This window comes from Vibrio sp. Hep-1b-8, from assembly GCF_006124995.1.
In the GTDB taxonomy this organism is placed as follows: Bacteria; Pseudomonadota; Gammaproteobacteria; order Enterobacterales; family Vibrionaceae; genus Vibrio.
Map to the genome: position 1 here is coordinate 57,414 of NZ_QEWN01000112.1, position 55,120 is coordinate 112,533.

Annotated in this window: 42 protein-coding genes, 1 tRNA gene and 3 pseudogenes (1 of these 46 running past the window's edge); 29 read left to right on the forward strand and 17 right to left on the reverse strand. The window is 44.8% G+C overall.

The features are described 5' to 3' along the window. On the reverse strand, positions 1-1,784 hold the 5' portion of the coding sequence (locus DA100_RS13955; protein WP_138972740.1) for an alpha-amylase. Its footprint begins 244 nt before the window's first position; 1,784 of the gene's 2,028 nt are visible here — the first part of the coding sequence; its start codon is at positions 1,782-1,784; the stop codon falls past the left edge of the window. Between the two features lie 441 nt (positions 1,785-2,225). Between DA100_RS13955 and DA100_RS13960 the strand changes: the two genes are divergently transcribed. Next, positions 2,226-14,774 (forward strand): retention module-containing protein, encoded by a 12,549-nt coding sequence (locus DA100_RS13960; protein WP_138972704.1) that lies wholly within the window; start codon positions 2,226-2,228, stop codon positions 14,772-14,774. A gap of 51 nt (positions 14,775-14,825) precedes the next feature. Here DA100_RS13960 and DA100_RS13965 read toward each other — a convergent pair whose 3' ends face one another. After that, on the reverse strand, positions 14,826-15,440 hold the full coding sequence (locus DA100_RS13965; protein ID WP_138972705.1) for a TetR/AcrR family transcriptional regulator: 615 nt from the start codon (positions 15,438-15,440) through the stop codon (positions 14,826-14,828). A 327-nt stretch (positions 15,441-15,767) separates the two neighbouring features. On the opposite strand from DA100_RS13965, the gene DA100_RS13970 reads away from it, so the two are divergent. Then, the gene (locus DA100_RS13970) at positions 15,768-15,914 is read left to right on the forward strand and encodes a hypothetical protein (RefSeq protein WP_240800929.1); all 147 of its coding nucleotides are present in this window, start codon (positions 15,768-15,770) and stop codon (positions 15,912-15,914) included. 30 nt (positions 15,915-15,944) lie between these two features. On the opposite strand, the gene DA100_RS13975 is transcribed toward DA100_RS13970, so the two are convergent. After that, entirely contained in the window at positions 15,945-17,042 is a 1,098-nt protein-coding gene (locus DA100_RS13975) for a mechanosensitive ion channel family protein (protein ID WP_138972706.1), read from the reverse strand. A gap of 194 nt (positions 17,043-17,236) precedes the next feature. Between DA100_RS13975 and DA100_RS13980 the strand changes: the two genes are divergently transcribed. Together DA100_RS13980 and DA100_RS13985 are read left to right on the forward strand one after the other, a co-directional pair. Then, entirely contained in the window at positions 17,237-17,899 is a 663-nt protein-coding gene (locus DA100_RS13980; protein ID WP_138972707.1) for a TrkA family potassium uptake protein, read from the forward strand. Beyond that, entirely contained in the window at positions 17,896-19,263 is a 1,368-nt protein-coding gene (locus DA100_RS13985; RefSeq protein WP_138972708.1) for a TrkH family potassium uptake protein, read from the forward strand. Before DA100_RS13980 ends, DA100_RS13985 begins: the two co-directional genes overlap by 4 nt. Positions 19,264-19,267: 4 nt before the next feature. On the opposite strand, the gene DA100_RS13990 is transcribed toward DA100_RS13985, so the two are convergent. Further along, on the reverse strand, positions 19,268-19,708 hold the full coding sequence (locus DA100_RS13990) for a DUF2850 domain-containing protein (RefSeq protein ID WP_138972709.1): 441 nt from the start codon (positions 19,706-19,708) through the stop codon (positions 19,268-19,270). Between the two features lie 379 nt (positions 19,709-20,087). Between DA100_RS13990 and DA100_RS13995 the strand changes: the two genes are divergently transcribed. Both DA100_RS13995 and DA100_RS14000 read left to right on the forward strand, forming a co-directional pair. After that, a complete protein-coding gene (locus DA100_RS13995) occupies positions 20,088-20,372 on the forward strand; it encodes a pyrimidine/purine nucleoside phosphorylase (RefSeq protein WP_138972710.1) in 285 nt (94 codons plus the stop codon). A 293-nt stretch (positions 20,373-20,665) separates the two neighbouring features. Continuing rightward, the gene (locus DA100_RS14000; RefSeq protein ID WP_138972711.1) at positions 20,666-20,953 is read left to right on the forward strand and encodes a hypothetical protein; all 288 of its coding nucleotides are present in this window, start codon (positions 20,666-20,668) and stop codon (positions 20,951-20,953) included. On the opposite strand, the gene DA100_RS14005 is transcribed toward DA100_RS14000, so the two are convergent. Beyond that, entirely contained in the window at positions 20,934-22,109 is a 1,176-nt protein-coding gene (locus DA100_RS14005; protein WP_138972712.1) for a GGDEF domain-containing protein, read from the reverse strand. The two genes, DA100_RS14000 and DA100_RS14005, sit on opposite strands and share 20 nt — an antisense overlap. A 372-nt stretch (positions 22,110-22,481) precedes the next feature. Beyond that, positions 22,482-23,552, reverse strand: a complete 1,071-nt coding sequence (locus DA100_RS14010; RefSeq protein ID WP_138972741.1) for a DUF3541 domain-containing protein — start codon at positions 23,550-23,552, stop codon at positions 22,482-22,484. A 380-nt stretch (positions 23,553-23,932) separates the two neighbouring features. On the opposite strand from DA100_RS14010, the gene DA100_RS14015 reads away from it, so the two are divergent. After that, positions 23,933-25,291 carry a diguanylate cyclase gene (locus tag DA100_RS14015; protein ID WP_138972713.1) on the forward strand — a complete coding sequence of 453 codons (1,359 nt, stop codon included), beginning with the start codon at positions 23,933-23,935 and terminating at the stop codon, positions 25,289-25,291. An 88-nt stretch (positions 25,292-25,379) separates the two neighbouring features. After that, positions 25,380-25,814, forward strand: a complete 435-nt coding sequence (locus DA100_RS14020; protein ID WP_138972714.1) for an Mpo1-like protein — start codon at positions 25,380-25,382, stop codon at positions 25,812-25,814. 562 nt (positions 25,815-26,376) lie between these two features. Here DA100_RS14020 and DA100_RS14025 read toward each other — a convergent pair. Further along, positions 26,377-27,900 carry a DUF3612 domain-containing protein gene (locus tag DA100_RS14025; RefSeq protein ID WP_138972715.1) on the reverse strand — a complete coding sequence of 508 codons (1,524 nt, stop codon included), beginning with the start codon at positions 27,898-27,900 and terminating at the stop codon, positions 26,377-26,379. 161 nt (positions 27,901-28,061) lie between these two features. Here DA100_RS14025 and DA100_RS14030 point away from each other — a divergent pair, with 161 nt between their 5' ends. Continuing rightward, positions 28,062-28,637: a hypothetical protein gene (locus tag DA100_RS14030; RefSeq protein ID WP_138972716.1), complete on the forward strand. Its 576-nt coding sequence runs from the start codon at positions 28,062-28,064 to the stop codon at positions 28,635-28,637. A 63-nt stretch (positions 28,638-28,700) separates the two neighbouring features. Here the strand turns inward: DA100_RS14030 and DA100_RS14035 are convergent, their stop codons facing one another. Next, positions 28,701-29,405 (reverse strand): MaoC family dehydratase, encoded by a 705-nt coding sequence (locus DA100_RS14035; RefSeq protein WP_138972717.1) that lies wholly within the window; start codon positions 29,403-29,405, stop codon positions 28,701-28,703. Between the two features lie 316 nt (positions 29,406-29,721). Between DA100_RS14035 and DA100_RS14040 the strand changes: the two genes are divergently transcribed. After that, a tRNA-Ser gene (locus DA100_RS14040) sits at positions 29,722-29,812 on the forward strand. Positions 29,813-30,011: 199 nt separating this feature from the next. Here DA100_RS14040 and DA100_RS14045 read toward each other — a convergent pair. The 4 genes and pseudogenes from DA100_RS14045 to DA100_RS14060 form a co-directional block, all read right to left on the reverse strand. Next, positions 30,012-30,284: pseudogene (locus DA100_RS14045) on the reverse strand (VOC family protein); the annotation flags it as partial. An 85-nt stretch (positions 30,285-30,369) separates the two neighbouring features. Then, the gene (araH, locus tag DA100_RS14050) at positions 30,370-31,359 is read right to left on the reverse strand and encodes an L-arabinose ABC transporter permease AraH (RefSeq protein WP_138972718.1); all 990 of its coding nucleotides are present in this window, start codon (positions 31,357-31,359) and stop codon (positions 30,370-30,372) included. A gap of 31 nt (positions 31,360-31,390) precedes the next feature. Beyond that, positions 31,391-32,908, reverse strand: coding sequence for an L-arabinose ABC transporter ATP-binding protein AraG (gene araG, locus DA100_RS14055; protein WP_138972719.1), 1,518 nt, complete (start codon positions 32,906-32,908; stop codon positions 31,391-31,393). A gap of 59 nt (positions 32,909-32,967) precedes the next feature. After that, positions 32,968-33,966, reverse strand: a complete 999-nt coding sequence (locus DA100_RS14060; RefSeq protein ID WP_138972720.1) for an arabinose ABC transporter substrate-binding protein — start codon at positions 33,964-33,966, stop codon at positions 32,968-32,970. 370 nt (positions 33,967-34,336) lie between these two features. Here DA100_RS14060 and DA100_RS14065 point away from each other — a divergent pair, with 370 nt between their 5' ends. The 8 genes from DA100_RS14065 (at position 34,337) to DA100_RS14100 (ending at position 42,814) form a co-directional block, all read left to right on the forward strand. Beyond that, on the forward strand, positions 34,337-36,037 hold the full coding sequence (locus tag DA100_RS14065; protein ID WP_138972721.1) for a ribulokinase: 1,701 nt from the start codon (positions 34,337-34,339) through the stop codon (positions 36,035-36,037). Continuing rightward, positions 36,030-36,770 (forward strand): L-ribulose-5-phosphate 4-epimerase, encoded by a 741-nt coding sequence (locus DA100_RS14070; RefSeq protein ID WP_138972722.1) that lies wholly within the window; start codon positions 36,030-36,032, stop codon positions 36,768-36,770. Before DA100_RS14065 ends, DA100_RS14070 begins: the two co-directional genes overlap by 8 nt. 9 nt (positions 36,771-36,779) lie before the next feature. Then, positions 36,780-38,270 (forward strand): L-arabinose isomerase, encoded by a 1,491-nt coding sequence (araA, locus tag DA100_RS14075; RefSeq protein ID WP_138972723.1) that lies wholly within the window; start codon positions 36,780-36,782, stop codon positions 38,268-38,270. A 48-nt stretch (positions 38,271-38,318) separates the two neighbouring features. Next, positions 38,319-38,831 carry a hypothetical protein gene (locus tag DA100_RS14080; protein WP_138972724.1) on the forward strand — a complete coding sequence of 171 codons (513 nt, stop codon included), beginning with the start codon at positions 38,319-38,321 and terminating at the stop codon, positions 38,829-38,831. Positions 38,832-38,895: 64 nt separating this feature from the next. Next, positions 38,896-39,735 (forward strand): arabinose operon transcriptional regulator AraC, encoded by an 840-nt coding sequence (araC, locus tag DA100_RS14085; protein WP_138972725.1) that lies wholly within the window; start codon positions 38,896-38,898, stop codon positions 39,733-39,735. Between the two features lie 792 nt (positions 39,736-40,527). After that, the gene (locus DA100_RS14090) at positions 40,528-42,099 is read left to right on the forward strand and encodes a peptidoglycan-binding domain-containing protein (RefSeq protein WP_138972726.1); all 1,572 of its coding nucleotides are present in this window, start codon (positions 40,528-40,530) and stop codon (positions 42,097-42,099) included. Continuing rightward, on the forward strand, positions 42,096-42,485 hold the full coding sequence (locus DA100_RS14095) for a hypothetical protein (protein ID WP_138972727.1): 390 nt from the start codon (positions 42,096-42,098) through the stop codon (positions 42,483-42,485). The genes DA100_RS14090 and DA100_RS14095 overlap by 4 nt, the downstream gene beginning before the upstream one ends. 86 nt (positions 42,486-42,571) lie before the next feature. Next, the gene (locus tag DA100_RS14100; protein ID WP_138972728.1) at positions 42,572-42,814 is read left to right on the forward strand and encodes a hypothetical protein; all 243 of its coding nucleotides are present in this window, start codon (positions 42,572-42,574) and stop codon (positions 42,812-42,814) included. A gap of 7 nt (positions 42,815-42,821) precedes the next feature. Here DA100_RS14100 and dsdA read toward each other — a convergent pair whose 3' ends face one another. Together dsdA and DA100_RS14110 are read right to left on the reverse strand one after the other, a co-directional pair. Then, positions 42,822-44,150 (reverse strand): D-serine ammonia-lyase, encoded by a 1,329-nt coding sequence (dsdA, locus tag DA100_RS14105; RefSeq protein WP_138972729.1) that lies wholly within the window; start codon positions 44,148-44,150, stop codon positions 42,822-42,824. A 110-nt stretch (positions 44,151-44,260) separates the two neighbouring features. Further along, entirely contained in the window at positions 44,261-44,956 is a 696-nt protein-coding gene (locus DA100_RS14110; protein WP_138972730.1) for a VC0807 family protein, read from the reverse strand. A 391-nt stretch (positions 44,957-45,347) separates the two neighbouring features. On the opposite strand from DA100_RS14110, the gene DA100_RS14115 reads away from it, so the two are divergent. After that, the gene (locus tag DA100_RS14115) at positions 45,348-46,631 is read left to right on the forward strand and encodes a DEAD/DEAH box helicase (protein WP_138972731.1); all 1,284 of its coding nucleotides are present in this window, start codon (positions 45,348-45,350) and stop codon (positions 46,629-46,631) included. Between the two features lie 51 nt (positions 46,632-46,682). Here DA100_RS14115 and DA100_RS14120 read toward each other — a convergent pair whose 3' ends face one another. Further along, on the reverse strand, positions 46,683-47,144 hold the full coding sequence (locus DA100_RS14120; protein WP_138972732.1) for a copper resistance protein NlpE: 462 nt from the start codon (positions 47,142-47,144) through the stop codon (positions 46,683-46,685). A 231-nt stretch (positions 47,145-47,375) separates the two neighbouring features. On the opposite strand from DA100_RS14120, the gene DA100_RS21535 reads away from it, so the two are divergent. The 3 genes from DA100_RS21535 (at position 47,376) to DA100_RS14135 (ending at position 49,271) form a co-directional block, all read left to right on the forward strand. Further along, positions 47,376-47,498: a hypothetical protein gene (locus tag DA100_RS21535; protein WP_276608345.1), complete on the forward strand. Its 123-nt coding sequence runs from the start codon at positions 47,376-47,378 to the stop codon at positions 47,496-47,498. Positions 47,499-47,602: 104 nt separating this feature from the next. Beyond that, positions 47,603-48,673, forward strand: coding sequence for a beta-eliminating lyase-related protein (locus DA100_RS14130; RefSeq protein ID WP_138972733.1), 1,071 nt, complete (start codon positions 47,603-47,605; stop codon positions 48,671-48,673). A gap of 58 nt (positions 48,674-48,731) precedes the next feature. Further along, a complete protein-coding gene (locus DA100_RS14135) occupies positions 48,732-49,271 on the forward strand; it encodes an isochorismatase family protein (RefSeq protein WP_138972734.1) in 540 nt (179 codons plus the stop codon). Positions 49,272-49,288: 17 nt separating this feature from the next. Here DA100_RS14135 and DA100_RS14140 read toward each other — a convergent pair whose 3' ends face one another. Next, positions 49,289-50,230, reverse strand: coding sequence for a LysR substrate-binding domain-containing protein (locus DA100_RS14140; protein ID WP_138972735.1), 942 nt, complete (start codon positions 50,228-50,230; stop codon positions 49,289-49,291). Positions 50,231-50,321: 91 nt separating this feature from the next. Between DA100_RS14140 and DA100_RS14145 the strand changes: the two genes are divergently transcribed. Beyond that, positions 50,322-51,248 carry a DMT family transporter gene (locus tag DA100_RS14145; RefSeq protein ID WP_240800925.1) on the forward strand — a complete coding sequence of 309 codons (927 nt, stop codon included), beginning with the start codon at positions 50,322-50,324 and terminating at the stop codon, positions 51,246-51,248. Positions 51,249-51,310: 62 nt separating this feature from the next. Here DA100_RS14145 and DA100_RS21360 read toward each other — a convergent pair. Beyond that, positions 51,311-51,430, reverse strand: a pseudogene (locus DA100_RS21360) (LysR family transcriptional regulator); the annotation flags it as partial. Between the two features lie 78 nt (positions 51,431-51,508). On the opposite strand from DA100_RS21360, the pseudogene DA100_RS14155 reads away from it, so the two are divergent. The 6 genes and pseudogenes from DA100_RS14155 to DA100_RS14175 form a co-directional block, all read left to right on the forward strand. Then, a pseudogene (locus tag DA100_RS14155) lies at positions 51,509-52,065 on the forward strand (MBL fold metallo-hydrolase); the annotation flags it as partial. Next, positions 52,059-52,235, forward strand: coding sequence for a hypothetical protein (locus DA100_RS21005; RefSeq protein WP_171052222.1), 177 nt, complete (start codon positions 52,059-52,061; stop codon positions 52,233-52,235). The pseudogene DA100_RS14155 and the gene DA100_RS21005, both read left to right, overlap by 7 nt. A gap of 216 nt (positions 52,236-52,451) precedes the next feature. Then, positions 52,452-52,712 carry a DUF5062 family protein gene (locus DA100_RS14160; RefSeq protein ID WP_138972736.1) on the forward strand — a complete coding sequence of 87 codons (261 nt, stop codon included), beginning with the start codon at positions 52,452-52,454 and terminating at the stop codon, positions 52,710-52,712. A gap of 312 nt (positions 52,713-53,024) precedes the next feature. Next, entirely contained in the window at positions 53,025-53,657 is a 633-nt protein-coding gene (locus tag DA100_RS14165) for a hypothetical protein (RefSeq protein WP_138972737.1), read from the forward strand. Further along, positions 53,641-54,033 (forward strand): hypothetical protein, encoded by a 393-nt coding sequence (locus tag DA100_RS14170; protein ID WP_138972738.1) that lies wholly within the window; start codon positions 53,641-53,643, stop codon positions 54,031-54,033. The genes DA100_RS14165 and DA100_RS14170 overlap by 17 nt, the downstream gene beginning before the upstream one ends. 619 nt (positions 54,034-54,652) lie before the next feature. Then, the coding region (locus DA100_RS14175; protein ID WP_171052223.1) for a winged helix-turn-helix domain-containing protein at positions 54,653-55,120 on the forward strand (468 nt) is incomplete at its 3' end.

Genomic DNA, 55,120 nt, shown 5'->3' on the forward strand with positions numbered 1-55,120 from the left:
TCATCACCATAATAGATCTGTACCGCTCCTGGGCTTAGCAGGAGAGCATTGGCCGCATTGCGCTGCATGTCGAACGATTTGAAGCGGTTAAAGAACAGCTCGGTATCGTGAGAAGACATATAACTTACAGGGGTGAAGTCTGGCGTTGACTGAATCGAGTCTGCGTAGTTTTGGTAAACCTCCTGCATTTGAGAGAAACATGCTGCACCTTTATCAAGTTTTTTCTGCATATCGAAGTTAATCAAAGCATCAAAGCCTTGGTCAGCATAAGGTGAGCGATAGGCCGAATGACCCCATACTTCGCCCATCATCCAAAATGGCAGACCTTGCTGGCCATTCTGTTCTCTCCATATTGATAAACCGTCACTCGCAGCTTGTTTGAGCTTGAGCCATACGTCACCCTCTACGTGTTTGACCGTGTCGACTCGAAAGCCATCGATTCCAAAGCGCTTCACCCAGTCAGATTGCCACTCTACCAAGTAGTCAGAGACGGTGTAGTTGTCTCTATTCACCACACGTGTATCAGGATTGTTGAGCAACCACTGAGGCGGGCGAACAAACTTGGAAGACTCGGTGCGAAAATCGGGTAAACCCGCTAGATTCATTGTGGTGTCGCTACTTCCGGGTTGAGAGTAACCAGGCAGCCCTGCTCGTACCCAATCAGGGCCCCACCAATTAATCCACTGATCGCTTTGATAATCGATATGATTGTTGTAGCTGTGCCAATTTTGCTCGGGTTGCGGTTTCCACTCTGCCCAACTATCTGGTAGTGCATCGCTGCGGGAAACCTGCAAGTTGTCGAACTGCATGTCTGCCAGAGTGGCGTAACCTGAGTGGTTGACGACCGCATCCAGAAGAACCTTGATGCCGCGTTTATGTGCTTCAGAAACCAGAGTGCGCAGATCCTCTTCACTGCCGAAGTTTTGATCTATTTTGGTGAAGTCGCGAGTCCAGTAGCCATGGTAAGCATAGAAGGGAAAACTACCGCTCTCTCCGCCACCGACAAAACCATGCACTTGTTCAACAATTGGCGACAGCCAAATAGCGTCTGTACCTAAGCTCTTGATGTAGTCTAGCTTGCTAATTACCCCCTTGAGGTCACCACCATGGAAAGTGCCCACTTCTTGTTGTTGGTCTTTTTGACGTTGGTAGCTGTGATCATTGTCGGTGTCGCCATTGTGAAAGCGGTCGACCATAACAAAGTAGATATTGGCATTGTGGTAGCTAAATTGAGGTGTGTTCTCGGGAGACACGACAGGCTCTAAGAGGACTAAACCGCCACTGCTCTTAGCTGGTTTTAGAGTGACGGTGTTGCTGGATACTGTCACCATTTTCCCGCTTAATGCATCTCTTAGCTGGGTACCTTCTGCAAACGTATCACCAAGGTTAATGGTGACCTCTTTTCCGGAATACTGACGGCACTGAACATCAGGGATCGGTCGATTAAATGTTTTGTCACTTTTTGTCGCCTGTCGAGCGACAGTCAAGGTATTGAGTTCAGGATCTAAGCTAAAGGCATAGTCGCCACTAAAACGAATATTTAGGGGAAGAATGGTGTCCTTTCCGCAGCTTAGAGACAGTGGGCGACGAAATTTCACTTTTTGATTCTCTGGCGCTTTGCATGTTCCTTCTATGCCGGAAATCGTTAGCTGGTAGCTCTCCTTGTTTAAAGATAAAACGACCGGTTCAGAAGCCGAAAGAGGGACATCTCGAGTGGTTGTCGTGGTCGACAACGTAAGCGTAGGGCTGGCGAATACAGGAACACTGCACAGTACAGCAAGCATAATAGTGTTGGGCACAAATGGGCGTTTCACGTTACATCCTTGAGGTCATCGTATTGGTGGCTAAATACTCTAACCTAGCAAGTTGTGCCCAACATCATTCCCATCATCTACGCCCTAAATTCCGAGAGTGGTCACATTATCTTTTACTAGAGGAGGACATTAGTGAGTCATTCTTATTGGGACGTATGTTGGTAAATGGGAGTATGTATTCTCATTTTTGAAACTTTTATCAATTATTTGCATGAAAAATTACTATCAATCGCCCCGACAGCCTAAATAATGTGCAATACGTTATAATTAGCAATATTACTGTTTATAAATGACTCAAATAATCGCTGGAATAAGCTGCGATTTTTGCTATTTTAATCCGATAAATAAAATGATACCAAGTGTTTCCATCCCCTTGATATTTCATGAGGGAGATGTAGTGAGGAACCGTTTATGGACGTGGATGTTTTGCGCCAAGCTGCTGTGATTAAAGAAATTTCTGGTGATGTAGTTATAGTTTCTCCGGATGGGAAAGCACGTAAAGCCGAAGTCGGTGACACGGTTGCAAAAAATGAGATAGTGATTACGGCGAATCAGTCGACTATTGTGATGGAGTCGCCAACGGCCGCATATCATCTCGATTCAAATGCCATCGCTATAGAGCCCGATGTGGGTGAATGGGGGGCGGTTCCTATTGCCGGCGAAGTCAATTTTGAGCTGGCTAACCTTAGTGACGGTGCGTTCGATGAAGCGGAACTAGCCGCCATTCAAGAAGCTATTTTAGCCGGCGCGGACCCTACAGAATTACTTGAAGCGACTGCCGCTGGCGGCGGAGCAGGTTCTGCAAACGCAGGTTTTGTGACCATTGATTATAATGGTGCAGAAGTGCTAGCAAGCACCTTCTTCGAAACCTCTGCTTTTGCGTCCAATAACCTTGATGAAACCGATGAAGAGGATAGACCATTAGTTTTTTCTGCTGGCGGGGAAAGCGTAAGCGAATCTTTGGTTGAAGGATCTTTATCTCAAGGTACTTACCCACAAACGATCACAAGCTCAGCTACGATTTTGGCTGGCGACTTACCGCTTGATCCCACTTCGTTTATTCCCAACGCTATTTCGCTAGCATCTCTTTTAAGTGAGTTGAATAGCGATATCACTTCTAACGGGCAGCCCGTTACGTTCAGCTACAACGCCAGTGAAAATGCGATTGTTGGCGTTTTAGGTGGCGAAGAATTACTCCGTATTGATATCGATACCAGCAATCTTGGTAAAGACGTTGTTCTTGAACTTACCACCACGATTTCTCAGCCAATTGACCATGTTCCTTCTGTTGCTGGCGGTCAGGTTGCTTTCGACAATGATCAGATTGTCGTGTCTTTCGAAATTGAAGGTAAAGATAGTGGCGGCAACTCGATTCGAACGCCAATTGATGCTCAGGTCACCATCGGGGATGGTGCCAATGCTGAATTTACTGCGATTGATAGCGCCAATGTTTTTGAAGCGGGTCTGAATGATGGATCGGGTGTTGGGGCAACGAATACGGAATTTGAAGGGACGCTTAATGGTGCCTTAGGGAGCGACAAGGTAACTGAACTGCAGATTGATGTTGATGCATTTAATGCGGCGCAGCAGGATTCAGCGATCACCTCGCAAGGTCAAACTATTATTCTGGAAGCCGTTGATGGCCAGCCGGGTGTTTATTCAGGTTATATCTTACTTGAAGGTGTGCGAGTTGATGTACTCAAGATCACTATCGGTGATGTGACCAACAGTGACACTTCATTTAGCGCGGATTACAAAGTAGAGCTTCTGGATGAACTTGATCAGGGGCAGCAGGGCATGGATTCGATCGCTATTCCGCTACCCGTATTCGCGATTGATGCAGATAACGACCAGTCACAACGCTCTCAACTAGTGATTAACGTTGGCGACGATGTTCAGGTCGTTGTCGACGGTAGTTTGACTGTCACAGAACCAGATTTTGGCGCCACTGAAACCAGCAATGAAATTGATGTGATTACTGAGGCCGGGGCGGATAATGGCCAAGTAACGTCGTTTACCTTTGATGGCACTAAGTACCCACTTGAAGAGGGCAAAACCGAATATGCCGTTACTGACGGTACTGTCAAGATCACCGCAGATGGTCAGTTATCCTTTATTGCTGACAGTAATCTTGACCACAAAACCAGCGATACGATTACTCACACCATAGTTGTTACCGTCACCGATAAAGACGGTGACACGCTGACCAGCACCGTGGGTCTTGCGATTGCAGACGGTAAAAATCCGCTGATTAACAGCATCACGTCAGTCGATGTGTTTGAGGCGGGGCTGAATGAAGGTTCACAGGTTGGGGGGACGAACACTACCGCCACGGGCACGATTGACTTTACCACAGGCAGTGACAAAGTCGTCGCGATGGGCATTGATGTTAAGGCGTTTAATGATTCATCGACACTTAAATCAGGCGGTAAGGATGTGGTGCTTGAAGAAGTTTCTACTGGCGTTTATCGCGGCTACATCACCACAGACGATGGTAAACAAGTCGACGTACTGTCTATTATCCTCGATCAAAATAAACTTGGTGAGTACCGCGTCACCTTGCTTGAGGAAGTCGATCATTCAACCCAAGGGCAAGACACTTTAGCGGTCAGCATTCCAGTCTATGCCGTTGACAGTGATGACGACCATTCCGCCAATAGCAACCTAGTGATCAATATTGGTGATGACCTACAAGTGGTCACTAATGGCAGTTTAAGCGTCACCGAACCGGATTATATCGGCACGGCAGCCAGTAACCAGATTGATGTGATTACTGAGGCTGGGGCGGATAATGGCCAAGTAACCTCGTTTACGTTTGATGGTAAAGAATACACGTTCGAAGAGGGCAAAACCGAATACAAAGTCACCGATGGTACAGTAAAAATCAGCGCTGACGGTCAGTTATCCTTTATTGCTAACAGTGACCTTGACCACAAAGCCAGCGATACGATTACCCATATCATAGTGGTTACCGTTACCGATCAAGATGGCGACAAGCTAACCAGCACCGTCAATCTGGATATTACTGATGGTAATGACCCAGTGATCAAAAGCATCACGTCAGTCGATGTGTTTGAGGCGGGGCTGAATGAAGGCTCACAGGTTGGGGGGACGAACACCACCGCCACGGGTCTGATTGACTTTACCACAGGCAGTGACAAAGTCGTCGCGATGGGTATTGATGTTAAGGCGTTTAATGATTCATCGACACTTAAATCAGCTGGTCAGGATGTGGTGCTTGAAAAAGTCTCAGACGGAGTTTATCGCGGCTACATCACGGAGAATAACGTAAAAGTTGATGTCTTCACCATTACACTCGATAAGAGCAATGTCGGTGAGTACAGCGTTACCTTGCATAAAGAAGTTGACCACCCTACGCAGGGGCAGGACAGTCTAGCGGTCAGTATTCCAGTCTATGCCGTTGACAGTGATAACGACCATTCCGCCAATAGCAACCTAGTGATCAATATTGGTGATGACCTACAAGTGGTCACTAACGGCAGTTTAAATGTCACCGAACCGGATCATATCGGCACGGCAGCCAGTAACCAGATTGATGTCATCCCCAAAGCGGGGGCGGAGAACGGTCAAGTAACGTCGTTCACGTTCGATGGCACAAAGTATGCGCTAGAGAGTGGCAAAACCGAATACAAAGTCACCGATGGTACAGTAAAAATCAGCGCTGACGGTCAGTTATCCTTTATTGCTGACAGTAATCTTGACCACAAAACCAGCGATACGATTACTCATACCATCGTTGTGACGGTGACCGATAAAGACGGCGACACGCTGACCAGCACCGTGGGTCTTGCGATTGCAGACGGTAAAAATCCGCTGATTAACAGCATCACGTCAGTCGATGTGTTTGAGGCGGGGCTGAATGAAGGCTCACAGGTTGGGGGGACGAACACCACTGCCACGGGCACGATTGACTTTACCACAGTCAGTGACAAAGTCGTCGCGATGGGCATTGATGTTAAGGCGTTTAATGATTCATCGACACTTAAATCAGCTGGTCAGGATGTGGTGCTTGAAAAAGTCTCAGACGGAGTTTATCGCGGCTACATTACAGAGAACAACGTTAAAGTTGACGTCCTGACTATTAAGCTCGACCAAACTAAGCTTGGCGATTACAGTGTGACACTGCATCAAGAAGTCGATCATGGTGCACAAGGTCAGGATAGCCTGGCTGTGAGTATTCCAGTTTATGCGGTCGACAGCGATAACGATCATTCAGCTAACAGCCAGTTAGTGATAAACATTGGCGATGACTTACAAGTCGTTACTGATGGTAGTCTGAGCGTTACTGAGCCGGATCATATCGGCACGGCAGCCAGTAACGAGATTGATGTGATTACTGAGGCCGGGGCGGATAATGGTCAAGTAACGTCGTTTGCCTTTGATGGTAAAGAATACACGCTCGAAGAGGGCAAAACCGAATATGCCGTTACTGACGGTACGGTTAAGATCACCGCAGATGGTCAGTTATCCTTTATTGCTGACAGTAATCTTGACCACAAAACCAGCGATACGATTACTCACACCATAGTTGTTACCGTTACCGATCAAGATGGCGACAAGCTAACCAGCACCGTCAATCTGGATATTACTGATGGTAATGACCCAGTGATCAAAAGCATCACAGCAGTCGATGTGTTTGAAGCCGGATTGGGTGACGGCTCAGGTTCAGGTGCGACTGACATTACCGCAGAGGGTGTTATTGATGTTACCACTGGCAGTGATGAAGTTGTCGCACTGGCCGTCGATGTTAAAGCATTCAATGATGCCTCGACTCTTACATCGGATGGTAAAGACGTAGTGCTTGAAGAGGTTTCTGCGGGTGTTTATCGCGGGTATATCACTGAGAACGGTGTCAAAGTCGATGTACTGACTATCACGCTCGACCAAGACAAGCTTGGTGAGTACAGCGTTACACTGCACAAAGAAATCGACCACCCTACGCAGGGGCAAGATAGTGTTGCCGTGAGTATCCCGGTTTACGCAGTAGACAGTGATAACGACCATTCCGCGAATAGCCAGTTAGTGATCAACATTGGCGATGATCTTGCCACGATTGATGGCTTTGCAGATGGTAGCAAATTTAAAGTCAACGAAGATGATACCGTGACAGGCTCTTCACCGGGTCAGCCGTACGTTACCGGGGAGTTTGATACAACTCAAGGCGCAGATACGGTCGTTAAGTACGAGTTAGTCAATCTCGGTAGCTCTGAAAGCGGCCTTAAGTCAGGTGGCGTTGAAGTGACAATTCAAGATGTCAGCACACCGACGGGGCCAACTGTATATCATGGCGTTGCCAATGGTAATGTGGTCTTCACGCTTGAATTAGCAAGTGACGGCAGCTACACCTATAGCCAAATTAAAGCGCTCGACCATGCTCAGGGTGAAGATAGCTTAACCATCCCATTTGATGTGGTAGCGATTGATCGTGATGGGGATAAATCCCAACCTATTCGCCTACCTATTGAAGTAACCGATGACAAACCAACTTTAACTGGTACCACTGGTGCTACACAAGTCGATGAAGATGACTTATCTGGAGTGGGCTCAGACCAGAATCACAGCACTCACGTCTCTGGTTCATTCACCGTTACTGAAGGCGCGGATAGTGTTGTTAAATATGAATTAGCCGATGCTGATAAAATTCTCGAAGATTTAACCAGTGGCGGTGAAGACCTTTCATGGCGACCGGTTGCACAAAACGGAGCTGAGTTTAGTTATACAGCGCAAACGGCAAGCGGTGATGCGGTGTTTACCATCATTTTTGATACGGCTGACAATAGCTACCGTTTCGAACTGCTTAAATCCCTCGACCACCTTGCTGGTGACAGAGAGAACAGTCTTCAGATCGATTTCACTATCAAAGCCACTGATTTTGACGGCGATGAGAGTAATGTGATCACTTTGCCTATTCGAGTGGTAGATGATATTCCGACCTTAACGGGACAGGCGCTTACCGCTGAAGAGGGAGAAGGCTGGAGTAGTACGGTCAATATGTTTGCCAATCAGACTGATAAAGGCGCCGACAATGCCACTCTGACCCAGATAGAAGGGACTCAAGACAGTCATGGTGCACAAATCGTATTTGACGATGGAAATGGCAACTACACCAGCGTGGTAGATTTGAAGCCAGGTGCTCAAAGCCTATTTGTATTTGAACAGACTACAGGTTCAGGTGGTCAGGTTAGCCAACGCCATATCGGTTGGTTAGAGGTTAATTCCGATGGTGAAGTCAAGTTCGCAGCGGTTAAAGACCTTGAGCACAGCGGAGATGAAATCAACTTTACAGTCAATATCACGGCAACTGACGGTGATAAGGATACGTCAGTGGTGCCCCTGGATATCACCATCACAGACCATGAAGCTGAGCCGATAGCGCTTAAGGTGGTCACTTTCGAGGATGCGGGTCGCGACTCGCAAATCAACTATGCCGCGGGCAATGAGCCTGAGAGGGAAAATCTACAGGATAATCAAACTGGTCTGGCTGACTCACCAGCTAAAGTAGCACTATCGGTTGATCTATTTGATAGAGATAACGCAGAGGATATTGGTCAGTTGACCATTGAGAAGGGTCAGCACCGAGGCACGTTCTACTACGAAGAAAATGGCGTGTTCTACAAGTTACAACCCAACGCTTCTGGAGATATTATCTTTGATGGCTCGGTTCTAAAACAGAGCTTTACGCAAAATGGCGCGCATACGACGGCCACGATTGACAACCTCTACTTTGTTCCAGATCGTAACTTTTCGACGGGTGGCAAAGGCGTTCAAATCAACTATCAGCTGCAAATTGATAATAATGGCAGCAACGACCATACCCTCGATTCAAGCTTCAATATTGAGATTGAAAGTGTAGCGGATATCGCAACTTGGAATGATGCTAATAGCCAGTATCATTACTCGTTAACCGAAGATGGTGACAACGCTACTCTCGAACTTCAAGCGGTAACCCAAGATAAAACTAGATCAGAGACAATAAGCTATGAACTTCGAGCAACAGCAGGCGAGGGTAAGTTCGAGCTTGTCGACAAAAATGGCCACCCACTGAGTCCGGATAGTAACGGCGTTTATCATGTCTCATCGGCAGATATTAATACCATTCAGGTCAATCCAGTTGATAACTTCTCGGGTACGATTAAGCTGGAAGCCGTCGCAGTGACCACTGAAACTAGAAACCCATTATCAGGTAAAAAGGAGGCACACTCTGCACCACAAGAATTGATCTTCGATGTCGCACCGCAAGCCGACAAAGGTAGCTTCAGCGTTAATCGTATCAATATCTTCGAAGATAATGCAGCCACTCAGGACACGCTTGATCCGACAACTGATCGTGATCCGTTTACCCTTAATGAAGTGATTACCATGTCACGATCGCAAGACAGTGATGGCTCTGAAACGCTTTATGTGCGTATTTCAGGTATCACTGAAGGTGCTGAGTTGGTTTGGGCAGGGAGCGGTGCTAGCCAAATTACAGAAGTGACGGTTAACGGAATTACTTACAAAGAAATCCCATATGACCAGCTTAACAACGTAGAAGTTGTTCCAAAGCTACACAGCAATAATGACTTCAAATTTGATGTCACGGGTGTTGTGAAAGACAGTGCATCTCTGAGTACCGGTACTCAGGTCAGTGAGCAAGTGTTAGGTACTAAAACGGTTAACGTTGAAGTGAAGGGGGGCGTCGACATTCCAAAAGGCGATACGATCGGTTCCGGCTGGACGAATTTCAGTGAGAATGGCGTTGATGGAGTTGAAATCACCATCAAAGAAGATAAAGCGGCCGAACTTAAATTTACGATCCAGTCTGGTGAGCATGCTGACAATGAGCATGACACTTCCGAATCTGTGACGGTTCTACTATCAAACATCCCTCATGGTGTGGTGCTAGAAGACAGCGATGGCACTGTGATTGATTTGAACTTTGTTGGTTATGAAACCGGACCAGATGGTAAACCAGATACGGACAAGCCTATCTACGAAGCGAACATCACAGGTGATGTTAACAAGACTGGCATTGTGATTAAGCCCGTTGCTTCATCAACAGAGAACATCGATTTGAAAGCCACGATCATCGTGACTGAAAACGATGGTCATAGCCGTAGCTTTGAGCAAATTGTGCGCGTCAATGTTGAGCCTGTCATTGATACCAACCTGAATTACAAAAATGAAACCTCAGTTGGCCTTGAGGACTCCGCTATCAGCATCAACTGGTACCCAGAAGGTAAAGATTATCCAGATAGTGATGAGCACTTTACTTCGATTACTATTGGCGGCATTCAGCCTGGTTACACCGTTGAAGTCGCAGGTCAGCCCGTGGCGGTTAACTCCGATGGTACTCTTGTCATAGAGCCTCGACCAGGACAGTCGTTTGCAGACTTTACCACTGAGGCTCTCAAAGACGGCTTTATTAAAATCACGCCACCGAAGGATTCAAGCACAGACTTCGATCTGACGACTAAAGTTGAGATAGAAGAGCGCGATCATGAATACACCAGCGATAATGTTGTTGGTGAAGGTGGACGTGTAACGGCAACGCTTACCGGTTCGGTTCATGTTGAAGTGAGTCCTGTCGTCGAGCCTGAAAACGCTGATAACAGACTGGTTGTGACCAATGAAGCTGGCGATGCTATCCAGACGACAATTCAGGCTGATAATAAAGGTCTGATTCGATTTACCACTAACAGTGATAATACGAGTACAAATGGCGAGTACGTAGTTAAGTACCATAACACCGACGCTTCATCGAATGAGTTGGTACAAGATGTCGTTATTCAGTTGACCGATGAAAAGGGTAATGCATTGTCTGATGCTGTTCTTAGCCAACTGGTGGTGACGGGGGCAGCTTATGAAGGTGATGGTCGTTGGGTGATTGTAAATGAAGACAACTTCAGTATTAGCGCACCTCACGGGCTGGATTTTCACCCTGACCAGCCAAATCAACCGAATGTCTACAACAAGCTCACCTTAACGGTCTACACTCAGGTTATTGATGAAGGCGAAGACGCCCATGAAAATTCACTGATAGATCGTCGTGAAACATCGTTAGAACTTTCATTCCCAGAATTGGTGAATTCAGGCAATGAGGTGGCGGCTTCCATTACGATTGATGACCATGCAATTATCACCGGAACTGAGGATATTCAGGTCGATTTAGGTCATCAATTGAATAACATCATTACCTTCGACCCACCTAAAGGCAATGAGTCTGCCGATGAGGTAACGATAGTCATTGATAGCCATGTGATGATCGGTGGTACCTCGTATCCGCTTCACATCGTCGGTGCAGAAGTAGACTTTGTTGACGGTAAGTATGTATTCCAGACCCATATATCAGATAAAGGTGTGGTTGAACCATTTGATGGTTTAATGCTAAATCTGCCAAAAGACTACTCTGGTGACTTCAAGTTGCCAATCACGGTCATCATTAAAGATACCGCATCAGGCGATGAAAAAACGGCCTCTGCACAGATTGTTGTTAAAGTCGACCCGATAGCCGATGTGGCTGGCGACAAGCCGTCAGTTAGCGTCGAAGTGACTGGTTCACTAGATAGTGCCGGTCAACTTATTGATCAAAATGGTGATGGTATTGCGGACAAAGTTGGCTATGAAGATAGCTACATTCAACTCGATTTTGATCAACAAATCGGCGATACCAACAACGGTGGTGTAGAGGGCGGCAGTGAAGCGTTTAGCTCTATCACTTTAACTCTCGCTCCCCCTGCGGAAGGCGCTTTCTATGAGAAAGTGGTCGCGCTTGATGGCAGTGTATCATTCAAAGAGCTGGGTACTCAGGTTACTTTCTCTAAGAGTGAGATAGCAGCGCATGCGTTAGACAATGTGTTGTTTAAACCAACGCACAACTACCCTACGAGCAATAATGATAACAAGGTAACGATCAATATTACTGGTACCGTGATTGATACAGCGACCTTTAATGAAACTGGGACATCAACGACGACCAATCATACCGACAACTTTTCAACCAGTGTCGAGTTTGAAGTGGTGCCAGTGGTGGATGAAGTGGTTGTAACTGGCCCTGGAGCGCATCCTGATCAATCAATTGAACTGACGGGTACGGAAGATCATCCTATTTCATTGAGCAGTTCAGGAAGCGTTTCTGTTTCACTCACCGACGATGATGGCTCTGAAACATTTGTATCGATTAAGTTTACTAATGTACCGGATGGATTCCTGTTTACAGCGGATCCAACCAGTGGCTACATGGTGAAAAACAATGGCAATGGAGAGTGGAGTGTCAAATTGCCTGCCGGTAGTGGTGATAGCCTTGATTTATCGCATATTTCGGTAGTTCCACCCAAGCATTTCAGTGGTACTGCTGAATTCGGTATCACGGTATTTACTCAAGAATCACTATTGGGTGTCCCAACTGAAGCAAGTAATTTACCGAAGTTTGTAGTGACCGTGCTACCTGAAGGTGACCTTGTTGATACCGATGTGACTGATTCGGTGACGGGAAATGAAGGAACTAATATCGATATCGCTATTAATGCTTCAGTTGTGGATAGGGCCTTGTCTGCCAATGGTGGTGTGATCCATGAAAATGCACCTGAAACCCTTCGCATCGAAGTGACCAACGTGCCACAAGATGCATCAATTTTGTATCCAGATGGTACGCCAGCGAGTTACAACCCTGCCACAGGTGTTTGGACGCTTGAGGTGAATGCCCAGCAGTTGGATAAGATCATTTTTAATTCTGGTCAGCACAACAGTGATGCGGGCAATGCATTAGGAATCAATGGACCGATTCATATCTCAGTTCAGTCGGTCGACAATGGTGCTTTAGGGCCTAAATCTGAATTTGACGTTGATTTGGTGATTGATCCAGTCAACGACCAGCCAACGTTCGTCAATGTGATTGATCTTGAGACAACAGAAGATGTAGTGGGTGGCCTTGCGATTAACCAGTTTGGTATTGCTGATATAGATGCGACCTATGATGACCCTGATGTCACGTACGAGTTGACGCTACAAGTGAATTCAGGAACGCTAGAGTTCCTGAGTGATGCCAAGGTTAACTTTACCATCGCGGCTGATGGCAGTCTTGTTGCTAGCGGAAAACTAGCTGACATCAATGCAGCGTTGGCTACTGGTAAAGTCACCTTTAAACCTGATGCAGACTTTAACGGGCCGGTTACTGTGACAGCGACTGTGGATGACGGTGGCAATAACGGTACGATTGATCCAGGTGATAGTTCAACGTCTTCAACCAATCAGACAACCTTTGTGATTAACGTTACTGAGGTAAATGATGCGCCTGTGCCAAAAGACTTTGACTTAGGTGATTTGCAAGAAGAAGGCAGCCTGACCATCAGCGTACAAGACTTGATTGATGGCACTTTTGATAAAGAAGGCAACACAATCAGCGTTGAAAGTCTGACCCTCGTCGAAGGTCAGGGTACCTTAGTTCAACAAGGCGATAACTGGGTGTTTGTTGCTGCGAAAGACTACAACGGCCCGGTGAAGATTAGCTACGTGGTTAAAGATGATGGCACGACCCATGGTCAAGCGGATCATCAGACGGGTACTGCTGAGATCACCTTCGACGTAACTCCGTTTAATGACAAGCCTATGTTGGATATTAATGACATTACCGCGCAGATTAATGAAGATGTAAACCAACAGCTAAGTGGCATCTCAGTCAGTGATGTCGATTATGTTGGTGCTTCTGCTAATGACCTGATGACGGTCACGCTAAGTGTAGATGACGGTACACTTTCTCTCGTTGCTCCTTCTGGTTCGAGTGTTACTGCGACAGGCAACGGTAGCGGTACTCTGACGTTGTTAGGCACGCTCGCTGATCTTAACGCGTTACTTGATAAACCAAGCAGTAATAATGTTGGTGTATTCATTGATGCGAGTTCTGTGTCAGGAAATAGCGTCGATTTGCAAGTCACAGCGAAAGACAGCTGGAACTCTTCAGGTCTTGCGCTAGAGGCTGATCCAAAGAACTACACCATTACCGTTAATCCAGTCGCGGATGCGCCAACCCTAACACTTGATAGCAGATATAACTTCAACAAGCACATTACTGCAACCCAAAGCGCCAGCACGAGCGGAATTACGATTGTAGGCATTATGGCTGCGCTAACTGATACAAGCGAAGCGCTTACATTAGAAGTGAGGGATGTTCCTGCCAGTGCGATGATTGAGAGCACTACAGGTTCGGTAACTCTGGTCGGAGACGTATGGCATGTCTCATCGCAGGCAATTGATGGCTTGGTCATTAAAAATGTGAGTGACGGAGATCATACACTGCAGATCACCGCGGTATCACAGGAGCTTGCGCAAGATGGCAGCGTCATTGATCAGGCTGTATCAAGCAACCACATCGAAATTAACTTGAATGTGGTCAACAATATCACTGACTTAGAGATCAACCGTGCATCGGAAACCGCAGCGGTTCGTCTGGATGGCAGTGGCTCAAATAGCACGCTGACGGGCGGTAGTGGCAATGATTTCCTTGAGGGTGGTTCAGGACACGATGTGTTAATTGGCGGAGCCGGTGATGACCAACTTGACGGTGGCGATGGCAACGACACTCTTTATGGTGGTTTAGGCTCGGATATTCTCATTGGTGGTGCGGGTATGGATACCTTTGTCTGGGATCATATCGATGGGGGTTCACTCGACACCATTAAAGACTTCAAGGTGAGCGAAGGTGATAAGATTGATCTGCGCGAAGTGCTCCCTGAATTGAAGCAAAATACGCTTGATATGGATAGCCTACTTGAACATCTTGATGTGAAGGTGGATGGTGACAACGTTGAGCTCCATATCCATCCATCAGGTACAGGTGCAGAGGGGCAGTCGATTCTGGTTGAGAACCTTGCCCATCAGTTGGATAGTGACTTCGGTACATTATCACATGCTGATATGGTCTCATCACTACTGGAACATGTGATGGTTCACGATAACAACTAATCTACAACGCCCCTCAATGAGGGGCGTTTTTCTTGTTACTAAGCGCTAAGATCATTTGGAACCGATCTGATAAGTGGCGACAAAACTTGCAACAGCCATTCTGACTGCCTGTTCAACTTGCTGACAGGTTGGAGGTGGTAAATGGGCGATCAACTGAGGCCAGAAAACGACCGCCTTGATACTTCCAATATACTGTTCAATAGCCGCTGAAACATCCTGTATGTCAAGAACACCCGCATCAATCCCCTGCTGAGCCCAACGTTGTAAGCCATAAGAATCTTCGATTGACTCAAACTTGGCAACCAACACCTTCGATGTATCCTGACAGCGTATACATTCTGCCATCACTAACCGAGCGGTGATTTGAAAGTCTTGATTGCTGATATAGCACATCTGCTTGAGCGTATAATCGAGCAACTGTTGGTTAAGCGGGAGTGTAGGCTCAAACTCGACGGTAGTCTGGTCATCAAACCGACACATCAGCTTATCAACGATGACGTCAAACAGAGCTTCTTTGTTGGGGTAGTACTTGTAGAGGGTGCGTTTAGAAACACCTGCGTGTTTAGAGATCCCCTCCATGCTCGCCTGATCGAACCCTTTGCTAGAAAAAACTTCGATCGCAGACTTGATGATATCTTCTTGTTTTATATCACTTCTTTTAATCATTTAGTCACCCTAACAGCTAAAAAGTAAACGACGATGTTTACTTGTGTTTGGTAGTGTCTAAAGTATACACCATCGTTTACTTTTTGGGGGATTGAGCTAGGAAAAATAGAGCAATTCGTTTGGTGGCAAAAGCCTCAGTTACATGCCGCAAACGTTCAGCTAAATAATCAAAAATCATATTATTAACTTCATAATAAATAATGTTTTTTTTATTGTTAGCCTGCTGTTTACAGGCTTTTCTATATTCTCGCTATTAAAACTTTTGTTTCCATTGATTATTTGTATACTATTGAACAATATGAAACAGGTTGGCTTAGGGAGTAGCACATGGAACACGAGCAGAGTCAATTTGAATGGTTCGGCGCAGGGTGGTTGTTTGGTCTTTGTTTTGCGATCTGTTTGACGATGATCTGGCTTTACGCCGTCGCTTCAAGAACAGAAGATCGCGTAGAAAGAGAGGTTGCGATCCAGTAGCCCGAATTATCGGGCTACTGAAGACGCTAACTACTTGCTAAGTTGTGGCTCTGATTCGCCAGCGTGTTGCGGTTCCAACTGAATCGTTTGGGTTGGAAAGGCGATATCCGCTCCGTTTTGTTGGATGATATCGTAAATTTGCAGCAATACATCTTGCTTTACTTCGTGGTAGCGAATCCAGTTGACTGTTTTGGTGAAGGTGTAGACCAGTAAAGTCAGAGATGACGGCGCAAAACCATTGAAGTTGACGATCAACGTCTGCTTAGTATCGATATCGGGATGCTTCTGTAACATCGATTTGATGTCAGCGACGATCTTTTCAACCTTCGCCCCATCTTTATAACGGATGCCGATGTTCTCATTAATGCGTCGATTGAGCATACGTGATGGGTTCTCAACCACGATATTGCTGAATACAGAATTAGGGACATAAATCGGACGTTTATCAAAGGTACGAATGATGGTCATTCGCCAGCCAATTCTCTCTACCGTTCCTTCGATTTGACGGTCGGGAGAGCGGATCCAGTCGCCAACTTTAAACGGACGATCGAAGTAAATCATCATTCCACCGAAGAAGTTGGAGAGCAAATCTTTTGCTGCCAAACCGACGATCAGGCCACCCACACCACCGAAGGTTAACAGACCCGACAGACTGAGGCCAAACGCCTGCATCACGGTTAATGCGCCTATGACGATAAAGAATAGGCGTGACACCTTGGCAACGGCTTGAACTGTGGTTTCGTCGCGCGTTTTTTTGCTGAGTACATACTCTTCGATATTGTTGATCAGACGCATAGTGATCCAAACAAAGATCGCGATGACCAAAATGAGCTTCAAGGTACTTAGCCAATTGAGTTTCGATCCCATGTAATCTTCGAGGAAAAATCCTAAGGAAATGGTCGCAGGCCAGCACCAAATCAACGTGCTTATGGGTGTTTTGAGAGCGTGAAGAGTGAGGTCATCCCAATGAAACCGAGTCTTGTTGACCAAAATTTCTAGTCGACTGTAGACAATGCGCCAAGCAATCCATGCGATGAAGCTGCCGATGGTAATAAGTAATACATTGGTGTCCCAGCTTTGCAGCAGAGTCGCCAGTGGTTGTGGCAAATATGTGATTAACTCGTTCATTTTTGACTCAATTTCTTTCTGTTGTGGCATAAGTATAAGGGTTTGCCTATACCCAAACTAGTGACATTATGCTCAGAGGTCTATGAATATAAACATGAAAGTTAAAACGATGTCAGAATATTTGATTCAATTTGATAAGCGAACTCGTCAGGAGCACACTGTCAAATCTAGTCATTATGCGAATAAGGTAAACCATGAAATCAGGTGATAAACAATATGCAGTGATTGGCTTAGGTCGATTTGGCCTATCTGTTTGTCAAGAACTGCAACAATCCGGCGCCGAGGTTTTGGCTATTGATATCGATGAAGATCGAGTTAGAGCCGTTGCGGGTTTTGTCAGTCAAGCTTTAGTGGCGAACTGTGCGATAGAAGAGACGGTTGCCGAGCTAAGATTGAGCGACTACGACATGGTGATGATCGCAATTGGTTCTGACGTAAATGCCAGTATTTTAACGACTCTCGTAGTTAAAGAGGCTGGGGTAAAAACTGTCTGGGTAAAAGCCAATGATAAAAACCATGCGAAGATACTAAGCAAAATAGGTGCAGACCACGTCATTATGCCGGAACGTGATATGGGGATTCGTGTTGCTCGAAAAATGCTTGATAAACGAGTGCTTGAATTTCAAGAGTTGGGCTCCGATCTTGCCATGACCGAAATTGTGGTTGGCTCACGCTTGTTAGGGAAGACGCTAGGGGATCTTGCTTTATGTAAGGAGCAAGGTGTTGAAGTTTTAGGCTTTAAACGTGGACCGAATATCACCAAGGCACCGGATCTCGATCGAACTTTGGAGATTGGTGACCTGATCATTATTGTTGGCCCTAGTGAAACCTTGTCGAGAAAGCTGAGTTCATTATGAGTCCGTTCAGTCGAAGGGATCTGTTTTACGCATTAGACCCCGAGAAAAAACAGAGTAAAGGCTCAGAGCCGAGAGTTATTCTGATCAGTTTTTTAAGTGTGTTAATACCCTCTGCGGTGCTGCTCACTCTCCCCGTTTTCTCGGTGAGTGGGCTTTCAATCACGGATGCACTATTTACTGCGACCTCCGCCATTAGTGTGACTGGGTTGGGCGTCGTCGATACGGCTGAGCACTTTACCCATTCAGGTAAAGTCTTGTTAATGCTGTTGATGCAGATAGGTGGCTTAGGCCAGATGACCCTGTCTGCGGTTCTCCTCTATATGTTTGGAGTGAGGCTGACCTTAAAACAACAAGCGTTAGCTAAAGATGCATTGGGGCAAGACCGACAAGTTAACCTGAGACTGCTGGTGAAGCGGATCATCATTTTTGCCTGTATTGCCGAATCGATTGGGTTTGCGTTGCTAGCATTTCGTTGGGTGCCTGAACTGGGTTGGGGAGAAGGACTGTTCTATGCGATGTTCCACGCAATCTCGGCGTTCAACAATGCTGGCTTTGCTTTGTTCTCAGATAGCCTAATGAGTTTTGTTGATGACCCTTGGATAATTTTTACGCTTTCAGCACTATTCATTCTTGGCGGCTTAGGGTTTACGGTGATTGGTGACGTATCTAGCAATTGGAGAGGTGGCTTTCGCACCTTGCAACTGCATACCAAGATAATGCTAGTCGCAACGCCTGCATTACTCTTGGTTGGTACCGTGCTGTTTTGGCTGCTGGAAAAATCGAATCCAGCAACCATGGCGGATTTGACGCCATCAGGCCAATGGCTCGCAGCGTTTTTTCAGTCAGCGAGTTCTCGAACAGCAGGTTTTAACAGTGTCGATTTGGCACACTTTACTCAGCCCGCTTTGCTCATCATGATTATTCTGATGTTGATTGGTGCGGGATCTACTTCTACTGGCGGTGGGATAAAAGTGTCAACGTTTGCAGTGGCGTTCGTGGCGACTTGGGCTTTCCTTCGTCAGAAGAAGCACGTGGTCATGTTTAAGCGTACTGTTGGCTGGCCTGTGGTGACTAAGTCTTTGGCGATTATAGTCGTGAGTGGTGCGATTTTAACCATAGCGATGTTTTTGTTGATGATTACCGAACAGGCGAGTTTTGACAAAGTCATGTTTGAAACCATCTCGGCGTTTGCAACGGTGGGGCTTACCGCGGGTCTAACCGCTGAATTATCAGAGCCGGGGAAATACATCATGATCGTTGTGATGATAATCGGTCGAATTGGGCCGTTAACGTTGGCCTATATGCTGGCACGCCCTGAACCGACGTTGGTCAAGCATCCCGAGGGTATGGTGTTAACTGGTTAAAAGATTACTTTTCGCTAAAGTGGTCTGAAAGGGCGGAACGGCGATTCTTCGCTGAACCGCCTCCATCCATATCGATGGTGTTCTCATATCCCTCTTTCACGAAACGCTGAGTAGGGCTATTTGGCTGGAGACGCCTCAGCTGTGGTGAGTTAAACGTGCCGGCAACTTGATAGACAGAGGTTCCTCCCCCCGTACTGACGGTTATCCGCTTGCCATCAAAGTCAAATTGGGTCGCGATAAGTCGGTCATTTCTAAAGACCCCTTGAGCATTTAACGTCAGAACTTCTGTCTGGTAAGGTGGCGCTCCTACTTCAATCCAGCGCCCGTAGACATGCTTCGGGTGAACATAGTCTTGGTAACTAAAGTAAAGTAGACTCGAGAATCCTAGAGCGAGTAATACAAAAATAGTTGCAGCGACGGTTTTTATGGCAGAACTCTTGATCATAACAGCGGATAGTCGCCTTAAGTATTGATTGAAAACAGCACGTGAGCTTGTAAAGGATAGAGCGTAGCATAATTTTGCATTGTTAATCTTTGAACCTCTGCCCAAAAAGTAATGTACGAATTTTCTGAATGTTACTTACAGTCTAGCCCAACGGTGGAAAACCACGGAATTAAGTGAGTTAAGTTTGTTTGTACGCCATTACTAGAGATTTGTTTTACCTATGGTTTATTTGTCGATAATTAAACGTACTCTTTGAGCATATGTTAGTGAGGGAGTCCACCGTTATTACTCTCTTCAATCGGTATAGTGGTTGCTGAAATAGGACAATTCATATAAAACAAGGTTTTGCTTCTATGACGGAATATCGACGGAGAATGAAATGATCAAAGCAAACAGCTATTTTGAAGGACAAGTACAGTCACTAGGTTTTTCTCAACAAGACGGAGAGTCGAGCGTTGGGGTAATGGCTCCTGGAGAGTACACCTTTGGTACTGCTGCGGCAGAGCGCATGACAGTTGTTAAGGGTGCGCTTACCGTTAAAAAAGCGGGTGAAGACGAGTGGGTGACTTATGAGGCGGGTTCATCATTCCATGTCGAAAGTGACTCTTCATTTGACCTGAAAGTTTCTGTCTCAACGGCTTATCTATGTGAGTACTTAGGCTAGTTTTTGTTTGCCTGAGGTTATTAGCACAATGACTTCAGGCACATTCATTTTGACAATCAAATTGACCCTCGCACTTGATTGCCTTCTTCTCTTTTGTTCAATCTTATTTAAATTAATACCTTACCTAACTTTACTCGTCTGGTATAAAACTTGCTAAACATCTATAGGGCTTGTTAAGCCAAGTTTTACGTATAATTAATCGGAAATCTCGAATATAACCTCAGTTATTAGCAATTTTATTAATGTAACTATTGGATATAATTAAACAAGAATAAGCTTGAGAGGAGGTGCTTATGGCTGTTGTACCAAAACACACTGACTCCCATAGTCGTTACGATCCGAGTAAGGAATTGACGGCCGACCAATTGCATCGCTTTGGCAAGGTTGCTCACAAAGCGCAAAAGCGTCGTGAGGAGGAAGTCGAAAGAGGAACGATTGCTGCTACTGCGAGAGCTGCTCGCGAAGCCGCATTTAGACCTATTGTGACACCAAAACGAGATAAACCTAATACGATCCGCTATGCGGCTTGGTTGATCGTGGTCATGGCGATATCGTTGTGGCTTATGTACATGACCGGTTAAACTTTTTTATTGGTGTTACCTTAGACAAGTCACCGGCGTGTTCGACATTGTTTTGAAAGTCATTGTCATAGCCACGATAAAATCGGTATTGGTTTTTGCCTTTATGTTTGGCGGCGTACATCGCTTTATCGGCACAACGAGTGAGTTCGGGCAGGTTAGTCGCATCCTGAGGATAGAGCGCCACTCCTGCGCTGACGGTGAGTTCATTAATGCGTTCCGATGCTTGATAGCTGTCAGAGAACACCTGACATATCCTTTGAAGAATACCCTCCAAATCCTTTATTGAGTTTACATCGTAGAGCAGCAGAACAAACTCGTCTCCCGCAAAACGAGCAATAGAATAATCATGTCTGTCGGTTTGACGATCTTTGTTACGGATGTTGTTTTTGAGCCGATTCGCGAGATGTTGTAAGACTCGGTCGCCAACGTCGTGTCCGTAGGTGTCGTTAATCGCTTTAAAGTTGTCGATATCGAGAAACACCATTGCCGTCACCTTGTTGCTGTTCTTTTGTTCTTCTAGTTTGCCAGCGGCCCAACTTTCAAAGCTCCATCGATTAGCAAGTCCAGTGAGTTGATCCAAATAAGCGAGATCTTCAATCCCTTCTTTATAGAGTTCTTGCACATATTTCATCACTTTAGAGTAATAGAAAGCTGCGACATTGCAGAGTACACAGAGCGCAAGCAAGCTCACTACAAAGCGTCCCTGAGAAGCATCGGTAGTGTAAGGGGAAGCCTGTGCGAAAAGTACCGCGAGAGCAGCAACAACGCACAGACCAGAGCTTAAAATCGCGCCAGTTTTGAAGTTGTTGGCGAAAATAAGCACCGCAACTATAGGATAAAGCCATAGAATCCGATCTGGCACATGTTCACCATAAATCAGTAATAAAGTGGCTTGAAACAATAATATCCCACTCAAAACTACGTCACAGTGGTTGTGGCGTAGTTGCTTGAATAAGTAGTAGAGATTAACCATTAATACAGTGGCTGAGAAAAAATTCACCGAGGCAAAGAAGTAGTCTTGAGTGGTGAGCCTTAACACACCATAGCTAAGCAAGACCACAATGGCAATAATCGAACAGAGTAGCACAAGCTTGCTCTTGCGCGTTGCTCTGATATCCGCCATTTCAGCCATCTGTCGCCCAGCAAATTGTGGCATATAGTCATTATCCTTTACACATAACCCCTCAAGCAAAGTCTAGAAGAAAAAACAAAGTCTGAACGAGCCATGAAATTCGCAAAAATAAGAGTAATCAGTAATTTATATGCCATTCGGTGCTTATTGGTTGTGAGGTGTATTAGTTGTACTGAGTTTTGACGCATATGTAAGCGACTGTATTCATGCGTAAATTATTTATGGCGGTAGATTATTGACGGATTACAGCGTGATTGATTTTTTTGCAATTGTTATGGAATCGCCGATACTTATAATAAATAAATCTATCACTTTCGGAGGTTTTCGTGCGTCATGTCTCGCCTCTGCGCAGGAAGAAAACCAGCCCAAAGAGAAGGACTGGCGGATTTAAAGTTGTTATTGCGGGATAAGTCCATACGGGAGGGATGTGAAAACGCTAGGTTGGCCCTTCACTGTCGGAGCCTCATTGACCTTCTGCCAATCAAGCAACATGATCGCTAGGACGTTACGATGTTCCCCGTACGTGATATCGAAATCTCCGGTGACTGAAGGAATCATCCCTTTCTCACTATCTATCGCTTTTTGGATAGCGTAGCGAGTTTTTTCTACGACCGGATCATCTTCGAGTCCAGCGAGTAGAAACGTGATACCGACTTCCGCGATGACGTCTTCTTTCGCTCGAATGAGAATGGTATCGATGTTTTGGCGGAAATAGTCATAAATCCACTGATGCTGCTTTTCACTTACCAAATGTTGATAGTATTCAGAGTCGCCAAAAATAATATGGGTCATACCATAGAGTTTGTTTCCGTACTGCTGGTTGGACAGTTTTTTGTCTTCTACCTCTGGATAGGCTTGCTTAAATGCGGTTGTAAAACTATCGACGACATCTTGCTCACCTAGCTGCCTTAGCCAGTAGACCTGATTGGCTAGCTGTGCGGCCCAAGCCTTAATCATCTCTTGGTCTGTCGCATACTTGCTAAAGTCATAGCGGCGGATAATGGAACGAAGCAAATCGTCTTGTTTGTGTTTTAGACCATACTCGTTGGCGCGTGCCATCGAACCCAGTAAATCAACACCAAGGTAGAGATATTCAGGCATGTGTTTTGTGACGTTATAACGCCTCATGCTTCTTTCATCCGTCTCATCAGTGTAGCCAGAAAGGCGCTTTTCAGAGTAAAGTAAGATTTGTTCTGGGGTATGAACTTCTGCTGCGAAACGATTAAGTCGACTTGCGACACGGGCCATATCACTCCAAACCGCGGCCGAATATTTGTCATCGAGCGTTTGACGGTACATCCTTAAGCCGTAGTGCCCTTCTTTAAAGGCTGGGAGAGTATAGAGCTGACTTTCATACGTATTGCGAATAAGATCTGCGGATGCTTCAAAGCTCGCTGTGTTTGCCGATGCGGTCGGTGTATGTATGAGGATTGCACTAAGGCACAAGTCAATCAGCTTTTTATGCATGGTATAACCTATAAAAATGGTGTTAGGGTATGGTGGCATAGTACCAGTCATTCCTTCCTTAAATGTAAGCTCAGGGTCAGATAAAAGTAAGGTTTGATTGCTTACATGCTTGCTACATAAACGTTGTTTTTTATTCGCCGATGGTTGGATGTCGACCCCAAAGCGATCTATATAAGCATTGGTACCACTGATTTTTTTGATGATGTGCAAGAATTGGTGGAGTGATAATAATATATTTGTCGATTGTCGATGAAATTTCGACCAATTTAATGTACGTTTTATATAACTAATATTAATAATAATTAACACTAGCACGTATCGATACGTCAATGAGTTGAGATTGAGTTTGCTCTGGTGTCTGTGATAGTTGTGGGGGATGGATGGCCTATCATGTGGGCAGGCAGCATTATATTAATGCACTGTTTTTGATGACCTTTGTATTTTTTGTTGGGCTGATTGAGTCACTTGACCGAAGTCAGAAAACGTTTTTGCGTGATAGTTTGCTGTCCCGTGCTAAGGAAGAGTTATCCATTGTTCGATCAGAGCTTGAAGCCGCGATTGTTTCAGATATCTATGTGGCTAATGGGTTATCTGCTCTGGTTGCATCTAATCCAGAATTTGATTTTTCAGGATGGGATCTTATCGCATCGATCATTATACGTAAGAGCGACCATGTTCAATTGCTAGGGCTTGCGCCGAATGATGTCGTTAAATTCGTTTATCCGTTAGAAGGAAACGAAGCTGTTTTAGGATTGAATTATCAAACCATTCCCAATCAATGGCGTTCCGTAAAAAAAGCCCAGCAAATCCAAGACATCTTTATCTCTGGCCCCGTCAATTTGGTCCAGGGTGGTAAAGCTCTGATCGCACGTGTACCGATTTTTTCCGATCCTCCATACAACACAAACTACTGGGGTGTGTGCAGTATGGTGATTTCCTTGGACTCACTCTTTTCTGAAGCAGGTGTTGCCTCGTTTGAGCATCGTTACAATCTAGCGATGCGTGGTGTCGATAGCTCAGGATCGGAAGGTGAGGTGTTTTATGGTTTTCAAACGACGTTTGATCAAGCATTCGCCTCAGAGTCTGTGCATTTTCCATACGGTAGCTGGCAGATCGCTGCATCGACGAAAAGTGACTTGCTAAGTGGAGCTAAGTGGTACCGAGTACACGTGGTTAGACTGCTTGGCTATCCGATGATAATTATGCTTATCTTGGCCTTTATTGCTACCTATCGGCTCTATATTGCGGCGAATGATCGTGCCCTGCGTGATGAACTGACACAGCTACCCAATCGTCGCTACTTTATGTATACCTTTGGTGAGCATTTTAACGCGGTGAAAAAGAATGGGGGCGGTGACTCTTTTGCCATTCTTAATATCGATTTAGATAAGTTCAAAGCGATTAACGATACGTTTGGCCATGCGGCAGGGGACAAGGTACTTGTTGCAACTGCTGAGAGGCTGAAAAGCGTGCTCAGAACCTCAGACATTGTTGCTCGTATGGGTGGCGACGAGTTTCTGGTGTTGTTGCCGAGAGTCTCAAGCACAGAGGATATTGACGTAATCAATATCGAGCTGCAAAAAGCCGTCTGCCATACGCCTGTTATCTATGAACAGCACTTAATTAATCTACGAGTGAGTGTTGGATATGCTATCTATGACCCTGAATTTAAAGATATAGAAGAGATGTTTAAACTCGCGGATTCTAGGATGTACGAAGAAAAACGCAGGCAGATATAAAGAGTTCTCACAAAAAGAGATTATACCGCTGCAATGCTGGTAAACCCATGCTATAGAAATAGTAAAGGAGCATTACAGGTATATGAGTATGAAGGACTTGTCTCAGTGGTTAAATGAGTATGGTGAAAGCCATCAGAATCCGATCAACCAAAAAATTCATAAGGTTGCGGTTCCCGGTATTTTTCTTTCTGTTGTTGGATTGATTTGGTCTATTCCACCCATTCAACTATTTGGTATGACACTTAACTGGGTGTGGCTTGCTGTATTGCCTGTCATGGTGTTTTATTTCAGGTTATCGTTAAGTGTATTCATAATGATGCTCGGTTTTACCCTAGCTTGTATTTCGTTGATTTGGTCATTAGAAGTGTTACAGCTCTCGGTGTTGTTTGTCTCTTTAGTGCTGTTTGCGGTTTTGTGGCTTTTTCAATTTATCGGCCATAAGATCGAGGGTAAGAAACCCTCATTCTTCGAAGACGTTCAGTTTTTGCTTATCGGCCCGGTGTGGGTGTTTAGAAAACACTGAGATCTGATCGATATCCCTATCTATTCACTTGCCCATTACATGTGGGCAAGTTCACATTTATTCTTTTCATTATTCATTTCTCCTCATTGTTGTTAACAATTGTGACCATAGTCATGGTAAACGGTTGCTTGTTACCGGTAACACAAACAGGAAGATGTATAGAAACTCAGTTATGGCTAATAAGGAGAAAAGACCAACCTTACTAGGGGTAACTAAAATGACAGTCAGGAGAGCATTGATCTTGGTTACAGGATAGAACTTGGTGAAAGCATATAGTTGCAAAATGCAAATGTTTGATTTTGCATTTTGCTCGTAATTGCATCTTGAAAATCTATTATGCGCTTAGTTTTTATGAATTAGGTTATGAATTGAGCAAAAACAAGCAAATATTGGCTTAGTGAAAGTTGGCACGCTTTCTGCTTTATGTAGTTTGACCCTTCTTAAGCCGAGGGTCACCTAGCCAACTGACGTTGTTAGTGAACCTATCTTGTTCACACTTATATATAGCCAATCACCCATATTGTGATTGGCTTTTTTTCTTTTTGAACGCCGTAAATCGAAACTATTCAGCCTCTTGGCACCCACTGTAGCAACTCGGTTTTCTAGGGCACACTGCGCCTCTTGAACAGATCACTCGTGCGTCCGACTCAATACCTCTTTCGATCCAGTTAATATTGAGAATCTTTGCGATAGTCGTAAATTCCTTTCGTATATGGCGTGGTATCGCAGCGCTTCCCCCGTTTCCGACACATAGAGCTTTAAGTTCTTCGGCAATCTCAAGTGAGTTTCCTCCCTGCGCATCAATCGCAGGATTGAGATCGATACCGGCACAAAGCACGCGGTTGTTGCCTGCGGGATCGGTCATATTTACCGACTCACAACAGTAAATTCTTGGCTCGTCACCGACATTCAGAATTGAGATCTGAGCAGAGCTTCCCTGTTGTGGTTCTGATAATTTCCTAAACACCGCCCAGTGCTGACATGGATCGTTAACTTTGCGCATGTTCCCCCAAGGAAGAGGGATCCCGTTGCCTCGGTAGACTGCTTTAAGCTTATTTTGACCATAGGCATCAAAATAGTGCCAGTGAGGGTAAGGAGAAACGACGGTCATTCGTCTCATCGCAACGGAAGGGGAAACGCCAGCTTTTAAGTGTACGTCGATTTCGTACCCGCTGCGGTCCAGTAACTGCCTAAATGGAACCTTAGGGCACAGTAGTGCGCCGGCGAAGAAGCTTGACTCAAAGTCTCGCCAAGCTTGCAAAATGTCCTGTGAGTTAAGTTCAGACGTTGTACTTGATTGGTTGCTCTCTTCCCAACTATTAGCATGGCCAACAGAGAGTACGCTCTTGAGTCCCTCTTTGCTGTGTAAAACACAGTGCCCAATATAAACGGCGAGGTCGTACTTAAGGCGAGTAGGGTACAGCTTTAAAATTTCATTGAGGAAGATGGTACCTGGTGGTTCAAAAAACGAGGTAACCACTTGTTTAGCGCTGACACCCAGCTCGTCAACGACGTCTTGTGGTGGTCGTGAAATCCAGCGGATAGTCAACCCAAGGCTACGAGCGATATCCATGAGATCTTCGGCAGAGAGGTTAAGTCGTTTCAGGCCCACTTCCTCTGCTGCTCTTTCAAGATCAGGGAAATGGTTCTGATTGCTCTCTTGGTGTGCCCGAATCAGTAAATGCGCAAACTGGCGGCCAGTAATACCAGTTTGTGAAAGCATCTCAGGGATAGCTATCTGCAAAATATCGTTTGAAAACAGGAAGCTTGGCTCGAGTGCCATACCGCTGATCCCGCCTCGGTTTCCTTTGTCTGGTGTGATATCCGCTTGTTCGGGTTCATCGTCAAGAAACCAAGTCGGATCTTTTTGAAAAACTTCGGCGATCACTTCCAACATATCGATACTAGGGACCCGTTTTCCACGTTCGATCATCGATAAGTAAGAAACCGATGGCGCATACTCGGGATTAACCCTTATGCAACGAGCAGAGAGATCTTCCATAGTTAAGTGGTTGCGTTTCCTAAGATTTCTTATCTTAGTACCTAGAAAATGAGACTGGCGGATCAAGCTTTTTGACACTGGCATTTTGTAAAATTCACACTGTAAAATTTTTGTTGTGAAATTGTAGTAAAAAATTCACTAGTATAGAAAGTAAGCAAAGTCACAAATTCACATATAAACAGAATGGGATTTGAAATATTTGCGCAAGGACAAATAAGTTGTGAAATATCCGCGAGGGAAACACTATGAACATGCTGACAATCGATAAGACTGAAATCCAAGAACAAAATATGCCATTTATCGCTGAAGCAGTCTTCGCGGTAGAGACGATAGACGCTAGCCAAGCAATGGAAAAACAACAAAACGCTAAGCAGTTGCTTGACCGTTTGTTCCCACTAGAGAACGGTTCACATAAAGACGTAACAGCTTACGTAATCGACTACCGTCATGTAATGGCGTACTTCAAAGACGGTAGCCACAGCGGTCTAAAACACTCTAAGCACTTTGTGGCTTACACTGGTGAAAAAGAAGACCCAGCATCAATCCTGTTTAGAGATGGCACAGGTAGCCACGTAGAAGTAACTTTTGGCAATCATAAAGGCACAGGCTGCGTAGAGCTTATCGATATTGAAGATATCCAGCTTGAGACTTGCACCATGTTTCCTACGGCTATGACTGAGATTGCAGCTATGCGCCACTGGATCAGCGTGGTTAAAGGCGACGAAAAAGGTAAACCTAGTGCATGTACTGAGCAGAAAGAGTACACAGCAAAAAATGGTGACGATTACCAATTAGAGCGTTGCTACACAATGACTCGATAACCACAAGCATTACAACGAAAAAAGGATACCTTTCGGTATCCTTTTTTTGTGTTTATCTTGGCGTTAAAAATGAAGTTGTATAACGGATGTTACAACCGCACCTGGGCGACGAACACCTTCAATTTCAACTTTAATTTCACGCTCGATTTCTAACCCTTTACGGATAGGCGTGACTTTAGACAACGTACTAACCGCACGTACGCGGTTATCCGATTTCACCGGGTATGGGAAACGAACCTGATTAAGACCGATGTTGACGACCATCTTAGCCGTTGGGAACAAGTTGTTCTCTGGATCGACACTATCAGTCAACTTAGGCAATAAGGCCAGAGTAAGGAAACCGTGCGCAATTGTAGTCTTGAACGGTGACTCCGTAGCAGCACGCTCTGGATCGGTATGGATCCACTGCATATCTTCGGTCACTTGACCAAACTGGTTAATTCTCTCTTGCGAGATATCCAGCCAGTCGCCAGTATGAATAACTTCACCAATCTTAGACTGTAACTCAAGGTACACTTTTTGAGCTTCGGGCTTTAACTCGATTGTTTGTGGAGTCTGAGTAGTTGGCGTTTCTAGCGGATGGCGTAACTCGTCGTTAACTGCGGGAATGTGAAAATCACGCAGACGAGTAAACAGGTGGCGGTTATGAGCCTTATTAACAATTTCACCCCAGTATTCGCGTACAGTAGGAGACATCCACTGCATAAACTCAGAATGCTGCTTAGAAATTGATTCACCACGATGTTTAAATAAGTCAGCGACTTTCATAAAAACCTCAGAAATAGATCATGTTACTCGGTTAATTCCGTAATTTTGAAACAGTTCACACTATTGTGCAACGACTTTTGGGCGTACAGTTGTTGTCTTAAAGTGGTATTTTTTATTAAAAACATGAACTTATAAATAAAACACTATTTTATTGCAAAACTAACAATAGAGCTTTTATCCCATCGATTCCGCCCTTTTGGCTGGCTTTCTGTTGGATACGCCTTCAAAAACTGTTTAGTTTCTCAGCAGTTAAACCATAGTGAGTGAATTAATACTTTACAAGTAGCAGGGCTATACCTAATATACGCCACGCAACGGAGAGATGGCTGAGTGGTTGAAAGCACCGGTCTTGAAAACCGGCATACGTTAATAGCGTATCTAGGGTTCAAATCCCTATCTCTCCGCCACTTATTCTTAGAAAAAAGCCTTTGATTATCAAAGGCTTTTTTCGTATCTGAAGCATAGAAAAGTCACCTAACACAGATAGGTGATACATATGTATTTGCTAAAACTGGCTTCTGTCGTGTACCACACACGTATTACCACCCCTGTTGTTCTACAAAACTCACATGGCTATCCAAAGGAAGTTCGTTGGTTATGCGCGTGCTATTGGGTCGCTGTTTTTAGTTGCAGTAAATCCCATTTGTTCCCATAAAGATCTTGGAACACAACAACTGTGCCATATTCTTCAACGCGTGGCTCTTCATTAAAAACCACGCTATTTGCCTTCATTAGCTCGTAGTCTCGCCAGAAATCATTAGTGTGTAGGAACAAGAACACACGACCGCCCGTTTGATTTCCTACTGCTTGCGTTTGTTCTGGCGTACTCGCTTGAGCTAAAAGCAAGTTCGTGCCATTGGAATTTGGAGGAGAAACTTGAAAAACACCGCATTAGTCGCTATGAACAACCATAGCGTAGTTCAGGTTGTTCATTGGAGATAGTTATTGATAAGTTTTTCGAAAGCTACGCTCGATTGGTCTGTTTGTAACGGTCGAAGATAACCGCCGCTAACAATATTATGCCGCGAACAACATATTGAGAAAATGGTGACATATTGAGTAGGTTCATCGCATTTTCTACCGTTCCCAGAATCAATACCCCAGCAATAACATAGGATACTTTACCTATACCACCTTTTAGAGAGACCCCTCCGAGTACACAAGCTGAAATGACGACCAATTCGAAACCGACGGAGGTCATTGGTTGACCACTTGTCATACGCGCGGCCAAAATAACTCCAGCAAGCGCTGAGATTAACCCTGACACGGTGAAAATGACCATTTTGGTTTTGACTACATCAACACCAGCCAAACGCGCCGCTTCTTCGTTACCACCTATCGCTAACGTATTGCGACCGTAAACAGTACGATTGAGAAGGAAAGCGAATAGAGCAAAAGTAATCATGGTCAGCCATATCGGCGTCGGAATTCCTAGGATGGATGAGTTACCCAAAGCAAAAAATCGCTCTTCTGTGATACCTACTGCTCTGCCGTCGGAGATGATGTAGCCGAGACCACGGGCGATCTGCATGGTTGCTAACGTAGTGATTAACGCATTGATTTGCAGTTTAGCTATCACGAAGCCGTTAAGTAGACCAAATGCTGCACCAGACAATAAGCCTGCACCAATACCAAGTACCAAACTGCTCGTTGCATTAATTGCTACTGCGGTCACGACACCTGAACAGGCGATAATTGAAGCGACAGACAGATCGAGATCACCGCAAGCTAAGCAGAACAGCATCGCACATGCCACCATGCCACTCATCGAAATCGCCAGGCCAAGCCCTTTCATATTGATGAAAGTCGTAAAGTAAGGGACAAATAAGGCACATAGAATAAATAGGCCAGCGAACACGATCAGCATTCCGAATCGGTCCCAAATTCCGGCCAAATTAAATGAGCGTTTTGCGTCCTGTGGTTCAAGAGGTTTTGTAGAGCTTGTTACAGACATAAAATATTCCTTAATTTTTAAGCGTTAAGAGTTAAGCGGCGGCCGAACCTTCTTGGTCTAACATTGCCAGACGAAGCGCAGTTTGCTCGTTAAATTCGTCGCGTTGTAATTCACCGGTCACAGCGCCTTCTTTCATGACAACGACGCGATCTGAGATACCCAATACTTCCGGTAAGTCGCTGGAAACGACGAGTACGGTCACCCCGTTTTCCGCCAGCTTAAAAATGAGTTCGTATATTTCTGACTTTGCTCCAACATCGATACCGCGGGTAGGCTCATCCAACAAGATGACGCTCATTGCTGTTGACAACCAACGGCCAAGAATGACTTTCTGCTGGTTACCACCGGACAGTTTTCCAATAGGTTGTTCTAAAGAAGAAGCTTTTACATTAAGTGCTTCTTTTTGCTTCGAAGCGTTTTTTTTCTCCCAGTCGAAATCAATCAAGCTTTTGAACTTTAGATTCCAAGAGCGAGCGCTAATGTTGGTGTTTTCTTGAACCGACATGATAGGAAAGATGCCGTCGGCTTTGCGGTCTTCCGAGCACAGCGTAATGCCAGCTCGAATGGCATCTTGCGGGGTTTTCACGCCAATTTTGATATTGTGAAGAAACAGGTCTCCTGCACTTTTCTTATCGGCACCAAAAATAAGGCGAGTTAGCTCGGTTCGTCCAGCTCCCACTAAGCCAAATAACCCTAAAATTTCACCTTGTTTGATATCCATTGATAGCGGCTGGCTTAACCCTGGGCCTTCGAAGTTTTCTATACGCAGGCCACTTTTACCTAGTTCACGAGAACGGTAGTTATAGATGTCGTTGATTTCACGGCCAACCATCAGTTCAACCAAGCGGTCATGAGTCAGCTCTGACATATCGTGGAAGGACTGCACATGTTGACCATCTTTAAAGATGGTGATGGCATCACACAAGTCGAAAATTTCTTCCATACGGTGTGACACGTACATGATAATCTTTCCAGAGTCTCGCAATTCGCGTATTACCTTGAATAGATTCTGAATTTCACGCTGTGACAAGCTACTTGTAGGCTCATCAAAAGCAATAATTTGTGCATTGCGGCTGAGCGCTTTTGCAATTTCAACCATTTGCCATTGACCAATGGACAGCTCTTTTAGTTGGCAAGAAGGGTCAAATGTTTCACCTAAACGCTCTAACTGAACACGTGCATTGTTATTAAGAGTTTCAGTATCCACTCGGCCGCCTTTTGTCGGTAATTGACCAAGGTAAATATTTTCAGCAACCGTAAGCTCAGGTACTAAGTTGAGCTCTTGATAAATAATCGCGATGCCGTAATCAAGAGCATCATTGGTGGAGTTTAGAGCGACTTCTTTACCATCAATAGCGATGTGGCCTTCGGTAGGCTGGTGAAAACCACTTAAAGTTTTGAGTAGAGTCGATTTACCAGCACCGTTTTCACCCATTAAAGCGTGAACACTCCCCGCATCCGCGCGAAAGCTAACGTTGTTCAAGGCTTTAACACCTGGAAAGTGCTTCGAGATATTTCGAAACTCTAGGTAAGAGGGGGACTTCGCCATGACATTCTCTCCGTTAAATCAGTTGGCGACGGCCAAAGCAGCCGTCACCCAAGTTGAGCTTATAGCCCTTTTTTAGCTAGTTCGTCTTTGAAGTTTTCACGTGTAATAAGAACAACGTCAGTAACCTCAACAAACTTCTCTGGCTCAACGTCTTCTTTAACCCACTTGTAAAGCGATTCGATACTCTTGTAGCCATGAACGTCCGGGCTAGGTAGTAATGAACCATAAAAACCTGTTGGTTGAGATTTTGCCAGTTCGTTCACTGCATCTACGCCGTTGATACCGATACCGATGACATTGTCAGCACCAAAGCCTTGACCTTCCGTCGCGCGGATGCCGCCAAGCACGGTGTTATCGTTCATGCCAACCACAAGCCATTGCTTGACATCTGGGTATTGAACCAGCAGTGAGTTTGCTGCATCCAATGCACCAGGAATGTCATTGGTTTTGGTTGGTACACGATAGATTTGCCCTTCAGGGAAACCAGCAGCTTTTAGGGCAGAAATAGAACCATCTACACGGCGACGTGCTGTATCAAGCTCATCGGCTGTAATTGCCATGACACCTGTTGTAGAAGCATCCCAGTTACGTTTCTGCATCTCTTTGTATAGTTCGTTACCTTGGCGTTCGCCGATTGCGGTAGCCGCCATCATGACAAGAGGGACATTTGTCATCGGCTCGCCTTTCGCGTTAAGGAATTGGTCATCCACGGTAACCACTTTCAGATCATAGCTTTTTGCTTTTGCCATAATCGCAGGACCTAATTTCGGATCTGGAGTACAGATCACGAAACCTTTCGCCCCTTGCGCTGCTAGCGTATCAATAGCGTTTAGGGTTTTTTCGCCATCAGGCACCGCCATCTTAACCACTTCAAAGCCGAGATCCTTACCGGCTTTTTCTGCAAACGACCATTCGGTTTGGAACCAAGGTTCTTCAGGTTGTTTAACTAGGTAACCAAGTCTCATTCCATCATCTGAGCCGAAAAATGCGTTAGCAGACGCGCTGAGCATTGTCATGCCAGCTAGAGCTGCAATTGTGAGTAGTTTTTTTAGTTTCATTGTTATCCATCCACTGGTAGAGGTGAGTGTTCGCTATACATATTTGAACATTCTGACAAGATTATTAGTGACGAGAATCACAGCAAAAAAATGTAGCAATTTTGTCCATTCATTTAGCCACAGAGGATATGACACAGTTCCCAATTATTCTCCATTATGAGAATAAATCACGATTATAGCGTGGCAAACGTTAAAATTTATCTTTTTTGAGCAAGAAGTAAACACCTTCAATAATTTGATGCAAGTGCCACAAAACATCACGCTCGACGTTTTTGTCCATGAATATAGCGGTGTTCTTTATGGGATAAATGGCAAGCTCTAGCTATAACTTTATGTAGATTTAATTTGCTGACCAAACGTTGGAGTTGTCATGGATACATTGAACACACAGCAGCATGTAATTGGTTTGGATTTCGGATCGGATTCCGTACGTGCTCTTATCGTAAATGCAGTAACAGGCCAAGAAGTTTCCTCTTCTGTCGTTTACTACCCCAGATGGATGAAAGGGCTTTATTGCCAGCCAGCTCAATCGCAGTTCCGACATCACCCGCAAGATTATTTAGATGCAATGACTAGCGCAATTCAAGAAGTGCTAACCACGGTTCCAGCATCAATTGCGGCTTCAGTTGTTGGTATCGGCGTTGACACAACTGGGTCAACACCAGCTCCAGTTGATGAAAACGGTACCATTCTCGCGCTATTACCCGAATTCGAAAACAATCCAAATGCGATGTTTGTGCTGTGGAAAGACCACACATCAGTGACCAAAGCGGATCTGATTAACGAGCTTGCGCATTCAGGCCAGTTTACCGATTACACACGCTATATCGGTGGAATTTATTCATCTGAGTGGTTCTGGGCAAAAGCTGCATGGGTAAGCGAACAGGACGATAAAGTCGCCGAACGAGCTTATAGTTGGGTTGAACTCTGTGACTGGATTCCAGCAACTTTGGCAGAAACTCAGCATCCAGAAAAACTGCGGCGCGGCATTTGTGCGGCAGGACACAAGGCAATGTGGCACGACAGCTGGGGTGGTTTGCCAGACCAAGAGTTTTTAAGTGCAATTTCACCAACTTTGGATGGCATGCGTGAACGCATGTTTACCGAAGTGTTTACTTCGGATCAAGCTGCTGGTTACCTGTCTCAAGGCTGGGCAGAAAAATTAGGGCTGCCAGAAGGTATCGCCATTGCGATTGGTGAATTTGACTGTCACATGGGCGCCGTTGGTGCGGGTGCAGGTGCCAATGATTTAGTGAAAGTTATCGGCACTTCAACCTGTGACATTCTCATGGTTGACGCTAACCAAGTGGGCGACCGCACAATTCACGGCATCTGCGGCCAAGTAGAAGGCAGTGCAATGCCTAACCTGCTCGCTCTAGAAGCTGGTCAATCTGCTTTTGGTGACATGTATGCGTGGTTCAAAAATGTCCTGATGTGGCCATTGCAAGCTTATGCGGAGAAACATCCAGACTTCGCTAAAACAGCAGACGAAATTGCTTCTGAGCTACTGCCAATGTTGTCAGATGCCGCTGCACAGCAAGGGATCGATCAATACACACCAGTGGCCATGGACTGGCTCAATGGACGAAGAACGCCTTACGCCAATCAACGCCTAAAAGGTGCAATTTGCGACTTAAACCTTGGCAGTGCTTCACCCGCGATTTTCTCAGCCTTAGTTGAATCTACCGCACACGGCGCTAAAGCTATCGTTGATTGTTTCATCGATCAAGATGTCAACGTAGAGCGCGTCATTGCTATTGGCGGCATCGCCCAAAAATCACCTTACGTAATGCAAATGTGTGCTGATGTGATTGGTCGCGAGATCATCGTTGTCGAATCTGATCAGTGTTGTGCTCTCGGTGCAGCGATATTTGCCGCGGTTGCCGCTGGTGTTTACCAAGATACCAATGCAGCGCAAGCCGTCATGGCAAGCCCTGTCCGTCAAACATACCAACCAAATCCAAGCGTTCAAGAACTGCGCGCGCAGCGCTACGATACTTATCGCCAATTTGGTCAACATATGGAGCAAATTGCGGAATTCCATCAAAAGCAGGAGCGAAAAGATGCCTGAACAAAGCATTTTGAATGAAGTGTCGTCACTATCTGACAGGCTCAAAGCACTTCGTCATCAAGTATGGCAAGCCAATCTCGATTTGGAACGCCATAACCTCGTGACCTTCACTTGGGGGAATGTCTCAGGGATTGATCGCGAATCTGGGCTCGTAGTCATCAAACCAAGCGGGGTGGAATACAGCGATCTCTGTGCAGAAAATATGGTGGTGGTTGACTTGCAAGGGCAAATTGTCGAAGGCGATCTTAATCCATCGTCCGATACCACTACACATCTGGAGCTTTATCGTCAGTACCCAGAAATCGGTGGCATCGTCCATACCCATTCACCACAAGCAACAGCGTGGGCTCAGGCAGGTAAAGCTATTCCAGCTCTAGGTACAACGCATGCAGATTATTTCTACGGACCAATTGCATGTGCACGCGCATTAAGTGATGAAGAGATTGCGACGGATTATGAGCTCAATACTGGCAAGGTCATTGTCGAAACCATCGGTGATTCTGATGTCATGGCGTCACCTGGGATTCTTGTTAAAGAGCATGCGCCGTTCACTTGGGGCAAAGATCCCCATCAGGCGGTTCACAACGCAGTTGTGGTTGAGGTTGTTGCAGGTATGGCACTGCAAACCCTGCAAATCAACGCTAACGTCAGCGCAATAAATCCAGCTCTTCTCGATAAACACTATTTACGTAAGCACGGCGCCAACGCCTACTACGGTCAAACCAAAAAATAAGGACACAAGATGAAAGCTTTCAATGAAAAACAAGTATGGTTTGTAACAGGCTCTCAGCACCTTTACGGCCCCAAAGTACTAGAAAGTGTTGCCAACAACAGCGAAGAAATTGTTGCTGGACTTAATGCGGCTGAAAGCATCTCGGTTTCTATCGCAAATAAAGGGACGGTAAAAACACCTGACGAAATCCTAGCGGTATGCCGTGCAGCCAATAACGACCCTGACTGTGTCGGTTTGATGTTGTGGATGCATACGTTCTCTCCAGCAAAAATGTGGATTGCTGGCCTAACACAGCTCAACAAACCATTTTTACACCTTCACACCCAATTCAACGCAGCACTGCCGTGGGATGAAATCGATATGAATTTCATGAACCTAAACCAAAGTGCGCACGGTTGTCGTGAGTTTGGTTTCATCGGCACGCGTCTTAACATTGAACGTAAAGTCGTCGTAGGTCACTGGCAAGACGAGCAAGTGCATAAAGACGTTGATGATTGGTGCCGTGCTGCAATCGGTGTGAACGCGGGTCAACAACTGAAGGTCGCACGCTTTGGTGACAACATGCGTCAAGTAGCGGTCACAGAAGGCAACAAAGTTTCTGCGCAGATTCAGTTTGGTTACGAAGTCAATGCCTACGGACTCGGCGAGTTGAGCGATGTGGTGAATTCAGTTTCTGACGCTGACGTAAACAGCCTGTTGGATGAATACGCCTCAACATACGAAATGTCTCCAGAGCTATTCAGCGATGCTGAGCTGAAAAAACTAATGGTTCAAGAGGCGCGCTTAGAACTCGGTATGGAGTCGTTCTTGACGTCAGTCGGAGCAACTGCTTTCACAAACACATTTGAAAACCTAACTGGCATCACAAATCTTCCGGGCTTAGCAACACAGCGCTTGATGAGCAAAGGCTTTGGTTATGGTGGCGAAGGCGACTGGAAAACCGCAGCGATGACTCATATTATGAAGGTCATGGCGCAAGGTAAAGAAGGCGGTACGTCTTTCATGGAAGACTACACCTATAACTTTGGAGGTAAAGGCCAGGTACTTGGGGCGCACATGTTAGAGGTTTGTCCGTCGATTGCTGCTGCAAAACCAAAACTGGAAATCCACCGTCATACTATCGGTTGCCGTTGTGATATTCCACGATTGATTTTTAGCGGCGCGTCTGGCGAAGCACTCAATGTCTCCATCATTGACCTTGGTGACCGCTTCAGAATGGTGGTGAACTTATTAGATACAGTAACGCCACCACAATCACTGCCGCACCTACCAGTCGCACATGCTCTGTGGGAACCACAACCGAATCTAAATATCGCGGCGGCAGCTTGGATTCATGCTGGCGCAGCACACCACTCGGTATATAGCCAAGCGGTAACATTGCCAATGCTTGCTGACTACGCAGAGATCCTGGGTATTGAAATGGTTGTTATTGATAACAACACCAACCTACGTCAATTTAAACAAGACCTTCGTAACAACGGGGTTTACTACCGTTGTTAATGTACCCAATGAACGTGCTCCCTGAGGGGAGCACTTTGGAGCCTACTTGTGAATGATACAGATGTAGTTACTACTCCAATTTATCAATTGGATAAATCATGCTGGGTACTTAAGCTCGCCAGTGCGCACCCCACGAGTTTTGAACTTCAATACGATGGTGAAACTCATTATGTTGGTGTTATTGAGGTTATGAATAACGGAAACCTGATTTCTGTATCGGAAGCTAACTGGAAGTTTCGTCACAAAACGGATCGGCTAGAGCAGTGGTGTCAGGTGCAACATTCAGAAACGTTGTCGATTAACATGAATTACCATTTTTCGGACGATGCACTGGTGATTGAATACCTAGCGCGCAATAGCGTACCTACACGTTTAGATATCCGCCACGAAATCCAACATCTACCGTGCCCTATTGATAAGGAAGCAACCCCTAAACCTCACTTCCCTTGGCAACATAGAAGAGACGGTCTGCCGAGTGACTTTCTATCCAAAACGGAGAAGACCGATTTTTTCAGAGAAGCGTTTTCTGCTAAACAGTGGATTATTCTGGATAAACTGTGAGGAATCACGGTGACACTTTATTGTAGTCAGAATAAACTGACATAAACCTCAATGTAGATAACGCATGCAAAACAATGATCCATTAAAGCCCGGGTATAACTTTGACGCTCACCTTGTGGCTGGCCTCACTCCTATTATTGAAGGAGATGAGCTAGATTTTGTCATTGATCGACCAAATGGTATGAAAGGTTTCATTATTAACCTCACCAGCCAAGGAGAGGGTACTATTTTCCATGGTGATGACGCTTTCGATGTAAAAGCGGGTGACTTACTGCTCTTTCCACCGAGTACGACTCACTTTTATCATCGCAAAGAAGACAATGCCTCTTGGTTCCACCGATGGATTTATTTTCGTCCACGTGCATTTTGGAACGAGTGGCTTTGCTGGCACGAACAGCATAAAGGGGTATATCTAACCAAGGGAATAGAAAGCAGCACGGTTTCAATGCTAGAGAAGCTATTTATCGATATAGAATATATTTCTAAATCCGATATGCCTTATCGCGATGATTTAGCGATCAACCTTCTTGAACAACTGATTATTCGCTGTAAAAGTATCCAGCCAGATGTCGTCAATAAACCTCTCGACCCACGTGTGATTGAGGCGATGAACTATATGGCACAAAATTTAAGTCAAAGTTTCTCTCTAGAAGACATTGCGGATTTTACTTGTTTATCCGCTTCACGTTTAGGTCACCTATTTCGTGATGAAGTTGGTATGACGATTACTCAATGGCGAGACGACCAACGAGTCAGCCGAGCTAAGCAACTCTTGGTGACCACCAACTATTCGATCAACAGGATAGGCAGGGTTGTCGGCTATACTGATCCCCTCTATTTTTCACGAGTCTTTAAACGCAAGTCTGGTGTTAGCCCTAAGCTTTATAGAGAGCAAATCACTTAGTCGCGGCAAGAAAATATCTTGCTTTTCCACATAATAAACGCGGTATATGGTAAGGCTTAAAGCACAAGGCTTAAAGGACAGGCACCATTAAATGTTAATAATTTATTGCGAGTATCCATTGTTACCCACTGCATACACAATTTAGTTCTACTCGTCGTTAATGTTCTCTATTTTGAGATCGAGGGTAACTATGCATTACCTTCTTTGGATAGTTCACCATATATACCGAGCATCCCCCAAGTCGTTGCGATTCTTTTTTTAGTGATCTTTTCAAAGTACATCTATCGAAGCATTATTAAGTAACTGATCCTCAGTGCGACCGCATGAGTGTTTAATTTTTACCCACCGCGTTTAGGCCTTCACTCTTAAAGGACAGGCACCATTAAATATATCGTGATACACCTTCGCCAATTCAAAATATGCATTATTTAGCCTACAGATTTCCGTAGAGAGTTGAGCCTCTAATTTGGTAAGTTTGTTTAAGGATTTAACTGGTAGACAATGATTATTAAAGGTAAGTATGAAAGGTAAAAGCCTAGTTGCCAATTAACTCGGTGTCCAAAACTGCTGGTGCGGATAAGTGCTTGGCAATGCAATGCGCTTTTAAGCTGTAATTCATTTTCTAACGATTCATCTGCTCTGCAAGGCTACTTTACTTCCAGAAATAGCTTCTAATGGAGAATCTAAGTGTATGGTATTTGTTTTAAAGGGTAAACTTTCGAATTGAACATCATTGAAATAATGAACACCGACTTTTGATAGGATTATGTTAAAAAAGTTTATGGATGGAATATGGATTACAAATACCCCCCAAGAGAAATCATAGACCCAGAAGAAGAGAAAAAATCTATGGTGGAAAGTCAGGTTAGGCGTTCAAATGCAGCGATAGCTGAATATGATGAAAGGGAAAGAAGAAGAGCTAAACTATTGGCTTCTTTGCCCAAAGAGAACAAATCTCACGTGAATCACGGGCCCGTTCTCAAATCAACGCTGTTAAAGAATGAATATAATATGAATGCTTTAGGGAAAGGTTCGTTTTCTTCACTGTCTATGGGGATGAAAAGCTTTGAAGTATTAAAAGCTCAAGAAGCATTGAAAGCAGTGGGAGTCTATCAAGGAAAGGTTGAAGGAATCTTTGGAAGTAAAACAGAGCAAGCGGTTAAATCTTTTCAGCAGACATACAAACCAACGCATACAACTCATGCTCATTACAATCTTGATAAGACCGATGGTGTTGTAGGTAGAAATACTGTACTAGCACTAGATGAAGCGGTCGTTGAGCAATGGGATAGCACTTTTCATCTTGGTTGGATGCAATCGACGACCACTCAATCACAAGATGAATTGTGGGCAAACCTCTTTACGTCAGAGACAAGTGAGGAACAAAAGCAGACCATCAAGCGCTGTAATCTTCATTTGAACGAGCCCGTTCGAGAGGGTGAAATTGTCCTTCTTCCAACTACAGAGCCTAAAACAAAGGATGAACGAGAGCTGCTCAATCTTTGGATTGAACAAGCGAAGATTGCCAGTAAGGAATTAGGAAAACTATTGGATGAGGAGGTAGCGACACTCAACCGTCACTTCGAGCTTTTCTCTCATCAACTGGAAGAGCGGATTGAATCGGATGGTTTGCCTCTTGATTTTTATGCTCAGGTAGCGGTGGGGGTTGGTGCAACGTCTGCAATCGTTGAGCAAAACCTTAAGAATATTCAAAATGTCCTATTAGAAATAAATGGCCTGTATGTGCAGCATGTCGAAACCAATCAAAAAGTGGGCTATGCCAATAATCAGCGATTTTTTGATCAGCGTTCCGCATTGTTTAAAAAACTGGATGGTTCCTTTGCAATGCTATCCAAACGTAGCGTTCAATTGCCCATCTACACCCAAATTAAACGCAATTTAAGCCTCTCTACTAAATCAGTTGTTCACAATGCGGATGAAATATTAAAGACTGGTTTTGTAAAAGAATTAGGGAAGCGGATTGGTAATATTGCTCTTGGAATTTCTGCCGCCAGAGGTGTGGGTTATGTAGGTTTACTTGTGGGTGCCGTCAGTGGTGTTGATAACATTTTTGAAGCGTGCAAGGTGGATGGTTCGGGAGAATGTGGTAAGACAACGACACGTGAAGTCGTTGGGTTTATTGGTGGTATATATGGTGGAGTCAAAGGTGGAGGTGCTGGAGTGGGGCTTGCTGTTACAGCTGTTTCTGGCATTGCTTTGGCTATCGGTGTGACTGCCTCCGCACCTGTGCTGGCTGTTGCGGCAATCGGTGGGGCTATTGTAGGTGGTGGTGTTGGTGGGATGACCGGTACTCTAGTTGGTAAATGGGGAGCGGACTTTGCGTATGAGTGGGCTACAGAATGACAGAACTCATTGACATTTTATTGCTTTCAGCTCGGAAAATTATTGCAATCTATGCAATTGTTTGGTGCTTTCCAGCGATAGTTATATTGCCAGTAATTTCATTAGGGAGTTTTAAGTATATTATCTTTATGGATAAGCAGTTAGCAAAAGGCCTTGGCAAATACTATGACGATAACGGTTATATGCGCCCTAAATATCAATTGTCTTGGGAGGTAGGGAGCCGCTGCTTTGATTATTGGGTTAAGTACCCATTTATTCGTAAGCGGGTTACAACAAAATCAGTCAAATTTAAGGCGTTTATGTGGTGGAATGCTTTAGGAATGTGGAGTTGGATAGCGGTTTTTTTTCTGGCTTTTCTTGAGAAGGGGCTAGGTATTTCATTCTGATTTAACTGTGTGATTCATAGACATCCTTTCAACTATACTGGGTGTCAATGAACAGAGAAATGCAACAAAGGCTACAGTGAGTAAAAATGTACAACGAATGTGCTGATGCAGAGAGCGTATGCCGTTGGCTGGGCTTATGTTGCAAATGGATGGCAGTCCACATTGCTGGTTCGGTAATGAACGCTCTTGCCTCATGGCTATCGTGGATGATGCAACGAGTGGTATTCATGCGCAGTTTTTCCCTCAGAAACATGATTCACCCAGTGCTGAAAAAGTATTGGGCTAGTCACCGACTTATGGGTATGAGTGTTCTCAATACCAATGTATAGCGCATTATCAGCCTTGTGACTTTGCTAGATAGGAACGCATTTCCTGTTCGGGTACCATGCCACCGCCGGTTGCCCATACGAGGTGAGTCGCATTGTTCATAACGGAATTGGCAAACTTCATTCTCAGCCGATATTCATGACTGTTTGTCACCACGATTGGCCCCATCATGCCAGCTAACGCCGATGGTTCGAGCTGGATGTTTTGATGCTGATTGAGTTGACCCAACAGTTGGTACATACGCTCATCCGTCACCGTGAAATAGCCATCGATCATCCTTTCCATCGCTCGTCCAACAAAGCCTGACGCGCGACCGACAGCTAAGCCGTCTGCTGCGGTTATGTTATCAATCCCTATATCTTGGACGCTGATTTTGTCGTGGAGTCCAGTATGGACCCCAAGAAGCATACATGGAGAGTGGGTGGGTTCAGCAAAGAGGCAATGTACATGGTCTCCGAACGCCATTTTTAGACCAAAGGCAACGCCACCTGGCCCTCCACCGACACCACAAGGTAGGTAAACAAACAAAGGATGTTGCTCGTCGACGACGATACCTTGCTGGTCAAACTGCGCCTTCAAACGCTCACCAGCGACGGAATAGCCCAAAAATAGAGTTTGAGAGTTTTCGTCATCAATGAAGAAACAATTAGGGTCACTTTCAGCTTCTTTTCTACCTTGTTCAACCGCGACGCCGTAATCTTGTTCGTACACCACGACATTCACTCCGTGATCGCGAAGCTTATCTTTCTTCCACTGGCGGGCGTCAGCAGACATATGCACCGAGACAGAAAATCCTAACTTGGCACTAATGATACCGATAGACATTCCAAGGTTACCGGTAGAGCCAACCGCAATGCTGAACTGGCTGAAAAACTGACGAAAAGATTCGTTCAGCAGTAGGCTGTAATCATCGGATTTTGTAAGCAAGCCTGCATCAAGTGCGAGCCTTTCAGCGTGCGTCAATACTTCATAAATGCCGCCTCGGGCCTTGATCGATCCAGAAATCGGTAAGTGGCTATCTTTTTTAAGGAGTAGATGACCTGCGATGCTGGTGTTAAATCGTCGTTCAAGTTCCATTTTCATGGCAGGTATGGAAACCAGTTCAGATTCGATAATGCCTTGTGCTGGCGCTGTTTCTGGAAAGGCTTTGGCAAGGTAAGGAGCAAAGCGTAGTAATCGCTCACTTGCATCTCGAATATCCATCGCATCAAGTCCGACATGCGGTAGTGCTTCTTCGACAGAAGTAATCGAAGGATTAAACCAAGATGTTTCGTTGAGCCCGATAAGCTCTTCGACGAGCGGATATTGTTGGATAAGCAGATCAATCCGGAATGTCATTACATTACCTTGCGTGTTATCGAATAGGGCCCAATATAATTCAAATTAGTACTTCTGTGTCAGAGGCTACTGAGAACGTTTTGCATTCATTGAGGTCAGGATAGAGCCGGTTATTTAGCGTGGAAAATCTGCTCGGTTTCCAGTGCGGTCATGGCACGGATTTGGCGCCAAACGTAGTAGAAAATACCGAACATCATTAGCATGCTTGGAATCGCTATAATTGGATAGCTGTAAAGTGTCAGTTTACCTAACTCTTCATTGAATTCTGCTGTTCCTGCGGGGCTTGTTACAATCCAAGTCGCAAGGAAGTAGTTCATTGCCGATGAGAAGGCGAATGTGCTCGCGAATAGATAGTTTGATGACATCAAGCAGCGTTCGAACGCTTGCGTTTTATTATTCTCTTTTAAACGCTCAGTGATCAGTTCTAGGTTGAGTACGGTGTCATTTAGAACCATCTTCTGCATAAATGGGTAGCGAGTAAAGGTTGACCCTAGCACGGCCAAACCGATCAGGCCTGGAATCAAAGCCTCTTTAAGTGCTAACCAACGAGTATCGAGTTCGAGTAGACCGATCCCCCCCGTTAATAAGACACTGACAAAGCCAAGCGCTGCGATAAAGTTAAATTTCTTATTGCGAATCAGATCCATGGCGCCATAAGCGATCGGAAACGCCAGAGCAACAACCAACGCCATCGCCGTTCCTAAATGTTCGTCACCGCTGAATTTCATTAAAATAAATGACGGTATGACGACGTTAAATAAGATTTCGAATAGAGGATTCGATTTTTTTGGGGTGGTGCTGTTCATAATTTTCTACTGACTCTATAGGGCTGGCTTACATACAAATTTCGAATGGGAGTGTTCATTGTATGAGGTCAGATGTAAAGCACTAAAGTACCAGTTATGTAACGACTTATGAAAGAGATGCGATCAAAACCTGACGCCATTCCCTTGATTATTATAGCGTGATGCTAGGTTAGACGTGGTTATGGAGGGGGGGGCGGGGTAAAGAGAAATCGTCACAAAGTTGCTCTTTTGGGGACTATCAGGCTGTTCAATAATGGCGAGAACGTCGTCAAATGAGGAGTTATTTAGGCTAATTTCACATTTACACTCCCATCTCGGCGTTAATGCTCTATAATCAGCGACCGTAATTTGGGTTACGCTTTAAATTTGTCGTTAGCTTTAGGAACAAGATATGTCATTTGCATCACAAAACTTTTCTCCAGAAATCGTGAAAGCTCTTACTGAGTGTGGGTATGAGAAACTCACTCCAGTTCAGCAACAAGCGATTCCTTTAGCTCGCCGTGGACATGACATTCTAGCTAACGCACAAACGGGTACGGGTAAAACAGCCGCGTTTGCTTTGCCTATCGTTCAGAATATCCTTGATAGTGCCAAATCCGCTAATCGCCACCAAACGCGTGCCGTTATTTTAACGCCGACACGCGAACTGGCAGAACAGGTTGCGACAAACATCCAAGATTACACAAAGTACACCGACATCAAGACCGTTGCGATCTTTGGTGGCAAGAAAATGGCAACGCAGCAAAAAGCCCTTGAAGCGGGTGTAGATGTGCTTGTTGCTACGCCGGGTCGTCTGATTGAGCATATTGAACTCAATAACGTTTCTTTGGCTAACCTAGAGTACCTAGTATTCGATGAAGCTGACCGTATGTTAGACATGGGTTTTATCGCTTCGATCGAAAAGATCATGGCTGGCGTCACCACTAAACCTCAGACTATGCTTTTCTCTGCAACTTTCTCAGCGCAGATGAACAAGCTGGCAGGCCAAATTCTGCGTCAACCAAAACGCGTTTCTGTTGCTCGAGAGAACGTGACCGCTGACACCATTGCGCATGTTGTTTACCCTGTAGAGCAAGAGCGCAAGCGAGAGCTATTGTCGGAGCTTATTGGCCGTAAGAACTGGAAGCAGGTGCTGGTTTTTGTTAACTACAAAGAGACGGCAAACGAGCTACTTAAAGAGCTGAAGCTTGATGGTATTAAAGCCGTGCTTTGTCATGGTGACAAAGCGCAGAGTGCTCGTCGCCGTGCGCTGGAAGAATTCAAAACCGGTAAGGCTCGCGTGATGATCGCGACGGACGTTGCAGCCCGTGGCCTTGATATTCAGAACTTACCTCATGTTGTGAACTTTGATATGCCATTTTTGGCTGAAGATTATGTTCACCGCATTGGCCGTACGGGTCGTGCTGGCCAGCGTGGTAATGCGGTATCGTTCGTTAACCGTGAAGAAGAGCTAACACTTCAACAGGTGGAAACCTTAATTGGTCAACGTATCTACCGTAAAGAGCTAGAAGGTTATGAGCCAAAGAACCGCGACGCTCTAATAGAAAAAATGCACACTAAACCTGCATTTAAAAACCGTAAAACCCGTACTAACAATCCAAGTGATGCCAGCCAGGGTGAAGCGGAGCGCCGCTCACGTCTACGCCGAATGATTCGCAACAAAAATGGTAAATAGTAAAAAAGGAGCCTTTCGGGCTCCTTTTTTGATCTGAGTGCGAGGCTATCGCTACTGTTTGCGTAACTGATAACTCTCAGCCAGCTCACCTTTAACACGTTCGCCATTCATATCGAGCTTGAACAAGACATTCTCACCAACGAAGTATTGATTTGCGCCACTTTCACTTTCTAGGGTCACGGTATTGCCTTTGTCATTCCAGTGGAATTGACCTTGCGACTCGATATATCCATCTTCTTTACCTAGATAGGTCTGCGTTGCAGTGTAACTTCCATCATGATTCAAAGTAATATGAGTCTCGATGCCACTACAGTCAGCACAAGGTAAAATACCGACATAAGTTCCGTTCCAGTCTAATGCGTTGCTTGCTGTGTGCGCGCTATCTGCTGGCGCATCTAGGATGATTTCTGCTTGAGCTTGAGCAACAGGTTGAGTCGCCTGTGGTGGTTGTTCGTCTTGGCAACCAGCCAGCACAAATAGGGTAACAGTTAATAGAAATAGAGCCTTTTTCATATTCAGTTCCTTTACCTACGGGGGAGTGTGTCTATCATATCTCTCCACCGATCCTACTCGTCAATAGCAGGTGAGATTTCCGTTAAGGTTGTTTGGCGTTCTGGTCAGTTTCTTGTCCGAGTGACGTGGGTATTGCATCAGCGTCGTCTCAGTGGCGTTAGCAAATGTTTTCCCAGCACATTAATCAGCGCCCTGTGACAATCAAGCTGCCGCCCAAAAATGTTCAGACAGATGGGACTTCATTGGTTGACCAAGCAGCACTATTTACGTTGGTTTAACCTGACCATGGCCTTGCTGCTGGTGGTGTCAATTGTGCCAGTAATCCGAGGTGTGATTGAACAAATTATCGCGTGAGAAGCGGTTCACCCGTTGAGCATCAAGCTCCTGCTCTGGAAAGATTTACAGTTAAACTCGAACGCGTTAGATTGCCACTGGCATGACAATCTATGGAAAGAAAAATGAGCATCCATCTAAAACAGCTATGTACAACCCATTTACCTGGAAACAAAGAAGATTCGCCGGCAGTCCATTTTTCTAAAATGGCGCAGTGGTGTGAACAGCATAATGTTGCCCACGATGTTTACGGTGAAGGTGAAACTATACAGGCTTTCGAGCAAAAAGTGGCCGACCTACTGGGTTACGAAGCAGGTCTATTTGTTATCACCGGTACTATGACCCAACCGACAGTACTTGAGTTAGTGACCAGACAGAAACGCAATCCGATTGTTGCGATGCACCCTTCAAGCCATATTTATGTTCATGAAAGGCAGGGCTACCAGCTGCAAAACCGATTCAACATCTTGCCAGTAGGGAATGAGTTCAAGCCGTGGAAGCTTGAAGATCTTCAGGCCTGGCCAGATGAAATCGCTGCGGTTTTGTACGAACTGCCAATGCGAGAGATTGGCGGGCAATTACCATCATGGCAAGAGCTCGAACGTATTAAGCAACACTGCGCGGAGAACAACATCCATCTACACATGGATGGGGCGCGTCTTTGGGAGACGGCCGCTTATTACCAAAAAGAGTATCAGCAGATTGCTCAAGGCTTTGATACGGCGTATGTCTCTCTTTATAAGGGCATCAATGGATTAGGTGGTTCGATGCTACTAGGTTCAAAGGCGTTTATTCAACTTGCCTCGATGTGGATGAAGCGACAAGGTGGCAATGTTTACCATAGAACGCCTTACGTGGTGTCAGCCGCTATGCAATTCGATGAGAGACTGGTTCGGCTCCCTTCTCTGTTTGAGCGTACCAAACAGGTCTATGAAATCATTGCTGAGTTTCCAACTTTGGCGGTGAATCCTCCCAAGCCACAATCGAATATGTTACACCTGATATTACCGTTTAGCTTTGAACAGGCTCAGGCGTTACAACAGGCGTTTGCAACTGATCGAGGCATTTGGTTTGGGAATCCTCAAGTGACTTCTCACCCGAATCAGTCGCTTATCGAGTGGTATGTCGGTGATAACCTTCTTGAGATCAGTGATGATGAACTGCGGGCGTTTTTCGCAGAGTTGACGGCAAATTAATCATCTTGGAGTCGGGAGTTTTCGACGCGACTAACGCACCGCTTACTTTGGAGAGAGCATGCTAGACAGAGACAATACCGGATTGATCATCGTCGATGTTCAAGGGAAGTTAGCCAGTTTGGTTGATGAATCTGAGGCGCTGGTAAAAAACTGTGTCACCTTGATTCAAGGTGCTCAAATCTTAGATTTGCCTATTGTCTGGCTTGAGCAAAATCCGACCAAACTAGGTGATACGGTAGAGGCGATAAGCCAGCATTTGCAAGGTGCGTCGCCTATAAGTAAATACACATTTGATGCTTGCTCACAGCCTCAGTTTATTCAAGCTATTCGCAGTGCCAATGTCGGCACTTGGCTAGTGTGTGGTATTGAAGCGCATATCTGTGTGTACCAAACAGTATTAAGCCTTTCCCAACGGGATTATGATGTACAGCTCGTGACAGACTGTGTTTCGTCTCGAAATCCCCAACACAAGCAATTGAGCATCAGAAAATTACAGCATAAAGGAATAGATATCACATGCGTTGAAATGTGCCTTTATGAATTAGTTAAAGATTGCCGTAGTGATGAGTTCAAACAGATTTTGCAACTGATCAAGTAACCGCAAACTGAGCGGTGTTAATCGATGTGAGGTTCTGGTATCGCTCTCTGGTGCTCGCTTCGCGACTCGTCAAACTCTTTACAAACCCATGATTTCAGCTTCATGACATTGTCATTGCGAAGTTTCTCTGGTCGACACACAAAGAAAAACTCTTGATGAGGATTAGTGACAGGCTTGCCGATCTCCACTAAAAAGCCATGCTTGATCTCATCTCTCACAAATAGGCGGTGAGTAACGAAAACCCCCAACTTTTGTATGGCGGCCTGAATAGCATGGACAGAGACCATGAAGTTCAAATTGTTGTGCTGCTTAGGGGCGGGGACGTTATTTCCCTGACACCAGACACTCCAGTCATTTTTCCTTCGCAAGTTTTGTGCATAGATAGCGGGGTAGTGCTGCAACAATTGCGCTGCGCTTGGTTTGGGTTGAGATGAATCGAGCAGTTGGGGGCTACAAACCAAAAGAAGCTCATCATCGCCAAGTTTTTCACAGTAATAATCTTGCCATTCATCCGTTTTTCCATGAATGATGGCGACATCAACACCTTCTTGAGTCAGATTAAAAGGGCCAGCTAGATTAGACAGGCGAATATCGACATTGGGAGCAAAATGTTGGAAGTTATTCACTCTTGGAACCCACCAATGAATCGCCAATGAGTTGATCATATTTAAAGTGATTTGATGGGAGTGCGGTTTTTGGGTTACCGCGTCCGTTGCATCGACGATCGTCTTTAAGGCAGGGGCAATGTCATTGTAGTACTTTTGACCAATCGGATTGAGACGAACTTGCCTGCCTATACGCTGAAACAACGGCTGCCCGATAAGTGACTCTAGGCTTTTGATTGCCTGACTGATCGCAGAGTGGCTGACACTAAGTACCTCAGCAGCCTTAGTCATGCTACCGGTGTCAGCAACGGCGATAAAAGCGTAAAGAGACTTAAGAGGTGGTCGTTTGTTCATGTGTAAGTTTATCTAACATGTTTGTTTAAATATATTCGTTTTTTAAGCCCTTGTCATTCCTTTACTATAGGCACGCCTATAGGGAGGAATCATGTTGATAAATAACCTTGCTGTACCTTATATGCTCGTTTCAACCTTTAGTTTGTCGTTAACGGGTTTAGCTTTAAAAAAACTAACAGAAATATTGAGCCTTGAATGGCTGACATTTCTCAGATTTATTTTGCCGACATTGCTCCTGTTTGCTTTGGTCGCTGCAACAAAAATTCGTTTGCCTCCTCCGGCTCTGTTGAAGCCGATCGTGATTAGAGGTATGTGCATTGCGGCATGCCAACTCTGTTTTATAGCATCACTCAACCGATTGACACTCGTGGAAAGCTCTGTGCTGTTTGGTACAGGGCCACTCTTTATTGCTGTGTTGGAGAAGATCTTTTTTAAGGTCAAGATTAAGACCGAAACCAAATTTAGCTTAGCAGCCACGTTTGCTGGTGTCGTGTTGCTCGCTGGTGATGTCAGCGGCATTCAATTAAGTCCTGAGTTGCTGATTGGATTAGCCTCTGGGCTATTTAGTGCAGGCTCCCAAGTCTGTCTATTTCGTGCCAGTAAAAAGGAGGTAACGCCGGCACTGCTTAACAGTTGGACATTTTTGATCGCGGCGATAAGCGTATTGCCACTGTGTCTTGTGTCGGGGCTGTCAAAGGTCGACGTTTCAATCGTATTAGAACCACAACACAACTCGCTTGTTTGGGCGTATTTATTGGTTCTCTCATTGGTTGTGGTTGCCAATCAAATCTTGCGCTCTAAAGCCTATAAGTTGGCAGATAGCAATTCACAAGTGGCACCGTTGATATTTACTAGCTTGCTGTTCACCGCTCTGTGGCAGGCGATGTTTTTTGATGAAAGTTTCTCAACCTATCAGATCGCGGGCATCGCAATCATTATAGTGGCAACCATCATGAATAATTTTGCGACGCCGTTGTTCCGATGCCTTGGTGTTAGTCGCATCTTTGGCCGCAGTTGATGATGGTGCGCTTAGTGGACGCCCCAGCAATGGCGCTAGCCCCACCACTGCTTAGCAGAGAATTACCAGCGAGGCTGAGCAAAATAGTCTGCTAGATAATCGATTAGTGCTCGAACAGCGGGTCTCATGTGCTTTCTTGAGGAGTAAAGTGCATACACCGTCATGTCGTCTGGCTTCCAGTCGTGGCGACGTCAACAAAGACTTTGGCTGCGGTGAGTTTGTCCATTTATATGCTCGAAATAAGAAATAATCATGTTCAGTTTGGTGACAGTGAAGCAATGGTCGTGGATACCGGTTTTACCAAAGCGGATGCAATGCGCATTGCGGCAAAAGTGCTTGATAGTGGAAAAGAGCTCAAAACTATCTTTATTAGTCAGGCTGATCCTGATTATTACTTTGGTGCGGAAGTCTTACATGGGCTATTTCCAGAAGCGAAAATTCTAACGACACCAGCTGTTAAAAAAGTAATCGAGACAAAGCTGTATTAGGTAACGTCTCCGTATATGGCATGGTTCACCTTTGGATGGCAGATGCACAGTCGGATGAGAGTCAGCAAGCGTGGCAGGAACAATTAACGGAGATCCAGCAATTAAATCCGGCCCTCGTGATTCCTGGTCATATGAAAACGGGCACTCAGCTTGATGCCTCGACAATTGCTTACACTCAAGCGTATTTGAGCGATTTTCAGCGTGCAAAGAGCACCAGTCGTAACAGTGATCAACTGATTGACAAAATGTCTGCAAACTATCCGGATGCGCAGCTTCCGATGGCTCTCGACATTGGAGCAAAAGTGCATATGGGTGAAATGAAATGGTAACGGAGTTTCAAAAGCCAAGGCAGGCACTTCGCAAGTCTCAAGGTCGTTTATTAACGAACTCTGCAAGCAGTGATGAGATGTTTGAGCGCATTGATACCAACCATGACGAGTTCATTGATATGAACGAGTTCCAATCACACAGAGGTTTTATGCGATCTTCAGATCAATAAGTTCCTCACTGTAAGAGAGGTAACATATGTTACCTCTCTCTGAATATCGACTGCGGACATTCGTTTTTCACGGCTCATGAGCAGCGAGAGCATGATAATGTCGTTTGATGGCGTCTTTACAATTTAAAGTCCTTTTTCAAATTGAGATCTTAGTGGCTAAGATAAATATTCAACTTGGTATACTCACACAAAGAATCGTAACGAGAGTGTGATGATATGTCTAAAACAGCAAAGCTCCAGAACGAAGATAAGCTAGTAAAGAAGGCGTTAGAAATTGGCGAGAAGATGGCCAAAATGCAAGGCTTTGACTTACCCAGTACGCCACAGCCTGTCAGGGTGAAGGCCATCTACTTGTTCTTAGTTGATGCAAAGCAAATTGCACCACTACCAGATAACAAACTGGATGGTGCTAGTATCAAACACCGATTGGCGATGTGGATTCATAAAGCACTACCTGATAATGACCCACTGAAGTAATTCCCTCTATGCAAAAGCAAAAAGGATGGAGTGAGCGTTGGGTACAAATATACGAATGGCTTCTATTGGTCAGTATTTATTTCCTTTATTATTGTAGGTAAAGTCTGAAATTTAGCCTAATTAATTATCGGGATACATACGGTAGGATATTAACGGTACTTTATCTTGATAAAAGAATATCCGCTATAAGCGGAGCGATGTGTTTTATTGAATCGACCAAGCAATAAGGCTTATAGTCGGGCTAAACAATCTGAAAAATAATTAGTGGAACTGTAATTAAGTCGCTCGTTGAGGTGTAAAAACAGTTCTGTTATGTATTTATTTTTTGGATATTGTGCTTTTGGGTTAATTGACCATTTAAGACGCTACTTACCATCAATATTATGTTTTGGTAGAGTGGTGATTGGTCAATCAGGTGTTACAATTGGGCGAGGTTTAGATTTAGGAAATCCACCCACAGGAGCGACGGGACAATCACCTGCTAAGTTGGACTTAAAAGCGCTATTTCAAGAGGAGGAATTAATCCCTGAATTATCGGATTGGTTACTCAGTGTCGAAGGGGTTAAAAGAGCAAGTGCCCTAGAGTCTCTTGATAGTTCAGGGTTGACTGATGATGAACTGACAATAACACGTAAACAACAACACTTAATGTTTAATGATGTTTATGATTATATGGAAGAAAAGACTCGCATCTTGCTGACTAAGCCAGATGTTAAAGCCAAATTTGGAGTGGTTGATTGGGATAACTTACCTCGTAATGTTAAGGATGTTTTAGTCGACTTGACATATCGAGGCGATAACAGCCCTAGAACAAGGGAAGGTTTTGTTCCTGCATTGGTTGATTTTGAGCTTCTCATTTTTAAAGAGAAAGTTATGGATGTCAATAATACCTTGTGGCGTGGTGTTGATTTGAATAGGAGAGAAAGACGTGAAAAATATTTATAAGAGCATGTTTTGTTACCTGCTTGTTTTTTCAAATATAACGCTTGCTAGCAATAATCTTCCTAATAGTTTAGAAATTAGAGAGTTAAAGCAAAATTATGACAATAGAACTGGTAACACTGGGGAGCTTATAGCTTATATCCCAATTAAAAGGCCTTGTTTAAACGTTTTGTCTGGAGAAAAATATAAAGAATTTTGCTTTATTGATTCTACGACTGAAGATTTAAGTAAGAGTGATGGAGCTGGTTTTTTCATTACACTTACAAACCTTTCAAATGAGAGAGTTTCTTTTGAATACCATACACTGTGGTATTCAAAAAAGTGTAAGTATTACATATATAAAGAAAAGCCGACCTGTGATGAGCCTTACACTAATTAATACAATTAACTTAAATTTCATGGTGTAAGACGATTCATACGCTTAACGCAAAAACTCACTTTTTAGTGATATTTAACCTAACACAATAATGACCGTTGTTACTGAACTTCTTATTCACGATTAGATTGTCTCGATAACATACCAAAGATTACACCTTTGCTATCTCAGTAAGATATTAAAGGTTTCTGTGATGTATCGAGGTGATCACAGCCCTAGAGCAAGGGAAGGGTTTGGAGCTAATTTTGAGTAACATCATCTGCCAAGTTGGACTTAAATGATTACCAAATTTTTTATTACGCTCTGAAAGAATTAGATAACATTCCGCCAGAAATTTTGAAACTGAGGTTAAAGTGATTAATTTGTAATGGTTTTTTGTTTATATTGCATAAGTTTTCAAATAATCGCGATGGGTGAGTCTAGTGCAAATTGGATTTTCGAAAAGCAAAATCAATGTGAAATAAAGATAAGTTCCTTAAAGAAGGATATACAAATCAATGCTGATAATCTAACTAAAGGTAACTATAACGAGGCTATCGTTTCTAGTCTGATTTTAACTAAGTATACCCCTGATCATTGAAAATGCTTGATTTTATTTAGAATCAGGATCATGCTACGAACCATGAAAATTACACTGACTCCTCAGCAGAAACTGCAACTCGAACAAATGCACGATTCTACTCGTGATGGTCGAGTGCGTGACCGTATTAAAGCAGTATTGCTTACCACAGAGGGGTGGAGTCAGACCATGATTTCTCAAGCTCTTCGCATTCATGAATCAACCGTTGCACGCCACCTTAGTGACTACGTTCTTTCTGAAAAACTTAAGCCTGAAAATGGCGGAAGCCAAAGCAAGCTTTCTGCTACTCAAACCATGCACCTAATCGAGCATTTGACTGAGAAAACCTATTCTCACACTCATCAAATTGTCGCCTACGTTAAAGAGGCATTTGGACTTGATTATACGGTCTCTGGTATGAACAAATGGCTTCACCACAATGGCTTTAGCTACAAGCAACCGAAAGGCGTTCCACACAAGTTTGATAAAGCAAAACAGCAAGCATTCATAGAGGCTTATGAAGCTCTAAAG

Bases quoted from the DNA above. Each gene is read 5' to 3' on its own strand.
- DA100_RS13960 (WP_138972704.1), top strand. From the start codon at position 2,226: ATGGACGTGGATGTTTTGCGCCAAGCTGCTGTGATTAAAGAAATTTCT.
- DA100_RS13965 (WP_138972705.1), bottom strand. From the start codon at position 15,440: ATGATTAAAAGAAGTGATATAAAACAAGAAGATATCATCAAGTCTGCG.
- DA100_RS13970 (WP_240800929.1), top strand. From the start codon at position 15,768: ATGGAACACGAGCAGAGTCAATTTGAATGGTTCGGCGCAGGGTGGTTG.
- DA100_RS13975 (WP_138972706.1), bottom strand. From the start codon at position 17,042: ATGAACGAGTTAATCACATATTTGCCACAACCACTGGCGACTCTGCTG.
- DA100_RS13980 (WP_138972707.1), top strand. From the start codon at position 17,237: ATGAAATCAGGTGATAAACAATATGCAGTGATTGGCTTAGGTCGATTT.
- DA100_RS13985 (WP_138972708.1), top strand. From the start codon at position 17,896: ATGAGTCCGTTCAGTCGAAGGGATCTGTTTTACGCATTAGACCCCGAG.
- DA100_RS13990 (WP_138972709.1), bottom strand. From the start codon at position 19,708: ATGATCAAGAGTTCTGCCATAAAAACCGTCGCTGCAACTATTTTTGTA.
- DA100_RS13995 (WP_138972710.1), top strand. From the start codon at position 20,088: ATGATCAAAGCAAACAGCTATTTTGAAGGACAAGTACAGTCACTAGGT.
- DA100_RS14000 (WP_138972711.1), top strand. From the start codon at position 20,666: ATGGCTGTTGTACCAAAACACACTGACTCCCATAGTCGTTACGATCCG.
- DA100_RS14005 (WP_138972712.1), bottom strand. From the start codon at position 22,109: ATGCCACAATTTGCTGGGCGACAGATGGCTGAAATGGCGGATATCAGA.
- DA100_RS14010 (WP_138972741.1), bottom strand. From the start codon at position 23,552: ATGCATAAAAAGCTGATTGACTTGTGCCTTAGTGCAATCCTCATACAT.
- DA100_RS14015 (WP_138972713.1), top strand. From the start codon at position 23,933: ATGGCCTATCATGTGGGCAGGCAGCATTATATTAATGCACTGTTTTTG.
- DA100_RS14020 (WP_138972714.1), top strand. From the start codon at position 25,380: ATGAAGGACTTGTCTCAGTGGTTAAATGAGTATGGTGAAAGCCATCAG.
- DA100_RS14025 (WP_138972715.1), bottom strand. From the start codon at position 27,900: ATGCCAGTGTCAAAAAGCTTGATCCGCCAGTCTCATTTTCTAGGTACT.
- DA100_RS14030 (WP_138972716.1), top strand. From the start codon at position 28,062: ATGAACATGCTGACAATCGATAAGACTGAAATCCAAGAACAAAATATG.
- DA100_RS14035 (WP_138972717.1), bottom strand. From the start codon at position 29,405: ATGAAAGTCGCTGACTTATTTAAACATCGTGGTGAATCAATTTCTAAG.
- araH (WP_138972718.1), bottom strand. From the start codon at position 31,359: ATGTCTGTAACAAGCTCTACAAAACCTCTTGAACCACAGGACGCAAAA.
- araG (WP_138972719.1), bottom strand. From the start codon at position 32,908: ATGGCGAAGTCCCCCTCTTACCTAGAGTTTCGAAATATCTCGAAGCAC.
- DA100_RS14060 (WP_138972720.1), bottom strand. From the start codon at position 33,966: ATGAAACTAAAAAAACTACTCACAATTGCAGCTCTAGCTGGCATGACA.
- DA100_RS14065 (WP_138972721.1), top strand. From the start codon at position 34,337: ATGGATACATTGAACACACAGCAGCATGTAATTGGTTTGGATTTCGGA.
- DA100_RS14070 (WP_138972722.1), top strand. From the start codon at position 36,030: ATGCCTGAACAAAGCATTTTGAATGAAGTGTCGTCACTATCTGACAGG.
- araA (WP_138972723.1), top strand. From the start codon at position 36,780: ATGAAAGCTTTCAATGAAAAACAAGTATGGTTTGTAACAGGCTCTCAG.
- araC (WP_138972725.1), top strand. From the start codon at position 38,896: ATGCAAAACAATGATCCATTAAAGCCCGGGTATAACTTTGACGCTCAC.
- DA100_RS14090 (WP_138972726.1), top strand. From the start codon at position 40,528: ATGGATTACAAATACCCCCCAAGAGAAATCATAGACCCAGAAGAAGAG.
- DA100_RS14095 (WP_138972727.1), top strand. From the start codon at position 42,096: ATGACAGAACTCATTGACATTTTATTGCTTTCAGCTCGGAAAATTATT.
- DA100_RS14100 (WP_138972728.1), top strand. From the start codon at position 42,572: ATGTACAACGAATGTGCTGATGCAGAGAGCGTATGCCGTTGGCTGGGC.
- dsdA (WP_138972729.1), bottom strand. From the start codon at position 44,150: ATGACATTCCGGATTGATCTGCTTATCCAACAATATCCGCTCGTCGAA.
- DA100_RS14110 (WP_138972730.1), bottom strand. From the start codon at position 44,956: ATGAACAGCACCACCCCAAAAAAATCGAATCCTCTATTCGAAATCTTA.
- DA100_RS14115 (WP_138972731.1), top strand. From the start codon at position 45,348: ATGTCATTTGCATCACAAAACTTTTCTCCAGAAATCGTGAAAGCTCTT.
- DA100_RS14120 (WP_138972732.1), bottom strand. From the start codon at position 47,144: ATGAAAAAGGCTCTATTTCTATTAACTGTTACCCTATTTGTGCTGGCT.
- DA100_RS21535 (WP_276608345.1), top strand. From the start codon at position 47,376: ATGGGACTTCATTGGTTGACCAAGCAGCACTATTTACGTTGGTTTAAC.
- DA100_RS14130 (WP_138972733.1), top strand. From the start codon at position 47,603: ATGAGCATCCATCTAAAACAGCTATGTACAACCCATTTACCTGGAAAC.
- DA100_RS14135 (WP_138972734.1), top strand. From the start codon at position 48,732: ATGCTAGACAGAGACAATACCGGATTGATCATCGTCGATGTTCAAGGG.
- DA100_RS14140 (WP_138972735.1), bottom strand. From the start codon at position 50,230: ATGAACAAACGACCACCTCTTAAGTCTCTTTACGCTTTTATCGCCGTT.
- DA100_RS14145 (WP_240800925.1), top strand. From the start codon at position 50,322: ATGTTGATAAATAACCTTGCTGTACCTTATATGCTCGTTTCAACCTTT.
- DA100_RS21005 (WP_171052222.1), top strand. From the start codon at position 52,059: ATGGTAACGGAGTTTCAAAAGCCAAGGCAGGCACTTCGCAAGTCTCAA.
- DA100_RS14160 (WP_138972736.1), top strand. From the start codon at position 52,452: ATGTCTAAAACAGCAAAGCTCCAGAACGAAGATAAGCTAGTAAAGAAG.
- DA100_RS14165 (WP_138972737.1), top strand. From the start codon at position 53,025: ATGTATTTATTTTTTGGATATTGTGCTTTTGGGTTAATTGACCATTTA.